Genomic DNA, 57,671 nt, shown 5'->3' with positions numbered 1-57,671 from the left:
ATGAGAATGAAAGTGAAAAATCTGATAAACCTTCTGTTCTAGTGTTAGGATCAGGACCAATTAGAATTGGACAAGGGGTAGAATTCGATTACGCAACGGTTCATTCAGTTGAGGCAATTAAAAAAGCTGGATATGAAGCCATTATTATGAACAATAATCCAGAAACGGTTTCTACGGATGCCTCAATTTCTGATAAGTTATATTTTGAACCACTGACAGTTGAAGAAGTAATGAATGTCATTGATTTGGAAAAGCCTAAAGGAGTGGTAGTTCAATTTGGTGGACAAACTGCAATTAACCTAGCAGAACCGCTTGATGAGCAAGGAGTAAAAGTTTTAGGTACGAGTGTGGATGATGTTAATCGAGCAGAAGACCGGGATGAATTTGATAAAGTTATTAAATCGTTAAAAATACCACAACCAACTGGTGGAACTGCTAGTGATGTTGAAACTGCATTGAAAATTGCTGATAAAATTGGTTATCCCGTCGTAGTCCGTCCTAGTTATGTTTTAGGTGGTCGTGCCATGGAGATTGTTAACAAACAATCTGAAATGGAAAATTATATGAAAAATGCTGTAAAAGTTTCAAATGATCATCCAGTTTTGATTGACCAATATCTTAATGGAAAAGAATGTGAAGTTGATGCAATTTGCGATGGCAAAGATGTTTTAATTCCGGGGATTATGGAACATATTGAGCGTGCTGGGGTGCATTCTGGTGATTCAATGGCTGTTTATCCCGCTCAAACTTTTTCACAACAGGTGAAAGATCAAATTGTTGAATATACCAAAAAGTTAGCATTAGATTTGAATTGTGTTGGCTTGATGAATATTCAATTTGTAGTACACAATAATCAAGTTTATGTGATTGAAGTTAACCCTCGTGCTAGTCGAACAGTTCCATTTTTGAGTAAAGTTACTGGAATTCCAATGGCACAAGTTGCTACTAGAGTTATTCTAGGACAATCATTAAAAAGTCAAGGTTATCAAACAGGATTAGCTAAAGAAAGCAAATTAATTCACGTTAAAGCACCTGTTTTTTCATTTTCAAAACTTAATGATGTTGATAGTTTGTTAGGTCCTGAAATGAAATCAACTGGAGAAGTGATGGGATCTGATATAACTTTATCAAAAGCATTGTACAAAGCTTTTGAAGCTGCAAAATTGCATGTTCCAAATCATGGACGTGTATTATTTACAGTTAAGGATAACGATAAAGCAGAAGCTAGTAAATTGGCGAAACGTTTTTGGGAGATTGGATATCAAGTTCTAGCAACTGATGGAACTGCGCAAGCCTTTAAAAAGGAAGTTATCCCGGTAACTACAGTAGGTAAGTTAGGTGAAAAAGATGACTTATTACAACAAATGATGGATAAAAAAATTCAAATGGTGGTTAACACGATTTCAAGTGAACATGATAGTGCTGACGATGGAACTAAAATTAGAAGTGCGTCAATTTCTCATGAAGTTCCTTTATTTACTGCTTTAGATACAGTGGAAGCAATCTTACAAGTTTTAGAGTCACAATCTTTTACTACACAAAGTTTATAAAATCATTTTAATTAAAATAAACACCTAATCGGCATTAATAATGTTGACTAGGTGTTTATTTTTTATCGAATTGTTTTTAACTTATCATCAATTTGATTAAGAATAATGGCAGTATTCTTATCATCAGATAGGTCATATTTTTGTAAATCAATTTTCATTTTTGGACTTATATCATAATCTTTATACCATTTTTGATAAGCTGTCCACATTTTATAATAATAGTTTTTTAATTCTGGATTTCCCTCAAATTGTTCATAGTCACGACCACGTTTTTGGATTCTTTTTAAAATAGTTTCAAAATCAGTTGCGGCATAAACTAATAAATCTGGTTGCTTTTTAGGAAGCTCGTCCAATTCTCTCATCATGTTATCTAGTAATTTAAGGTAAACTTCTAGTTCAACGTCTGAAATATTTCCCTCAGCATTGTTTTCTTTAGTAAAAAGAGCATCTTCATAAATAGAACGATCTAAAACATTGTTATCATCTTGTAATGCTTTCTTTATCATTGAGAAACGCTTATTTAGAAAATAAATTTGTAATAAAAATCCATATTGTTTAGGGTCTTTGTAATATAAAGGTAAAACAGGATTGTCCCCTACAGGTTCATAAAAAGGTTTAGTTCCGAGGTGTTTTGCAATTTTTCCAGTTAAAGTTGTTTTACCAACACCAATCATTCCAGCGGTAATTATCACCATAAATAACTCCTTTTTCGTTTAATAGTTTCAGTATATCATTTTGCTATTAGTTGAGATGAATTCATTTGAAAATAATAGTTTGAAATGTGGTATTCTAAGAATAACTGAAGTTGATTTGGAGTTTCTTTATGAAAAAAATGAGTTACATTCTTTGGACGATTATTGTTTTGGTTATAATTGTGTTGATTGGGTATTTTATGATGATTTCAAACAGCAATTCCATCAAAATAATGATGGTCTTAATTGGACTGGCAGTATTAGTAAGAATAATAATTACTCCAATTGTTGCATTGATGGTACAACATCATGATAAAATAAAAGCAAGTAAAGAAGAGGAAAAATAAGTGAATAAAAAGCTAAATTTTTTTGATTATTTAAAACGGACCTTAATATTATTAGGATTAATTTTTATGGTATTAGTGGTTCAAATTCCGGTACAATTAATTTCGCTTAAAAATTTTACCGGAATCAAGCTGTTTTTATATATAATTCTATATATAGTCGGATTTGGAATTGCAATTTCTCTGGCAACTTGGGCATATCGAAGTGTTTGGCGACAAAAATCACATAAGTTGACTAAATCTGATTTTAAATTAATTGTAATTGCATTATTGACTTTTTACGTAATTGAAATTGTGATGCAATTATTAAATGGATTTTTCTTCCATCAAATTGGCACCAAAAATAATGCAGCTATTCTTGATATGCTTAAAAATAATCCAACCGTTTTAGTTTTAATGAGTATTTCAATGGTATTTTTATCGCCAATATTAGAAGAGTTAGTATTTCGTGGTTATTTAATTCGTGGTCTTTTTTTTAAAACTAACTCACTGATTCCAATTATTTTTAGTGGATTGATTTTTTCATGTGGTCACATGAGTAGTAATATTATTAGTTTTATGATTTATGCTTTTTTAGGAATGATCCTAGCTTATGTTTATTTAAAAACTGATAAAATAGAAGTGTCGATTGGGGTTCATTTTGCCAACAATTTGGTTGCTACAATATTTATGTTAATTACAATATTATAACAAGGTGAAAAAGATGGATGTTTTAGAGTTTAATTTTTATAACAATTTAAAAAATAGATTACAAAAAGTTCAGGCAGAAATTGTTCAAGAAAACAAGTTATATATAAAGAAGATTACAAATATTCGTCAGTTAAAAAATGATTATGATGTTGAGACAATTGATCAATTAGCCAGTGTGTTAAATGGTGGGAACGAAAGCCAAGAAACAGAAGATATTAAAAATGCTTTGAATAATCATGATAAATCTTTTTTGGTTGATAATATGAAAAATTTAGATCATGAAGCATATGAAACAATTAATGATATGAAAAATGAAGAAAAAGATGTTGCAGAACAACTTGAATCGGCCACTAAGTTCTATAAAGAATTTGTGATGCCGATTTTAGGAAAAATGAAATCAAATCGTTTAATTAGAATTGATAGTATCAATTCATCAGGTAATAATGTTGACACTTATTTAGAAATTGATTATTTTTCAACTTTTGATGACTTTAAGGAAGATTTTAAAGCAGCCTCATTTGTTCCAGAAGTGATTGAGAAACATCTTAAAGATAAAACTTCAATTAGTGTAATCTTTACAGAAGATAATTATCCAAACAAGTATGATATTACTTTTATAGCTTAAAAGGAGAGTGATTAATAATGGTAGATAGAAGAGATTATAAATATCCAGATACACAAGCTTATGATTTTGTTATCAGATCTTTAAATGAAAATGGAGTTACAATTCGTGATATTTCAATGGTAACTTACAATTTGCAAAAGGATTATATTAAAATTCCTAGTATGGAATACGTTGATAGAATTGTAACGGATGTATTGCATAAGCGAGAAGTATTAAATAATGCGATGGTTGGTTTAGAAATTGACCGATTAGCTAGTGAACACAAATTAGACGAACCATTGCAAAGTATTGTAGAACATGATTTGGGAGTTTTTGGTGTTGATGAAACTCTTGCACTTGGAATTGCTAATATTTATGGAACGATTGGAATCACAAATTATTGTGGACTTGATACTAATAAACAAGGGATTGTGAAAGAATTAGATCATAAGCAAAACCGTGTTACTACGTTTATTGATGATATTGTTGGAGCGGTTGCTGGAGCTGCGTCGGCTAAAATTGCACATGAAAACTCATAAAAACAAGCTCTAATTATAAAAACACTTTTGTTTTTAAATTCTAAGAAGAATTTACTACAAAAGTGTTTTTTTAATATTCATTTATAAATTAATTGTTGTCAGATTTAACTGCTTTTACACATTTTGGTCCAAATTCAAATTCACTATCAATTGAAGTTGATTTTCCAACATTTTTCCTAATTACTTTTAGCCAATCGGTTTCGTTTTCACCTAAGCCAGTATTATTGATAAAAACTACCTCCACTAAATCACCAATTTTGTATGGAATAGCTTCATCAAACTCTTCTAAATTATATGTTTCATATGCTTTTGATTTCATTGATTAATCTCCTTTTGTTTAATATATTCTATTATAGCAAAAAATTACCTGATTACAGGTCGATATAAACTAACGACTTTTCCTAAAATAATGCATTTTTTTAAAATAATAGGAGACATAGAATCATTTTCAGGTTGTAATCTAAAATGGTCGCTTTCTTTGTAAAATCTTTTACAGGTTGCTTCGCCATCAACATTCATTGCAATTACAATTTCGCCGTTTTCAGCAGTATTTTGCCGTTTAACAATGACTTGGTCACCGTCTAAAATACCAATGTTAATCATACTCTCACCACTAATAGTTAGCATAAAAAGTGAATCAGCATCTTTTTTTAATTCAAGTGGAAGTGGAAAATAGTCAGTTGCTTCTTGAATAGCAAGGATTGGTTCACCTGCTGCCACAGTACCTAGTAAAGGTATTTCATTAGTATTTGCATCAGAAGGGAGTCCTAAAGATTTAACTCCTTCTGGGGTTATTTCTAATGCTCTGGGTTTAGTAGGATCTTTGGTTATATAACCCTTTTTTTCAAGTCTTGATAAATGACCGTGCACAGTGGAAGTTGATGATAATCCAACTTTTTTTCCAATTTCTCGAACTGTTGGTGGATAACCATGATTTTTAACATTATCATATATAAATCTGAGAATGTCAGCTTGTTTAGAGTTTTCTTTTGATGACATTTATACACCTCGAAAATAGTATTATAATAACAATAGTGTATCATAAATAGTAATAATTGCAAACGTTAGTTCGTATAGAATGAGTTTTATTTATATCGGTTCACATGGTATTATAAACATAATAAATAATAAAGGAGTGATGATAATGGCAGATGATGAAGAATTAAAGAAAATTATTCCCAGAATTAATGAATTATCGAAAAAGTCAAAAAACGAAGGCTTAACTGATACTGAAAAAGACGAACAAAAAAAGTTAAGAAAAGAATACTTAGATCGTTTTAAATCAAACTTTAGAAGTCAAATAGAAATGACTAAAATGTACGATAAAAATGGTAATGAAGTTACCTCTGATGAAGTTAAAGAGGCTCAACGTAAAAAAAATCTTAGAGACGACTAATATAAGGAAAAGGGAGTAAGATAATGGCTACTTGGTTATGGATATTATTGGTAGTACTAGCTTTAGTGGGTGGAGCAGCAGTTGGATTTTTTGGTGCTCGTAAGTACATGGAAAAATACTTGAAAGAGAATCCACCAATTAATGAAGAGCAAATTAAAGCAATGATGTTACAGATGGGACAAAAACCTTCTAAAAAGAAATTAAATCAAATGATGACTTCAATGAAGAGAAATGCTAAACAATCATAAATTATCAATAAAAACCGTTCGATTATTTTAAATCGAGCGGTTTTTTTGATTTTTAATTATCTTTTTTTCGATTCATCAATATATACGTAGTTTGGATCAATTTCGTTATCCAATTTTTTAAAAGCATTTTTCATCTTTTCTTCAATTTTAGCTTGAGATTCATCATTTAGTTTTTCATTTTTGTCAATGTAGATTGGATTTCCAAAATTAATATGAGCTTTTTTACGACACAGTAATTCTTTAATAGTGAGCGGTCCTTGATAAACGACTGGAAGTAGGGGAACTCCAGCCATTTTAGCAATCATGGCAGCACCACCCTTTAGTTTAGTAGAATGTCTAGTTCCAGATGGAAATACCATAACTGATAAATTAGTTTTTCTTAAAACTTTGATTGGATTTTTAACTACTGCAATTCCAGGATTATTTCGATCAACTGGTTCAACGTTACACTTCTTTAAACACCATGCTAAAATTGGATTCTTAAATAATTCCTTTTTAGCTAAAAAATAAAATTGTTTTGGCAATAAAACTACTCCAAAGTACATCATATCAAACCAAGTTCGATGAGGTGCGATTAAAACATAATTTCCTTTAGGAATTTTGTTTTTATTTGTTACCCTGATTCGTCCGTTAAAAATCCAGATAACGCATTTTGCAAATGAAAATACAAATGAATAAAACAATCTTTTCATCCTCCTTTTTGAGTTGTACAATCAATATTATAGCATTATTAAGTTTATGAATTAGGAAAGGGAAACAAAGTGGGACACGTTAACCTAAAAAATGATGAACGAGTTGATCAATTGTATAGTAACAATATTAAAATTATTCAAAGTTCTGAAGTCTTTTCTTTTTCACTTGACGCAGTAATGTTAGCAAATTTTGCTAACATAAAAAAAAGCCGTCATGCCAAAATTATTGATCTCTGCGCTGGAAACGGAGCCGTTGGGTTGTTTGTTAGTAATAAAACAGATGGGCAAATATTTGAAGTTGAAATACAGCCACGTTTGAGTGACATGGCCGAGCGAAGCGTTCGTTTAAATGATCTTGAAAAACAAATGCGAGTATATAATGCTGATTTGAAAGATAGCATAACTTTGTTTGAAAAAGAGTCATTTGATGATGTATTGGTAAATCCCCCATATTTTATTGATAAACCTAATAGTAAGAAAAATCCTAATCCTTATTTGGCAGTCGCACGGCATGAAGTTAAAACAAATTTGGAGGAAGTAATTGACGTTTCAAGTCAATTATTAAAAACAAACGGCAAAATGTTTATGGTCCATCGACCTGATCGATTGATTGAGATTTTTGAAAAAATGAAATCACATCGTTTGGCACCTAAAAAAGTGCAGTTTATTTATCCTAAAAAGAGGCGCGATGCAAACATGGTATTAATCTCAGCCATTAAAGATGGTAAAGCAGCAGGATTAAAAGTTGAATCGCCAATCTTTGTTTATGATGGCAATGATTATTTAAAATTCATAAAGGCAATTTTATATGGAAAATAATGGGTACTTTATTTATGTTTTGTTATGTGGAGATGGTTCATTTTATGGAGGATATACCACTAATGTAGCTCGTCGAGTTTACCAACATCAAACTGGCAAAGGGGCTAAATATACTAAAAGTCATCTTCCCGTGAAGTTAATTTATTCAGAAGAATTTACTTCTAAAAGAGAAGCTTTGCAATCAGAATATAAATTTAAACATCAGTCTCGAAGAAAAAAAGAGCAATTTTTAGTTGCACGTGGAGTAAAAAAAACGTTTTTGTCATTATAATTTTAAAATTCATTTGTTTTTTTATTTATTTTCTTGTATACTTAACCACGGTATTAATTACCAATACGCACCTGGAATGTTTTACATAGTAGTGCTCTTTGAGTTCTGTGTATAATTCTGGGGAGGAAAAACTATATTTTGGAGGCTTATTATGGCTGTAGTAACAATGAAACAATTATTAGAAGCAGGTGTTCATTTTGGACATCAAACACGTCGTTGGAATCCTAAGATGGCTAAATACATTTTTACTGAACGTAATGGTATTTACATCATTGATTTGCAAAAGACTGTTAAATTATTAGGCGTAGCTTACAACTTTTTAAAGGGTGAAGCCGCAGATGATGCCGTAGTTCTATTTGTAGGAACTAAAAAGCAAGCACAAGATTCAATTGAAGAAGAAGCAAAACGTTCTGGGGCCTTTTATGTTAACCATCGTTGGTTAGGTGGAACTCTTACAAACTGGAACACCATTCAAAAACGGATTAAGTATCTAAAAGATCTTAAAAAGATGGCAAATGATGGTACATTTGAAAGATTGCCTAAAAAAGAAGCTTCATTATTAACTAAACAAACTGATAAACTTGAAAGATTCTTGGGTGGTATTGAAGATATGCCTAAGATTCCGGATGTTATGTTTATTGTTGATCCTCATAAAGAACAAATTGCTCTTAAAGAAGCTCAAAAATTAAACATTCCAGTTATTGCAATGGTTGATACTAATACAGATCCTGACGGAATTGATTATATTATTCCATCAAATGATGATGCTATTCGTGCTATTAGATTAATTACTTCAACTATGGCTGATGCTATTATTGAAGGTCGCCAAGGCGAAGATGAAGTTAATGAAGACACTTTTGATAAAAAAGATGACGAAAAAGCTTCAGAAAAAGAAGACAAATAAAAAATTATCTGGCTGACTTTTTTAGACCAATTCGGCCTATCAGAGTCGGCCTTTTTAATAAAAAATTTAAAGGAGAACTTGAATTATGGCTAAAATTACTGCCCAACAAGTTAAAAGTTTGCGTGATAAAACTAGTGCTGGAATGATGGATGCAAAAAAAGCATTGGTTGAAGCAGATGGTGATGAAAAGAAAGCAATTGAAGTTTTAAGAGAAAAAGGAATTGCTAAGGCACAAAAGAAGAGTGGTAATACGGCTGCTGATGGATTAACCCGAGTTGCTATTCATGATAATAAAGCAGCAATTGTTGAAATTAATTCTGAAACAGATTTTGTGGCTGCCAACGATGATTTTAAGGATTTGATTGACGAAGTTGCCGACCAAATTGCTTTAGAACAACCAGATAGTGTTGAAGCTGCTCTCGGACTACCATTACGTGATGGAACTATTCAAGATGCAATCATTCATACTAGTCAAATTACTGGTGAAAAAATCACTCTTCGTCGTTTTGTTGTAATGACAAAAAATGATGAACAAAATTTTGGTGCATATTTACACAATGGTGGTCAAATCGGTGTATTAGTAAAAATCACTGGTGCTAACGAAGGTGTTGCTAAAGATGTTGCTATGCACGTAGCAGCTGAAAATCCAGAGTTCTTGTCAAAAGATGATATTGCACCTGAAAGACTTGCTCAAGAAAAAGAAAACCTTACTAAAGAAGCTCTTAATGAAGGTAAGCCTGAAAATATTGTTGAAAAAATGGTTGCTGGACGTTTAAACAAGTTCCTTGCTGGAATTTGTTTAGAAGACCAACCCTTTGCTAAAGACCCAGATCAATCTGTTTCTCAATTTGTTAAATCCGAAGGTGGCCAATTGGATGCCTTTGTAAGATATCAAGTTGGTGAAGGTGTTGAGGAAGCAACCGAATCCGAAACAAAATAATTAAAAAGACTAGCTATGCTAGTCTTTTTTTGTCGGATGCATGTAAACTGTTGTTATGAAATAGTTTATGCTAAAATTAATGTAATAATTAAACAATTTCAGGGGGAAATTTAATGTCTGATTTAAAGTATAAACGGGTTGTATTAAAAGTTAGTGGTGAAGCACTTGCTGGAGATAAAGGATTTGGAATTAATCCACCTGTAATTAAAAAAATGGCTGACGAGATAAGAGATGTCTATAATCAAGGGATTCAAATTGCCATTGTAGTTGGCGGTGGAAACATGTGGCGTGGTGAAGCAGGTGCGGAAATGGGCATGGAACGAGCTCAGGCAGATTATATTGGCATGCTTTCTACTATTATGAATGGATTAGCTTTACAAGATAATCTAGAATCTGCTGGGGTACCAACTAGATTACAAACTTCCATTGAAATGCGACAAATTGCAGAACCATACATTAGACGAAAAGCAGTTCGCCATCTTGAAAAAGGTCGAATTGTAATTTTTGCTGGGGGAACTGGAAACCCATACTTTTCTACTGACACCACAGCTGTTTTACGTGCTGCTGAAATTGATGCTGATGCAATTTTAATGGCAAAAAATGGCGTGGACGGGATTTATTCAGATGATCCTAAAACTAACCCTGATGCGGTTAAATACAATAAATTGACTCAAATGGATATTTTGAATAAAGGACTGCATGTTATGGATTCAACGGCTAGTTCTTTATCAATGGATAATAATATTCCTTTAGTAGTTTTTAATTTAAATAAACCTGGAAATATTAAAAAAGTTGTTGAAGGTCAAAATATTGGAACTGTTGTGGAAGGAAAATAAAGATGACAAATTCAAAAGAACTTATTAAAGAAACGCAACACAAAATGGATAAAGCTCAAAGTGTTTTGGAAAATGATTTAGGACAAATGCGAGCTGGAAGAGCGAATGCTAGTATTTTAAAACCAGTTAGTGTTGAATACTATGGAACACAGACACCATTAAATCAAGTAGCATCAATTTCAATTCCAGAACCTCGAATCATGATGATTACACCATATGACAAGAGTTCATTAAAAGATATTGAACGTGGTATCTTAGAAGCTGATTTAGGATTAAATCCAATGAATGACGGTGATAATATTCGTATTGAAGTTCCTCAATTAACTGAGGAGCGGCGGAAAGAAATTGCTAAAAAAGCTAAAGCAATTGGGGAACAAAGTAAAGTAGCAATTAGAAATGTTAGAAGAGATAGTATGGACATCGTTAAGCGCAATAATAAAAATGATGATATTAACGATGATGAAGCTCACGAATTAGAAAACCAAATTCAAAAATTAACTAACAATGCTATTAATGGAATTGACAAAATCGTAAAAGAAAAACAAGAAGCGCTTATGAAAAACTAATTTTTTTAGGAAGTGTTAGGATGTCCAATAGACAAGAAAAGGAACATGAAATAACACCAGGTACTCCAGAGTTTGATAAAATGGTGTTTAAACTCAATGAGCCAGTTAATGCTGAAAATGTTACCACATTTAATTTTGGTAAAGAGCAGTTACATGAGATACAGCAAGGTATTTATGTTATGCCAGCTTATATTGCAGATGATTTTAATTTATTTTTTATGGCATCGCAGTTAATTGCAAAAGATTGGGTAATTTCATTTTCTGAAGCAACCATGGAAAATGGGACTGATGTTACTGATTTATCAGAACCCATTACCACTGGAAAAGGATTAAATTTGTTAGGAGTTCATAGCCCTGAAACCGCAAATAAAATTCTAAAATATTTCAATACGTTGGCAAATGCTAATCGTGGCGAATGGAGATTAATCAAGTAAAGGATGAGAATGCTCATCCTTTATTTACTTTAAAAATGGGGTGTATTAATGAGTGACATTCAATTAGATAAAGATAGAATCCCCAATCATGTAGCGATTATTATGGATGGTAATGGTAGATGGGCACAAAAACGTCATTTCCCACGAATTGCTGGTCATAAAAAAGGGATGAATGTCGTTGAAGATATTACTACCACTGCAAGCGACATGGGTATCAAAGTTTTGACCCTTTATGCTTTTTCAACAGAAAATTGGAAACGACCTTCTAGTGAAGTTAAATATATCATGAGTTTGCCTACTACCTTTTTTAATCGATTCATTCCTAAGCTGATTAAAAATAATGTTAAGGTTATGACGATTGGAGATACATCTAAATTGCCAGCTAAAACTAGAAAAGCTGTGGCAGACGCTAAAGCAGATACTAAAGATAACACTGGCATGATTTTAAATTTTGCATTAAATTATGGTAGTCGAGATGAGATTATCGATACCACTAAGTGTTTGGCAAAAAAGGTTGAAAATGGGGAATTAAGTGCAGATCAAATTGATTCCAATTTGTTTTCTGATAATTTATCTACATCTTTTTTAGGTAAGTGGGCTGATCCAGATTTATTAATTAGAACTAGTGGAGAAGAGAGAATTTCTAATTTTTTACTGTGGCAGATTGCCTATAGTGAATTAATTTTTGTTGATAAGTTATGGCCGGATTATAATCCGGATGATTTTGAACAAACGATTATTGAATTTCAACAAAGACATCGTCGTTTTGGCGGTTTAAATAATAAATAGGAGCTTTATAATTATGAAACAACGAATTTTAACAGCTGTCATTGCGCTGATAATCTTTATTCCAATTATCTTGGCTGGAGGTATTTGGATTGACACAGCCGCAGTTGTTTTAGGATTAATTGCGATGGCTGAAATTTTCATTATGAAAAAAAGAATGATTATTTCTGTAGAAGCATTGATTGCTTTTGTTGGGGTAGCTTCATTGATTATTCCAGCAAATTTTTCTGGTTTATTGCCAAATTATCTTAGTCCTTCCTTTGTATTTTATATTTTAATTATGTTGTTATTGCTGGCAACGGTATTTTCAAAAAATAAATTTAATTTTGATGATGCTGGCGTTTATACGATGGCAATGTTATATATTGGTTTTGGGTTTCATTACTTTATTATTGCTAGACAAGATAGTTTAACAACTTTGTTATATGCTTTATTTATTGTGTGGTGTACTGATTCTGGTGCTTATTTTATTGGTAAGTATTTTGGTAAAAACAAATTAGCTAAACATATTTCTCCTAATAAAACTTGGGAGGGTTCCATTGGCGGAACTTTAATCGCAACGATTGTATGTACAATTTTCGTTTTCTTTTTCCCAATAAATGGTTTTAGTACCTTATCAATGTTTTTTATTACGATTATTTTATCAACGTTTGGACAACTCGGTGATTTAGTTGAATCAGCTTTGAAACGTTTTTATGGCGTTAAAGATTCTGGCAAGATTTTACCTGGTCATGGTGGAATTTTAGATCGTTTTGATAGTTTGTTATTTGTACTTCCACTGCTTCATTTGTTTGGAATCGTATAATTGAAAGGTTTGTGATGATTTGATAACAACTATAGTTAGTTTTATCATTGTTTTTGGAATTTTAGTTTTTGTGCATGAGTTTGGCCATTTCATTGTGGCTAAAAAATGTGGAATTATGGTCCGTGAGTTTTCTATCGGAATGGGACCAAAATTATTTTACTATCGTCGTAACCATACTACTTACACAATCCGTATACTCCCACTTGGTGGATATGTGCGACTCGCTGGAAGTGTTGATGATGAAGCTGACGAAATACAACCAGGAACTCCGGTAAAATTACAGATTAATGATAATGATTTGGTTACTAAAATCGATTTAAGTAATAAGAATCAGATGCTTAAAGGGATTCCATTTCAGGTTTCTGATGCCGATTTGGTTAATGGACTTTGGATTGAAGGATTTGAAAATGGTAATGAAAATGAAAAAAAGAGATTTTCAGTTGATCATGACGCTCTAATTATCAAAAAAGATGGAATTGGGGTTCAAATCGCACCAGCAGATGTTCAATTTCAAAATGCACCTGTATATAAACAAATTATGGTTAATGCTGCTGGAATTATTAATAATGTAATCTTAGCAATTGTTGCATTTACCATATTGGCTTTTATGCAAGGCGGAGTATCAAATAATTCTAACCAAATTGACATTCCTAATAATCAGCCAAGTGTGGCAAAAGATGCAGGAATTAAATCAGGAGATCGAATTATTGCAATCGATGGTCATAAGACTAATACATTTCAGGACATAGGAAAACAAATAGAAAAAAAACCAGATCAAAAAATAAAAATAAAAGTTTTACATGATAAAAAAGATAAAAACGTTACTTTGAAGACAGCTTCACAACAGGTGCAAAAGAAAAAAGTTGGTATAATTGGAATCAAGGCTACCACTAATGATAGCTTTGGGGCAAAAATCACATCTGGATTTACTAAAACTTGGTCAACAACAGTTCAACTGGCTGGTGCCTTGTGGTCAATGGTTTCTGGACATTTTTCTTTAAATAATCTTGGCGGTCCAGTAGCAATTTATGCTAGTACTTCACAAGCGACTTCATATGGAATTACAGGAGTAGTCGCATTATTAGCTTGGTTATCAATTAATTTAGCAGTGGTCAATTTAATTCCTATCCCAGCTTTAGACGGGGGTAAAATTTTTTTAAATGTTATTCAAGCAATTAGAGGAAAACCCATTTCAGAAAAAACAGAAACAGTTATTACTTTAATAGGTTTTGGATTTTTAGTTATTTTAATGATTTTAGTAACTTGGAATGATATTATGCGATATTTTGTGCATTAATAGGGTAGGAGTGGTAGAAAATGAAACAATCAGAAATGTTAATTCCAACACAAAAGCAAGATCCAACTGGGGCAGAAGCAATTAGTCACAAAATGTTAATTAGAGCTGGCTATATTCGCCAGGTTTCAGCGGGAACTTATGCATACTTGCCTTTAGCCTATCGAGTTTTAGAAAAAATAGAAAAAATTATTCAAAGTGAAATGAATAAGACCGGAGCAAATGAAATGCTGTTACCTGACATTATTCCTGCAAGTTTTTGGAAAGATTCAGGCCGATATGATTCTTATGGTCCAGAATTATTTAAATTAAAAAATCGTCATGATACTGATTTTATTTTAGGACCAACTCATGAAGAAACTGTCACCGAATTGATCAAAGGAACAGTTAATTCTTATAAAAAACTTCCATTAAATATTTATCAAATCCAATCTAAGTATCGAGATGAAGATCGTCCTCGTTATGGTCTTTTGAGAAGTCGTGAATTTTTAATGTTAGATGCATATTCATTTTCAGCTAATGATGGTGATTTAGATGAAATATACAAAAAAATGCGAACTACTTTTGAAAATATTTTTAACCAAATTGGTTTAAATTACCGTGGTATTATTGGAGATAGTGGAAGCATGGGCGGTTCAGATTCTATGGAATTTTCTGCACCGGCAGCGGTCGGTGAAGATACGATTGTATATTCAGATGACAGTGATTATGCTGCTAATTTAGAAATGGCTACTGACATGTTTGTTAATAAAAAATCACATGGTGAAATAAATGATTTGGAATTAGTTGATACTCCTGATATTAAAAATATCAAACAAGTTGCAAAATTTTTTGATGTTGATTCAAAACAAATTATCAAAAGCTTACTTTATATAGTTGATGAAAAACCAGTTTTAGTATTATTACGCGGTGATCAAGAAGCTAATATAGCTAAAATTAAACGTTTCTTTAATGCCGAGAATGTTGAGCTTGCTACACTATCACAGGTTGAAAATTATTTAGGAGTCAAGCCTGGATCTGTGGGACCTTTTAATATTAATGCAGAAATTTCTATTGTTGCGGACGAGTATGTAAAAAGTGTTGTAAACGGAGTTGCTGGTTCAAACGAGAATGATAAACATTATAATGGGGTTAATCCTGAACGTGATTTGCAAAATGTCCATTACGGAGATTTTAGAACAGTTAAAGAGGGAGATATTTCCCCTGATGGAAGTGGAGTTCTCCAATTTACTAAAGGAATTGAAATTGGCCATATTTTCAAATTGGGAACTCGTTATTCTAAGGTACTTGGTGCAGATATTTTAGATGAAAATGGCCGTCAACAACCTGTTATTATGGGATGTTATGGGATTGGTATAAGTAGATTATTATCAGCAGTTTCAGAACAACAAGCTGATAGTAATGGATTAGTATGGCCTAAAGCCATTGCACCGTTTGATGTTCATATTATCCCAACTAACTTGAAAAAAGAATCGCAATCTGAACTCGCCCAAAAAATTAATGATGGTCTTGAAAAGGCAGGCTTCCAAGTTCTAATTGATGATCGAAAGGAACGTGCTGGTGTTAAGTTTGCTGATTCTGATTTGATTGGAATTCCAATTCGAATTACAGTTGGTAAAAAAGCCGATGAAGGAATTGTAGAGGTTAAAATTAGAAAAACTGGAGAAACAGTTGAAACCAGAGTTGATGATTTAAAAAATACAATTCATATTTTATCAAAAGAAATATAGCATTGAGGCCAGCATTAACTGGTCTTTTTTGTTAGACAAGAAGGGAGTTTAAAGTGTCCTTAAATAAAAAAGAACAATTTGATAAATTGTTAGATCAGATCCAGATTGATAAAGATCAGCGAAACGCATATCAAGATGCTCAGATAGATGAAGTTAAGGTCCATCAAAAATCAAATAAATGGGAATTTCATTTCTCATTCCCAAAAGTTTTACCATATAATATTTTTGTTGATTTTATTAGTAAGTTACAAGCGGCTTTTAGTCAGATTGCAAACATAGATTTTTTTATAAAGTCGCAACAGACTGAGTTAAATAATCGAGAACTAGGTGATTATTGGGAATGGATTGTTAAAAATTCAGGATTACAATCAAATTTAGCTTATGAATTATGTAATAATAATGTTCCAAAATTAGAAGATGGACGAGTAATTTTTTTAGCCATTAATGATTTAGTGAAAGATTTTATGACAAATAAAGCTTTAGGTCCAATTGAAGAAACATATCAAAAAGTAGGGTTTCCTCAATTTTCTATTCATACTATGGTTGATGAAACTGAATCACAAGCCCAAATTCAACATTTAAAAGCAGAGAAAAAAGAGCGTGATGAAAAATTAGCTAAACAAGCTCGTGAGTCTATGAATAAAGCTAATTTACAAAAGTCAGCAGCTAAAGGTGCTGGAAATACAATGATTGGACGTAAAATTGCTGACAATGCTGATGTAACTCAAATGGAGAATATTACGGAAGAAGAACGTTCAGCAATTGTTAATGGTTATATTTTTGATAAAGAAATTCGTGCTTTGCGTTCTGGTCGTCAGCTATTAATTTTAAAGGTCACTGATTATACATCTTCTTTAACTATCAAGAAATTTTCTAAAAATGATGAGGAAGCATCTCAATTTGCTGATTTACAAGATGGTAGTTGGGTTAAAGTTCGAGGAAGCATCCAAGAAGATAATTATTCGCACGAATTAGTTATGAATGCTTATGATATTAATCCAATTTCACATGAAGAACGTCAAGATACTGCTCCAGAAGACCAAAAAAGAGTTGAGTTACATTTACACTCAAACATGAGTCAAATGGATGCAACTAATTCTATTTCTGATTTTGTTTCAAGAGCTTCAGATTGGGGACAAAAAGCAATTGCAATTACTGATCATGATGATGTTCAAGCTTTTCCCGATGCTTATAATGCTGCTGAAAAAAACAATATCAAGATGTTATATGGGATGGAAGCTAATGTGGTTGATGACGGGGAACCAATTGCATTTAATGACAAACATGTTCCTTTAAAAGATGCAACCTACGTTGTATTTGATACAGAAACTACTGGACTTTCAGCAATTTATGACCGTGTTATTGAATTATCGGCAGTTAAAATGCAGGGTAATAATGTTATTGAAGAGTTCGAAGAATTTATTGACCCAGGATTTCACTTGTCTGAACAAACTACTAATTTAACTTCAATTACTGATGATATGGTTGCAGGATCAAAGTCAGAAGAAGAGGTTTTTAAACTTTTCCGAGAGTTCTGTAGTGATTCAATTGTGGTTGGACATAACGTAACATTCGATGTTGGCTTTATGAATACCGGTTATGAACGTCATGGAATGTCCAAAATTAGTAATCCAATCATTGATACGTTAACGTTAGCCCGGTTTTTATACCCAAACTATAAAAGTTATCGACTTAATACCTTAGCGAAAAAATTTGACGTAGTTTTGGAACACCATCACCGTGCAATTTATGATGCTGAAACAACAGGTCACTTAAATTATCTCTTTTTAAAAGACGCTGAAAAAGAATATAATATTCAGTTTCATGATCAATTAAATGAGCATATGACTGAAAATGATGCTTACAAACATGCTCGTCCATTTCATGCGATTTTAATGGCACAGACTCAAGCTGGATTAAAAAATTTATTTAAACTAGTATCTTTAGCACATATCAAATATTTTTATCGAGTTCCGCGTATTCCTCGAAGTGAAATAGAAAAATATCGAGATGGAATTTTAGTTGGTTCCGCTTGTTCTAGTGGTGAAGTATTTACAGCAATGATGCAAAAAGGAAAACAAGAGGCATTAGATAAAGCTAAGTTTTATGATTATTTAGAGGTTCAACCCCAAGCAGCCTATCAGCCATTACTCGATAGTGGTTTAATTAGTGATCGCGGCAAACTTCAAGATATTATTAAAAACATGTCAGAAGTTGCTGATGAAACAAAAATTCCACTTGTAGCCACGGGTGACGCCCATTATCTTGATCCACACGATTATATTTATCGTAAAATTTTAATTAATTCTCAAGGTGGGGCAAATCCCTTAAATCGAACTGAATTACCTAAATTACATTTTAGAACTACAAACGAGATGTTAGATGATTTTAAGTTTTTGGGTGATGAAAAAGCAGAGCAGATTGTGGTTGATAATCCCAATCAGATTGCTGATAAAATTGAAGATATTCATCCTCTAAAGGATAAATTGTACACTCCTAAAATGGAGGGTGCTGAGGATGAAATTAAGCAAAGAACCTTAGATACGGCTCATCGGTTATACGGGGATGAATTACCTAAAATAGTTCAAGATCGGTTAGATCGTGAACTAAAAAGTATTATTGGAAATGGATTCTCAGTTATTTATTTAATCTCGCAACGATTAGTTTCAAAGAGTAATAAAGATGGGTATTTAGTTGGTTCGCGTGGATCAGTTGGCTCTAGTTTAGTGGCAACTATGACGGGAATTACTGAAGTTAATCCGTTACCACCACATTATCGTTGCCCTAATTGTCAGCATTCAGAATTTTTTACTAAAGGTGAATATAGTTCTGGCTTTGACCTGCCGCAAAAGAAATGTTCAAAGTGTGGAACGATAATGGTTGGAGATGGGCATAATATACCATTTGAAACTTTCTTGGGATTTAAAGGAAATAAAGTACCTGATATTGATTTGAATTTTTCTGGAGACTATCAATCAATTGCTCATAACTATACCAAGGTATTATTCGGAGAAAATAATGTATTTCGAGCTGGAACTATTGGAACAGTTGCCGATAAAACTGCTTATGGGTATGTAAAAGCTTATGAGCGAGATACCGGTAAAAACCTTAGAAATGCTGAAATTGATCGACTGTCTAAAGGGGCTACCGGAGTTAAACGAACAACTGGGCAACATCCAGCTGGAATTATCGTAGTCCCTGATTATATGGATATTTATGATTTTACGCCGATTCAGTATCCGGCTGAAGATCAGAGTGCAGCGTGGAAAACTACTCATTTTGATTTTCATTCGATTCATGATAACATTTTAAAATTAGATATTTTAGGACATGATGATCCAACCATGATTCGAATGTTACAAGATTTATCTGGAATTGACCCATATACGATTCCGATGAATGATGAAGGAGTTATGACAATTTTTAGCAGTCCCGAAATTTTGGGAGTAACTTCAGACCAGATTTTTTCTAAAACTGGAACTTTGGGGATTCCTGAATTTGGAACTAATTTCGTTCGTGGTATGTTAGAAGATACACATCCCCAAAACTTTTCTGATTTGCTTCAGATATCCGGATTATCTCACGGAACAGACGTTTGGTTAGGTAATGCCGATGAATTGATTAAGGATGGAACAGCAACCATTTCCAATGTAATTGGTTGTCGTGATAATATTATGACCGATTTAATTAACTATGGTGTTGACTCTGAAACCTCCTTTCAAATTATGGAAAAAGTTCGTAAGGGTAAAGGAATCAAAGATGAATGGCAACAAACGATGCGTGATGCAAATGTTCCTGAGTGGTATATCGATTCTTGCCTTAAAATTAAATATATGTTTCCTAGAGCTCATGCTACTGCTTATGTGTTAATGGCATTACGAATCGCTTATTTTAAAGTTTATTTTCCATTGGTATACTATGCGGCATACTTCTCGGTTCGTGCAGATGATTTTGATGTTGAAGCAATGTCTCATGGTAAAGATGCAGTAAAAAATGTGATTAATGAAATTACTAGTAAAGGTACTGAAGCTTCAACTAAAGAAAAGAATTTATTGACGGTAATGCAAATTGCCAATGAAATGCTAGAACGCGGTTTTGAATTTGAAATGATTGATTTGCAACGTTCTGATGCTTCAGAATGGTTGATGGATGGTAAAAAATTAATTGCACCGTTTAGCTCGGTTCCAGGGCTAGGATTAAATGTGGCTAAGCAAATCGTGGCAGCTCGAGAAGATAAACCATTTATTTCGAAAGAAGACTTAGCTAAGCGTGGCAGTGTTTCAAAAACAGTAATAGAATATATGACCAAAAATGGAGTTTTAACGGGACTACCTGATGAAAATCAACTTAGTCTTTTTGATATGTAGTTAGATTGAAGAAACAATAGTATTATGTTATATTTAACTTAGTGATTAAAAACTCTTTTAGGAGTGAGCAGAGATGCTCGCTCTTTTTATTAGAAACTTTTAGGAGGTAAATAGTTGAGCGAAGTAAGCGAAATTATTGACAGAGTTACTGACACGGTTAATCCGATTTTAAATGAAAATAATTTTTATTTATACAATGTTGAATTTGTTCAAGAAGGCGGGAGCTGGTACTTGCGAGTTTACATTGATAAAGATGATGGTGTTACACTTGATGATTGTGTGACAGTGAGTGATCAATTAAGCGAAAAATTAGATGAACTAAACCCTGATCCTTTTGCAGAACCTTATTTTCTAGAGGTATCTTCACCTGGAGCTGAACGTCCGCTGCTTAAGGAACAAGATTATCAAAATGCAATTGACAAATATATTAATGTTTCTTTATACCAAAAGTTAGATGGTAAGAAAGTATTTGAAGGAACCTTAACTAAAGTTACCGAAGATGATTTAACTTTGACGATTAAAATTAAAACTGCACGTAAAAATGTTGTTATTCCAAGGAAGTTAATTTCCAAAGCGCGTTTGGCAATTGAATTTTAGTTAGGAGAACGAGAAATGAGTAAAGAATTAGTTACAGCGTTAGATGCGTTAGAACAAGAAAAAGGTGTTAAAAAAGAAGTTGTTATTGATGCTTTAGAAGCAGCATTGGTTTCAGCTTATAAGCGTAACTATGATCAAGCACAAAATGTTGAAGTTGAATTTGACGAAAAAAAAGGCAACATGAACGTTTATGCAGTTAAAAAAGTTGTTGAAGAAGTTGTTGACCCACGCTTAGAAGTTAGTTTGGAAGAAGCCTTACAAATTAATCGTGGTTATGAATTAGGCGATGAAATCAAATTTAAAGTAACGCCTAAAAACTTTGGTCGTATTGCTGCTCAAACCGCTAAACAAGTTATTATGCAAAGAGTTCGAGAAGCAGAACGTGAAACGGTTTATAACAAATATAGTAAATATCAAGATGAGTTAGTAACTGCAGAAGTGGAACGTCAAGATAATCGGTTTGTTTATTTGAATTTAGATGGTGTAGAAGCAGTAATGCCACAAAATGAACAAATGCCAAATGAAACTTATCACCCTCAAGATAAGATTAAGGTTTATGTAACAAATGTCGATGATGCTGCTAAAGGACCACAAGTTTTTGTTAGTAGAACAGCGCCAGGATTATTAAAACGCTTATTTGAACAAGAAGTTCCTGAAGTTTATGATGGAATTGTTGAGATTGTTTCAATTGCTAGGGAAGCTGGGGATCGTTCTAAAGTTGCAGTTAAGTCGAACGATTCAAATATTGATCCAGTTGGAACTACGGTTGGTCCTAGAGGCCAACGAGTTCAAGATATCGTAAATGAACTTGACGGTGAAAATATGGATATCGTTCAATGGAAAGAAGATCCAGCTGAGTATATTGCCAATGCTTTAAATCCAGCTGATGTAATTGACGTTATTTTTAAAGCTGGTGAAGATAAAGCATGTACGATTGTGGTTCCAGATGACCAGTTATCTCTTGCAATTGGGAAACGCGGTCAAAATGCAAGATTAGCAGCTCGTTTGACTGGATACAGAATTGACATTAAATCTGAATCAGAAATGGATGAAAATCAAGATGATAAAAGTCAACCAAATTCTGATGATCAGTTGAATGTAGATGATGATGAAATCGTTAAAACTGACGATTAATTTATAAAGAGGGATTGATTATGAAAAAAAGAAAAATTCCCATGCGTAAAGACGTTATTTCAGGAGAAATGTATCCAAAACGTGAATTAGTTAAAATTGTTCGTGATAAAGATTTAAATGTCTCTCTTGACCCCACTGGCAAAAAATCAGGTCGTGGAGCTTATGTACGCGTTGAAGTCGATGCAGTAAAACAAGCTCGTAATCAACACCTTTTAGATCAAGTTTTTGATGTAGAGTTATCCGATGAATTTTATGACGAGTTAATTGAATATGTAGACCATATCCAGGCTCGTCAAGAATTGAAGAAAAATGACAAATTATAATCAAATGTTAAATCTTTTGGGAATTGCGCGTCGAGCTGGTAAGATAGTATCTGGAGAAGATATTGTACTGAATAACATTAAAAAGAGTAAAGTTAAATTTCTCTTTATTGCTAGTGATGCAGGAGCATCTAGTGCTAAAAGATTTTTGAATAAAAGTAATTTTTATCATGTTCCCTTTAATAATGAAATAACTAAAAATGATTTAAGTGATGCAATTGGACAGAACCGAACAATTGTTGGAATTACAGATAATGGTTTTGCGAGGAAGATAAATGAATTAAATAAATAAGGAGAGTGATTTTATGGCTAAAAAAAGAATTTATGAATTAGCTAAAGAACTTAATGTGCCAAGCAAAAAAGTTCTTGGAATTGCACAATCAAATGGTTTTGATGTAAAAAACCACATGTCATCATTGGATGAATCACAAGAAAAAAAGGTTCGTGGGACATTAAATAATCATAAAATGGAGAGTAAAAAAACGGTGACAAAACAGTCTACACATAGTAATACTCAACATAATAAATCCGTAAACCAACCACATGCAAAGGGAAAGCCAACGAACACTCAAAATAGCAAACCTAAGCCACATAGTGATAGCCAAAGCAAGCAAAGTCATAATTCAAAAAATAATCACTCTAACCGTAATCAGCATAACGCTTACCATGGTCCAATTACTAAGGTAAATCATAATCGTAACAACAATGCTACTGGTAGTCATACAAATACTAGTAACAGCACCAGTAAGCCTACCAATCATACCCAAAATAAACCAGCTAGTGGTAATAATGGTAAGTTTGGCGGAAGTTTAAATCGTAACAATAAAAAGAAACGCCGTAATCGGAATAATCATAATAACCGATTTAGCAATATGTATTCTAAAAATCAGCGAATTAGACAAAATCATAAGAAACAGCCTACAGTTCGTAAAAATCGTCCATTGCCAGAAACTTTAGTATATGTTGATGGTATGAATGCACAAGATCTTGGTAAAATTTTGCATCGTGAACCTGCTGAGATTATTAAAAAATTGTTTATGTTAGGTATGATGGTCAATCAAAATCAATCACTTGATAAAGATACCATTGAGGTTTTAGCTGAAGATTACGGAATTAAATCTCAAGAAAAACAACAAGTCAACGTATCAGATATTGATAAATTTTTTGAAGCAGAAGAAAAAAATACTGCTTACCAGGCTCCACGTCCACCAGTAGTTACTATTATGGGACATGTTGATCATGGTAAAACCACTTTACTTGATTATTTACGTCATTCTCATATTACATCTGGTGAAGCAGGTGGAATTACTCAGGCTATTGGTGCTTATCAAATGAAGCATGACGATAAGGAAATTACTTTTCTTGATACACCAGGACATGCGGCCTTTACTGAAATGCGGGCTCGTGGTGCTAATATTACTGATATTACTGTATTAGTGGTGGCAGCTGATGATGGAGTGATGCCTCAGACTGTTGAAGCAATTGATCACGCCAAAGAAGCTAAAACACCAATTATCGTTGCTGTTAATAAGATTGATAAGCCGGATGCTAATCCAAACCACGTTAAAGAACAATTAATGGGTTATGGATTAGTTCCAGAAGATTATGGTGGAGATACTATTTTCGTAGATATTTCTGCTAAAGACGGTACTAATGTTGATGAACTCTTAAATATGATTTTGTTACAGGCCGATGTGATGGAATTAAAAGCCAATCCAAAACAAAATGGTGCTGGATCAGTTGTTGAAGCTCGTCTTGATCGTGGTAAAGGTCCGGTTGCTACTTTATTAGTCCAACAAGGAACTTTACATCGTGGTGACCCAATCGTGGTTGGTGATACCTTTGGCCGCGTTAGAACGATGACTAATGAATTGGGTCAAGATATTGAAAATGCTACGCCATCAACTCCAGTTGAAATAACAGGGTTAAATGATGTTCCAGAAGCTGGAGATCGTTTTGTTGTCTTTGATGATGAAAAAACAGCTCGTGCTGCCGGTGAAGAACGTGCTAAAGAAGCAAAAATGGAAGAACGTAAACAAAATAACCGTGTTACTCTTGATAACTTGTTTGATTCGATGAAACAAGAAGATATGAAGCAAGTTAATGTTATTATCAAGGCTGATGTTCAGGGATCTGTTGAAGCTTTAGCAGATAGTTTGAAAAAGATTAACGTTGAAGGAGTTAATGTTAATGTTATTCATGCTTCAGTTGGTGCTGTAAATGAAAGTGATATTGCTCTAGCAAAAGCAAGTAATGCCATTATCATTGGATTTAATGTTCGACCAACGCCACAGGCTAAGAATCAAGCAGAAACTGATAATGTTGATATTCGTCTTTACCAAGTCATTTATAACGCAATTGACGATGTTACCGCTGCAATGAAGGGTAAACTTGATCCAACTTACGAAGAAGAAGTTACTGGAAACGTTGATGTTAGACAAATTTATAAAGCAGCAGCTGTTGGTACAATTGCAGGTGGAATGGTTAGTGATGGTTACATTACCAATGACAGTAAAGTGCGTTTGATCAGAGATAGTGTGGTTAAATATGATGGAGAAATAGGAAGCTTAAAACGTTTCAAAGATGATGTTAAAGAAGTTAAACAAGGTCATGAATGTGGTCTTACTATCGAAAACTACAATGACATCAAAGTTGGAGATGTTGTGGAAGCTTACCATATGAAAGAAGTAGCTCCTAAATAGGGATTAGAAAAGAGAAGAATTATGGCACAGTATCGTGTAGGAAGATTACAGCAAGAAATTCAAAAAGAAGTCGATGATATTTTACTAAAACGAGTTCGTGATCCCCGAGTTAAAGGTGTTACAATTACTGGAGTAGAAGCGACTGGTGATTTGCAACAAGCAACGATTTATTACAGTATTTTATCAGATGACAAAAAAGAACAAGAAAATGTTCAAAGGGGCCTTGATAAAGCAACTGGATTAATTCGTGGTGAATTAGGACATCGTTTGAGTATTTACGTTACTCCTGAAATTCATTTTGAACGTGATCAATCAATCCAATATGGAAGTAAAATTGATCAAATGATTAATGATTTGAACAAAAAAGAATAAATAAAATGACTGAGAATTTATTTCTCAGTCATTTTTGCGTACATATTTAAGTAAGGAGTGACATAAAAATGATTTCTGGAATTATTCCACTATATAAACCAATGGGCATGACCAGTTTTAAATGTGTGAGCAAAATTAGAGGAATTGTGCATCAAAAAAAAGTAGGTCATAGTGGAACTTTAGACCCTAATGTTGACGGTGTGCTACCAATCTGTTTAGGACATGGAACTAAAATAGTTGATTATTTAATGGCATCTGGGAAAATTTATCGTGGTGCTATTACCCTGGGATTTGCGACAACTACTGAAGATTTGGATGGAGAAATTGTCGCAGAAAATCATGATTTCACTCCATTAACAACAAGTCAAATAGAAACAGGATTTAAAAATTTTGTTGGGGAAACGATTCAAATTCCCCCAATGTTTTCAGCAATTAAAGTTAAGGGGCGTCGATTATATGATTATGCTCGAAATGGTGAAAAAGTTGAACGTCCTAAACGAACAATTAAAATTGATTATTTCAAACAACTTGGTGAAAGCATTATTGACGAAGCAACGCAAACGCAAACTATCTTTTTTGAAGTCAAATGTGGAAAAGGTACGTATGTCAGAACCTTAGCCGTTGACTTTGGCAAGCAATTCAATATTCCTGCTGTGATGTCACAATTAACTAGGACTGAAAGTGGAGGTTTTGATTTAAATCAGACTGTAACCTTTTCACAACTAGAAGCAGCGTCCAAGCACGGTGAACTTGAAAAGCTAATTTATCCTATTGATTATGCACTTAAAGCATACCCACGAATTGAGCTTTCCAAATCACAATGGGAATTAGTTCAGCATGGCGGTTTTATTGACACTAGGGAAGTTAATACTACTGAAGCTAAAATAGTTTTAGGCTATAATGAAAAGATTAGAGCACTTTATTATAAAGATGTTGAAAATAATAGATATAAACCATTTAAAATGTTTAATCTTGATTAGAGGATTGGTTATGCAGTTAATTAAATTATCAGATTCTATTAATAATAGTTTAAAAATAAAACCAGCTGTAATTGCAATGGGTTTTTTTGACGGTGTTCATTTAGGTCATCAAGAAGTGATTAAAACTGCAAAAGAGATTGCAGATAAAAACGGACTTCCTTTAGCAGTTTTGACCTACGATCACTATCCTGCATTGGTTTATCATAAATTGGAAGGGAATGCTGCCCGTTATTTAACCATTTGGGAGCGAAAACAACAATTATTCCAAGATTTAGGGGTTGATATTGTTTACCAAGTGAATTATAACTATCAGTTTCAGTCACAAAATCCCCAACAATTTGTCGATGATTTTTTGTTGAAATTAAATCCTCAAATAGTTGTAGCTGGTTTCGATCACACATATGGAGCTAAACATGCTACGATGACAGACTTGCCTAATTACGCTAAAGATCGATTTGAAATTGTAACAGTTCCAGCTGATAAGCTTGATCGAAAAAAGATTAGTTCGACTAGGATCAGGAAAAATCTGGAAGCTGGTCATATTGAAACTGTAAATCAACTTTTAGGATATCGATTTGAAACTAGCGGAACCGTCGTTCATGGTTTTGCTCGTGGTAGAACATTAGGTTTTCCAACTGCTAATATTGAATATAGTAATTTGCAGCAAATGCCAGTTGAAGGAGTTTATGTTGTTAAGATTATGGTTGGACAACAATGGTATGCAGGTATGGCGTCGATTGGAAGAAATGTGACATTTGGTGATCAAAATCCAATTACGTTGGAAATAAATATTTTTGATTTTAACCAGAATATTTATGGTAATCAAGTTCAGGTACAATGGTTGTCTAAGATGAGAAATGAAGTTAAATATAATGGTAAAGAAGCATTAATTAAACAATTAAAACAAGATGAAATTGATGCTCGTCAGTTTATTAAACTAAAATGCTAAATTGTAAGCATCATTCTTGACCTTTGTTACATTCCTTGATAAAGTATAAATGTACCTTAGCACTTAGGAAGATAGAGTGCTAAAAAGGGGTGATGGGAATGCTCACTGAGAGACAGAACCTGATACTTAAGTACATCGTGGATGATTACTCTGAAACTGGAGATCCAGTTGGTTCTAAAGTTTTAGCAAAGAAATTACCGATTAGTGTTAGTTCAGCTACAATTCGAAATGAAATGGTCGTTTTAAGTAATCTCCATCTAATTGATCAAGTGCACACATCGTCTGGAAGAATTCCTTCTAATCAGGGATATCGTTATTATGTTGATAATTTGGCTAAGCCATTACCGCTTGATAGCAAATATCGTGATTATATTAGTAATTCATTGAGCGGATCTTTTCGACAGATAGATGATATTGTGCGTCAATCAGCAAAAATTCTTTCTCAAGTAACGGATTATGCAGCAATGACTTTTAGTCCTGAAAATTCAAGTAATGATATTATCAATCATTTTCAATTAGTTCGTTTAAATGATCACCATTTAATGGCAGTTATTGTGATGGAAAACGAACAAGTTGAAAGTCAGTCTTTTTTGGTTAAACAGACAGTAACTGTTAACCAGATTGAAATGACAACTAATTTCTTGAATCAGCATCTTTCTGGGTTAACAACTAGTCAGACTATGATTAGAATTCAAAGTGGATTTTTTGATAATTTGAAACGATATATTAAAGACACAACTTCTATCTTAAATGCATTTAGGTATTTGATTCAAAAAGTTGTTTCTGATCGTTATTTTGTAAGTGGGAGATTGAATTTATTTAATCAAAAACATGATTTAGAAAATGCTAAACCGTTGTATTCATTTCTAAACGAGAATTCACGTTTAACTGAAATCTTAAATCATAGTTCTCAACCCATTTCAGTTCAAATTGGACCTGAATTACAAGATGATGTTTTGAAAGATTATAGTCTGATTGCAGGAACTTATGATGTTGGAATTCATGGTATTGGGCGGATTGCTGTTATTGGTCCGACTAGGATGGAATATCCTAAAGTATTAGGATTAGTTGATGCGTTTCGTGTCGAAATGCAAGAACAAATCAAAAATTATTATCACAGTTATGATCAGTAAAGGAGAATGACTATGGCAGATAAACATTCAGATAAAAAAGAAAATATAAAAGAAGATCAAGAGGCTGTTACTGAGAAAGATGAGGATACAGCGGTTGAAGACGATGAAGTCGTAACTTTAAAAAAGCAACTTGATGAAGCACAAAATGATTATTTAAGAGCTCAAGCAGAAATTCAAAATATGCAAAAGAGCAATCAAAAAGAACAAAGTAATCTTGTTAAGTTTGGTGCTCAAGGTCTTGCAAAGGATATTATTCCTGCAATGGATGATTTGAAGCGTGCCCTAGAAGTTGAAGTTGATGACGAAAGTGGTCAACAATTAAAATCTGGTATTGAAATGGTTTACAAACATCTAAAAAAAGCATTAACGGATAATAATATTAATGAGATTGACGATGCTAATGTGGAATTTAATCCAGAACTTCATCAAGCAGTACAAACCGTTGCCGCTAGTGATGAACATCCAAGTGGCACTGTAGTTCAAGTTTTACAAACTGGTTATGAACTTGCTGGCCGGGTGATCCGTCCAGCAATGGTAGTTGTAGCTCAGTAGTTATAACTATCTATAAAAAATAAATTAAAAGAGGGGTATTAAAATGGCAAGTAATAAAATTATTGGTATTGATTTAGGTACTACTAACTCTGCTGTTGCAGTTATGGAAGGTGGAAAACCAAAAATCATCACTAATCCTGATGGTTCAAGAACAACTCCATCTGTAGTTGCATTTAAAGATGGCGAAATTCAAGTGGGTGAAGTTGCTAAACGACAAGAAATCACTAACCCTAATACTGTCCGTTCAATTAAGAGTCACATGGGTGAAGAGGGTTATACTGTTGATGTTGATGGAAAGAAATATACACCACAACAAATTTCAGCAATGATTCTTCAATACATCAAAGGTTACGCAGAAGACTATCTTGGAGACACAGTTAGCGAAGCTGTAATTACCGTTCCTGCATACTTTAATGATGCTCAACGTCAAGCAACTAAAGATGCTGGGAAAATTGCCGGACTTGATGTTAAACGTATTATTAATGAACCAACTGCTGCAGCTTTGGCATATGGTTTGGATAAACAGGATAAAGATGAAAAGGTATTAGTTTATGATTTAGGTGGAGGTACATTTGATGTATCTGTTCTTGAATTGGGTGACGGTGTTTTCCAAGTACTTTCAACTAATGGTGATACTCACCTTGGTGGGGACGACTTTGACCAACGTATTATTGATTGGTTAGTAGCTGAATTTAAAAAAGAACATGGCATCGATCTTTCACAGGACAAAATGGCTTTACAACGTTTGAAAGATGCTTCTGAAAAAGCAAAGAAAGAATTATCTGGGGTTACTTCAACAGAAATTAGTCTTCCTTTCATCGCTTCAAATGACAATGGCCCTCTTCACATGCAAACAACTCTTAGCAGAGCTAAATTTAACGAATTAACCTCAGACTTAGTTGATAAAACTAAAGGACCTTTGGAAAACGCATTAAAAGATGCTGGACTAAGTACTAGTGACATTGATGAAGTTATTTTAAATGGTGGTTCAACTCGTATTCCTGCTGTTCAAGAAGCTGTTAAAGAATGGACTGGTAAAGAACCTAACCATTCAATTAATCCTGATGAAGCGGTTGCTCTTGGTGCAGCTGTTCAAGGTGGAGTTTTGACTGGTGATGTTAAAGATGTTGTTTTACTTGATGTTACTCCATTGTCATTAGGTATTGAAACAATGGGTGGAGTATTCACTAAGTTAATCGAAAAGAATACCACTATTCCTACTTCAAAATCACAAACGTTCTCAACTGCTGCTGATAATCAAACAGCCGTAGATATTCATGTTTTACAAGGTGAACGTCCAATGGCAGCTGATGATAAATCATTAGGTCGTTTCCAATTAACAGATATCCCAGCAGCCCCACGTGGAATTCCACAAATTGAAGTTACTTTTGATATTGACAAAAATGGAATTGTAAACGTTTCTGCCAAGGATAAAGGAACTGGAAAAGAACAAAAAATCACTATCAAGGATTCAGGCGGTCTTTCTGACGATGAAATTGATAAGATGATGAAAGAAGCTAAAGCCAACGAAGAAGCAGATAAGAAGAAAAAAGAAGAAGTTGACTTAAACAATGAAGTTGACCAATTAATCTTCCAAACTGACAAGACTTTGAAAGATGTTGAAGGTAAAGTTTCTGACGATGAAATCAAGGGTGTTAAAGATGCTGAAGAAGAGTTAAAGAAAGCTAAAGCTGATGGCAATCTTGATGACATGAAAGCTAAAAAAGATGCTTTAAATGAAAAAGTTCAAGCCGTTGCAGTTAAGTTGTATCAACAACAACAAGCTCAAGGTGGAGATGCTGCCGGTAATGCCGATGCATCAAAAAAAGATGATGGAAATACTGTTGATGGTGATTTCCATGAAACTAAAGATGACGATCAAAAATAATCTGATTCTAAAAGTTCAATAATTTGTGAAAAGCCAAAGTCTTTTAGGAATGCTTTGGCTTTTTGCTTTAGAAATCGACTATTTGATTTGGAGGCAAAATAATGGCTGATAAAAATTATTATGATGTATTAGGAGTTTCAAAAGATGCATCTGAACAAGATATCAATCATGCATATCGGCATTTATCTAAAAAATATCATCCAGATATTAGTAAGGAACCTGATGCTGAAACAAAATTTAAAGAAATAACAGAAGCTTATGAAGTTTTAAGTGATAAACAAAAACGTGCTAACTATGACCAATATGGATCAGCAGACGGTCCACAAGGCTTTGGTGGCGGTACTGGTAGTGGCTTTGGTGGAGCCGGTGGTGCTAATTATGGCGACTTTTCTGATATTTTTAGTGATTTATTCGGTGGTGGACGAAGAAGACAACAAGATCCATCTGCGCCTCGTCGTGGAAGCGATTTAGAATATCAATTAACCTTGACATTTGAAGAGGCTATTTTTGGAAAAACAACTAAAATTAAATATCATCGTCAAGCTCAATGTCCAGAATGCCATGGAACTGGTGCTAAGCCAGGAACCCATCCAGAAACTTGTCCAGAATGTCATGGTTCGGGAATGATTGCTAAAACAATCAATACACCCATGGGACAAATGCAAACTCAAGCTCCATGTCCAAAATGTGATGGAACTGGTAAAATCATTAAAGAAAAATGTCCAAAATGTGGTGGAACCGGAAAAATTGAAGAAGAACATGAAGTTGAAGTTAATATTCCCGCTGGTGTCGAAGAAGGTCAGCAGATGCGTCTTCAAGGACAAGGGAATGCTGGTGATAATGGCGGACCTTACGGTGATTTATACGTAGTTTTCCGTGTTCTTCCAAGCAAAGAATTTCAACGTGATGGTTCAACGATTTACTATAACAAGAAAATTTCATTTACAGATGCAACTTTAGGAAATGAAGTAGACGTTAAAACGGTTTACGGTAATGGTAAATTAAAGATTCCTGCCGGAACGCAAACGGGGACTGTTTTCAAATTAAAGGGTAAGGGTGCACCACGCCTTCATGGAAATTCAAAAGGTGATGAATTAGTCAAAGTTACTATTGAAACACCTAAGAAATTAAACAGTGATCAAAAGCTGGCATTGAAAGCATTTGCTGAGGCTAGTGGCGATAGCTCTGAACAAAACAAAGGTTTTTTTGAAAAATTGAAAGATAAACTTAAATAATTAACTAAGGGAAGGATGAAAATCCTTCCCTTATTGTTTATTTTTAAAGCCATTGTTATAATTGAGCTAGCTATATGGAATAACGAATTAGAAAGCAGGAATAAACGTGGATTACCAAAAAATGGAAGAGAAGCAAAGAAAGATTAGAAACTTTGCGATTGTGGCACATATTGATCATGGTAAATCTACTTTGGCCGATCGAATTTTAGAAATGACTGATACGGTTTCAAAACGTGATATGAAAGCTCAATTATTGGATAATATGGATTTAGAACGAGAACGTGGTATTACCATTAAGTTAAACGCAGTTGAGTTAACTTATCATGGAAAAGATGGCGTAGATTATGTATTTCATTTAATTGATACTCCAGGACATGTCGATTTTTCTTACGAAGTTTCTCGAAGTTTAGCTGCTTGTGAAGGTGCCTTGTTAGTTGTTGATGCTACTCAGGGAATTCAAGCTCAAACTTTGGCTAACGTTTATTTAGCTTTAGATAATGATCTAGAAATTTTACCGGTTATTAATAAAGTTGATCTTCCTTCGGCTGAGCCTGAAAAAGTAAAACAAGAAATTGAAGATGTGATTGGGATTGATACTAGTGATTCTGTTGAAGTTAGTGCTAAAACGGGATTAAATGTTGATAAACTATTAGAAGAAATTGTTAAAAAAATTCCAGCTCCAACTGGGAGCATTGAAGCTCCTTTAAAAGCATTAATATTTGATTCGATCTACGATGATTATCGTGGAGTAGTGTTAAGTGTGCGTCTTTTTGATGGTGTGGTAAAAGCTGGAGATCATATTCGTTTAATGAATAGTAATAGTGAATATGAAGTTACTGAAGTTGGAGTTAATTCACCACATCCAATTCCTAGAGATTATTTAATGGCTGGAGACGTTGGATATGTAACTGCTAGCATTAAAGACATTAACCAAACTCGAGTTGGTGATACTATGACTAATGCTAATAATCCAACAGAGGTTGCTTTACCAGGTTATCGAGAAATGATTCCAATGGTATATGCTGGATTATATCCGACTGATAATGCTAAGTTTGAAGATTTACGTGAAGCATTAGAAAAATTAAAATTAAATGACGCTTCATTGGAGTTTGATCCTGAAGTTTCAGAAGCATTAGGGTTTGGTTTTCGTTGTGGTTTTTTAGGATTATTACATATGGATGTAATCCAGGAGCGATTAGAACGAGAATTTAATTTGGATTTGATTACAACGGCTCCTTCTGTTACATATCATGTTGATATGAATGATAACAGTACGATTGAGGTTGAAAATCCATCAGAAATGCCAGATGCTTCGGCTATTAAAGATATTAAAGAACCATATGTGAAAGCATCAATTATGGTTCCAAACGACTATGTCGGTGCGGTTATGAAATTGTGCCAATCTCGTCGTGGTGAATTTGTCACGATGGAATATTTAGATGATGCTAGGGTAAATGTTATTTACCAAATGCCATTGTCTGAAATTATTTTTAATTTCTTTGATAAATTAAAATCTAGTACTCATGGATATGCGTCACTTGATTATGATATTGACGGATACCGTCAAAGTGATTTAGTTAAAGTAGATATTTTATTAAATGGTGATAAGGTTGATGCTTTAAGTTTTATTTCACATCAACAATTTGCTGAGGAACGAAGTAGAGAAATTGTTAAAAAATTAAAGGGAATTATTCCACGACAAAACTTTGAAATTCCAATTCAAGCAGCAATTGGTGCAAAAATCATTGCTAGAACTAATATTAAAGCTTATCGAAAGGATGTTACCTCTAAAATTCATACAGGTGATCCTGATCGTCGAGCTAAGTTACTAGAAAAACAAAAACGCGGTAAAAAAAGGATGAAATCAGTTGGAAAAGTTGATATTCCTCAAGCTGCATTCATGACTGTACTTCAAACAGATGAAGATCAAAAGTCTGATAAATAATTGCCAAATTTATGTATAAACATATCGTATACTTTCCTCATCGTAATGGTGATGGAAAAGTTTATTAAAAGAAAATAAATAATATAAAAAATTAATTATGATGCACAATTATTTATGAAATAGAAAAGAGGACTTACGATATGTAAGTCCTCTTTTTTGGGTTGTTTTTAAAGATTAATTATTTACTTAGCTTTTCATAACGATTGAAAATTAAATAACCAATTGCTCCAAAAATAATCGGACCAATAATCATCCAAAAACTATTTAAATAGTCTCCGTCAATAGCAGGAGCGACGATAGTAAAGACAATTGCCAAACCAACTGTTAGAAGAACGATTGCAACAGAAAGTTTAGTTTCCCAAGCATATTTATAAAAAACAAATGGTTTCTTGGTTGAATGATTCTTTTTAAAACCTAAAAATGAGTATGTTATAAATAAATAGGGAATGGTCATGGCAACGTTAGTCATTGCTACTAAAATATTAAAAAATGCTCGTGAACTCTTTCCACCAAAAGAAATTAATAGAATCAAGCTGACTACTAAAATACATTGAACTATCAAAGCATTGACAGGAATGTTAAATTTATTATTTTTAGTAAATGATTTAGTCCAAATTGCTTTTGGAGTGCCTTCGACTAATTGTGTAACCGGTGAAATTATTAAGGTGATAAATGCTCCACTAAGAGCTAAAAACATCGATAAACCAACATAACGACTAATCCAGATTCCAATTTGAATTGAAATATGATGCGAAAGATGCGAGGCTATGCCTAACTGATATCCAAAGTTATTCATTACTATATATGGAACATTAACTAAATTAACTTTATTATTTGATCCAAGAATTTGATTCCAATTAGTAAAAGAACCCATCATAAAAATTCCTAATGCATACCCAATCGCAATCGTTAAAGCCGCAATTACAATTCCGCGCGGAAAAGTTTTCTTAGGATTTTGGGTTTGATTAACTAACCCCGCAATTGCTTCTAATCCTCCAAAGGCAAAAATAGCATATACTACAAAACTTAAAATATTTATAATTGATTTGTAATTATAATTTGGAGAATTGATAATAGAACTTAAATGAAAAGGCTGAAGGGGATGTCCATTTAATAATAAAATTACTACCCCTCCACAAATTAAAACTACGTTAATTGACATAGCAGCAATCCCACCAATAGATGAAATCTTTTTGATTTTATCAATTCCCCGAGACGCTAAAAATGTAATCATAATCATTAAAAATGATGCTAGTAATCCAATGATTTCAACACTGGATAAACCCCAAAGATGCCATTGGAAGGTAGTATCATAGCCAAAGATTGCACTTGATAAAGGAACCCAAATTGCAGAACTGGTTTTTATCATCCAAACGATATAAGATGCATACCACATAAAAATACCTATAAAGGCAAACTTAGAATTAACTGAGTTACTCATCCAAGTATAGATTCCACCTTTAGAATTTGAAAAAGCAGCCCCAAATTCAGCTAGCATAAAAGCATAAGGTAAAAAGAAACAGATGGCAGCCAAAACATACCAAATTATCGAAGCATATCCCATTAAATAATATGCAATGGGTATATTAGCAAATCCAAATACTGAAGTAAAAATCATTAAAATCAATGACGTAAGTGACAATTTTTGATTTTTCATTTCACACGACCCTTTTTATAAAATTATATTTACCACCATATCTATTGTACGCTTCGCTTTATATGAAAATATAAAAAAGGATTATTAAATATAATGTAATCATTAATCAAAGCTTATTTTTAATGAGTATTAATTAGTAATTTATTCTATGGTTTATAGAAGGAAAGTGTTAGGCTATAGTCGTAAATTGCAGGTTTTGTAGATTATGAAAGGAATATTATTATGGAAAAGAATGTTGAATTGCCAGATTTTACTAAGAATAATTATCCTGAAACTACCAAAAGTGCAGTTTTAAATAAAACTTTTGATATTCAATTAAAAGATACAAAGCTAGGTAAGATGGGATCTCATGATTTACTGATTAAAGTAATGGCAGTTGGAATTTGTGGCTCTGACGTACATTATTATGATCATGGAAGAATTGGAGATTTTGTAGTAAAGAAACCATTGATTTCAGGGCATGAAAGTTCTGGAATTGTTGTAGCTGTAGGGGATGAGGTTACTAAATTTAAACATGGTGACAAAGTAGTTATGGAGCCAGGAATTCCCTGTGGTAAATGTAAATATTGTTTAGCAGGGAAATACAATTTATGTCCTCAAATGAAATTCATGGCTACACCGCCAGTTGATGGTGATCTTTCACAATTAATTATCTATCCGGATGAATTTACTTACAAAATTCCTAATGAGATGTCTTATGAGGTAGGATCACTTTCTGAACCACTTTCAGTTGGAGTTCACGCAGCACAAATGTTAAGCATTCAGCCAGGAAAGTCGGTTTTTGTTTCCGGTGCTGGTCCAGTTGGGTTGTTAGCTATTATGGCAGCAAAAGCTTTTGGTGCTAGTAAAATCATTGCCAGTGATGCTGAGCCGGAAAGATTAGCATGTGCTAAGAAAATGGGAGCAGATACTGTTATTGATGTTACTGAACAAGATGTTAAAACTACAACCAATGATTTAACAAATGGTGAAGGTGTTAATACAGTTATTGAAGCCTCTGGTAATGTACATGCAGAACAAGATGCATTGTTAACTCTAAGTCGAGGTGGAAAGATCGCTTATGTTGGAATGCCAGCACAGGATGAAATTCCTTTAAATATGCCATTTATTCAGGGTCACGAAATTCAAATTTTTGGAGTTTTCCGTTATGCAAATGATTATCCCATTAGTATTGAAATTTTAACTGAGAATCTTGAAAAAGCTGAAATGTTGTTAACGAATTTTTATAGTTTGGCTGAAACAAAATCAGCACTTGAGAATACTAGAACTAATAAACAACATTCATTAAAAACTATTATTTACCCTAATGAACAACTAAGAAAAAACAATTAATTAATAATTATATTATTAAAAAAGAGAACTTACGTCTGCCGTAAGTTCTCTTTTTTTGATTTAAAAATAGTAGAAACTACTTTAATTATTTTGGAATTGCCATAAAAACAACTTCTTTATTATCAGGAAATGAGTTTTTTTCGCCAAAATTATCAAAAGAAATACTTTCACCAACTGATCCAAGTTCATGATTCTCGTCTTTAATGATTGTAAGTAAGTGTTCATGATCACGATTAATATCATCAAGAGTTGCAGCTCCAAGTTCAGCTATTTCTCCAGAAGGTAGTGTAACTTTAATCTTTTTCAAATCATGAATTCCATCAGCATCAATTTCAAATGGGACATTAACCAACATAAATAAAATCCTCCCTTTTTATAATTACATTATACGCTTCTGTTTTAATAGTTGTAATTATAAGAAACTAAATAATTATTCTTTATTAATTTAAAAAAATGCTTTATAATTGAGTTGTTACAAAATTCACATGAGTGAAAAATAAAAGATAATTAGGAGATATTAAAATGGCTTTGGATAATTACTTTACTGGAATTCAACACGTTGGAATTCCAGCAGGAAATTTAGATGAAACAATTGCATTTTACGAAAAATTAGGTTTTGAAAAAGCAGGTCAATTTTTGTATGAAGGTAATCGTTGTGCGTTTATGAAATATGGTAACTTGATGATTGAAACCTGGGAAGGCGATAAGATTGCTGATAAAGATGGTGCTATCAATCATATTTCATTAAATACAACTGATGCAGATGCTGCTTTGAAAGAAGCTAAATCAATGGGATTGAATGTTATTGATAACGAAATTCAAACTCGACCATTTTGGGAAAAGGGAATTCGTTTCTTTAATATTTATGGTCCTAACCATGAAAAGATTGAATTCTGTGAAATTGTAAAATAAAATGTATTTTACAAGCAAAGGCAGACGTAGTTACGTCTGCCTTTTGTTAACCAAACAGTCAAACCCGAATTAACTCTTGCCATTTTGGCGTTTCTCCCTTATGATTATAGTAGAGATTATTATATGGAAGAAAACGAATTAAAAAGGAACGGAGGCGGATAACATGTTAGCTATTACAAAACAATTTTTAAGAGATAACGGTTATCATTATAAAAAGGGCTATATTAGACCACTTATGACTCCAGATAGTGTTTATATTTTTCGATTCGGAAAAGATGATTTGAATAATCGAATTATTGTTCGCTATGGACATGGATGGACTGGGAGACAAAAAATCAAGGAGATTGATTTGCTTTTACATAAACAGCGTCACCCACGGATTTTTAAAACTGAACACGGTTTATTGAAATATCTTGAGTCTCACTTATCTTCACATGAAGAAAAAGTCGACGATTTGGGTCTAGATAAGTGATTTTTGCATCCTTCAGAGGGTGCATTTTTTTTAAATAAAACTAATGGAGTCTGAAATAGATATGAATTTAAATTTGATTGAAGTAAAAGTAATGACTAAACAAGAAGCAGTGCCTGCTGTTTCAAATATATTGATGGAAGCAGGGGCTCAAGGTGTTCAAATTGATGATCATAAATTGGAAGACGTTGCGGTGATTTCCTATTTCCCTGATGATGCTGATATTAAATCTATTTTATTAAAGATTAGAGCTAAAGTAGTAAATTTAACCGCTTATGGATTAAATCCAGCACCCGCTAAGGTCACTGCACGAAGTCTGAGTGATGCCAAATGGGCAACTACGTGGGAAAAATATTATCATGCAGAACGGGTAACTAGATTTTTGACGATTGTTCCCGCTTGGGAAGATTATGAAAATAAAGAAACAAACCAAATAATCATTAAATTGAATCCCGGAATGGCGTTTGGGACTGGTACTCATCCTACTACCAAAATGGCAATGCAAGCGTTAGAAACTATTTTACGAGGCAATGAAACTGTTTTTGATGTCGGAACTGGTTCAGGTGTTTTAGCCGTTACTTCTAGAAAACTAGGTGCTGGAGATATTTTTGCTTGGGATAACGATAAAAATGCAGTTGAATCTGCTAAGAAAAATATTGCTTTGAATATGGGGATGCAAAATATCCAAGTAGGAATAAATAGTTTGTTAGAAGAAATTATTGGAACAGCGGATGTGATTGTGGCTAATATGTTAGCTGAAGTATTGTTGCCACTTGTCCCACAAGCTGCAGACCATTTAAAAAAAGGTGGTAAGTTTATTACTGCTGGAATTTATTTTGATAAGCTAGATGACATGATTGATGAATTAAACCAGCATGGATTTGTAATTAATCAAGTGATGTCTGTTGATAATTGGCGTTCGATTATTGCTACCAAAGGAGAGAATTAAAGTGCAGCATTATTTTTTGGATCAACCTTTAAAAGTGGGACAAAAAGTTAGTTTGCCATCTGATATAAGTAAGCATTGGATACGAGTTATGCGAGCTACAGTTGCATCTAAAGCCGAATTTGTTTCAAGTGATAATCAATTATACATTGGGGAATTATTTAACGAAAATGAGGCAACTGTTAAAATTTTGAGTGAGTCCGAAACGGATGTTGAGATGCCAGTTAAGGTAACCATTGTATGTGGATTACCCAAAAGCGGTAAAGCAGAATTGATTGTACAAAAAGCTACTGAATTAGGAGTAACACGAATCATTTTTGTTCCAACTGCTTGGTCAGTTGCTAAATGGAATAGCAAAGCAGCTAAAAAGGTTCAGCGACTACAAAAAATTGCTAAAAGTGCAGCCGAACAATCGCATCGTAATGTTGTTCCTAAGATTGAATACTTAAATGGACTTAATCAATTAAAAGAAATTAAAGCTGATCAGCGAATCGTTGCATACGAAGAATCTGCTAAACAAGGTGAAACTAGTAAATTAGTTCAAGTACTTTCAAAACTAAAGCCCCATCAAAGTTTATTGGCTTTTTTTGGACCAGAAGGTGGGATTTCCCCAGATGAGATTCAACAATTTGAAAAATGGCAGTATCAACTTGTTGGCTTAGGACCTCGAATTTTACGTACTGAAACAGCACCATTGTATTTTTTAAGCGCTGTTTCTGTAATTTCCGAACTAAAATGATAAAATATATATAAATTTATTTAATATACGAACCAATCAAATTATTTTGTGGTTAAGGAGGTGGAATTAATGGCTAGTTTAAAAAGTTGGCAGCCAGAAGAAATTTTTAATAAAGTAGCTGAAAATATGACTCCTGAACAAGTTGATATAATTCAAAAAGCCTATGAATTTGCAGCGACTGCTCATGGAGATAATTTACGGGCTTCTGGAGAAAAATATATTACGCATGCAACTCAAGTAGCTGGAATTTTAGCTGACTTGAATATGGATCCAGTTACTGTTACAGCTGGATTTTTACATGACATTGTTGAAGATAGTAATGTTGAGTTAAGCGATGTACGAGAGTTGTTTGGTGATGATGTTGCTCTAATCGTTGATGGTGTAACTAAAATAAGCAAAATAAAGTATAAGTCAACTAAAGAACAATTAGCTGAAAATTATCGTAAATTATTATTGGTAATGTGCCAGGACATTAGAGTTATGATTGTTAAACTCGCTGACCGAATGGACAATATGGATACCTTAAATGAAAAGGATTCAAAAAGTCAAAAACGTTTTGCTCGTGAAACAATCGATGTTTATGCTCCAATTGCTGATCGTCTTGGAATGGGATCAGTTAAGTGGGAACTGCAAGATATGTCGCTTCGCTATTTAAATCCGGATGCTTACTATGAAATTGCTCATTCAATGAAGTCCAAAAGAGACCAGCGAGAAGCATATATTGCAAATGCAATTAAAGAAGTTCAAAACGCAATTACGGATTTTGATATTAATGCTGATATTTATGGTCGTCCTAAACATATTTATTCAATTTATAAAAAAATGGTTGATAAACATAAAAAATTTGCTGAAATTTATGATTTGTCAGCCATTCGGATTATCGTAGATACAGTAAAAGATTGTTATGCAGTTTTAGGTGCTATTCATGCTGAATGGAAACCAATGCCTGGACGTTTTAAAGATTATATTGCTATGCCTAAGTCTAACATGTATCAATCATTGCATACTACAGTTGTTGGTCCTGAAGGGAAACCGCTTGAGATTCAAATTAGAACTAAAGAAATGCATCAGATTGCTGAGTATGGAGTTGCTGCTCACTGGGCTTATAAAAAAGGGGAAACAGCAGAAGTTAAGAGTGACCAAAATAACGTTCAATTAAATTGGTTCAAGCGAATTATTGAAATTCAAGAAGAAACTGATAATGCTTCTGAATTCATGGATAGTGTTCAAGGAGATTTGTTTTCAGATCATGTTTATGCTTTTACTCCTAGTGGAGATGTGATGGAATTGCCTAAAGGAGCTGGACCTTTAGATATGGCATATGCCATTCATACTCAAGTTGGTGATAAAACTACTGGTGCACGAGTAAATGGTAAAATGGTTTCTCTTGATGATCAGATTAAAAATGGTGATATTGTTGAGATTATTACTTCCTCTAATTCAACGGGACCTGGCAAAGATTGGTTAGATTTGGTACATACAAATAGTGCTAAACATAAGATTAAGCTTTTTTTTAAAAAGGAAAATCGAGCTGAAAACATTAAAGCTGGGTCAGAAATATTAAATGATAATTTGGAAGAAACCGGGTTTGAAATTAATGAAATTCTAAGTAATGATAATTGGAATCGGGTTTTAGAAGAAATGCATTATCGTTCTAGAGACGATTTACTAGCGGCTTTGGGCTTTGGTGATATTCATGTTAACGGGGTAATAAATCGTTTTACTAGTAATCTGCGTAGTGAACAACAAAAAGATGAAGAAAAGCAGGCAGAAAAAGAATTGCTGGAACAGCATCAATCTTTTTCAACTAAAAATGAAGAGTTAAAAAATCATGGGAATCATCCAGCGAATAATGTTGTCATTGAAGGAATTGATAATGTTTTAGTAAGAATGGGTCATTGTTGTCTCCCAGTTCCAGGAGATAATATTGTTGGATACATTACTAAAGGTCGAGGAATTACAATTCATCGGGTAAACTGTAATAATATTGCTAATGATGATGGTAATCGAACGATTACTTCTCATTGGAGAAACATTCAAAATAATCAAATTGATTATCCAACAAAGTTAAAAATTGAAACTGATGATCGAAATGGAATTTTGAATGATATTATTAAAAAGATTAATAATAGTCCAGCTAAGTTAACTTCCATTGATGGTAAAGTACATGATGGGATTGCATTAACAGTTTCATTGGTAGTAAACGTTAAGAATATTTCTCAATTAGAGCAGGTTGTTGATACTATTAAGATGGTACCAGGTGTTGATACTGTCGAGCGAACTTTAAATTAAAGGATGATTACTGGTGAAATTAGTGATTCAACGGGTTAAACACGCAAATGTTGTTATTGAAAAAAAAGAGTACAGTTCAATTAATACTGGCTATATGATTTTAGTGGGCTCAGAAGAAGGAGACTCCCAAGCTGATGTGGATTATTTAGCTCATAAAGTGGCCAATTTGCGTATTTTTGAAGATGAACAAGGGAAAATGAATTTAAATATTAAACAAGTGAATGGTTCGATTTTATCTGTTTCACAATTTACTTTGTTGGCAGATATGACACATGGAAATCGACCTACTTTTAAAAAGGCTGGAGATCCAGTGACTGCAAAAAAAATGTATGAGGCCTTTAATCAAGCACTTTTAGCAGAAGGGCTTGCTGTTAAAACTGGTGTTTTTGGAGCTGATATGGATATTAATTTAGAAAATCATGGACCTGCAACTTTTGAACTTAATCACCGGGAGCAATAATCATGAAAAATTTTATTTGGGATTTTGATGGAACTCTTTTTGACACCTATCCATACATGGTAACAGCTTTTGCTAAAGCACTACGAAAAAATGGAATTGATCCAATTGAAATTAATCCGGATGAAATCTATGCACAAATGAGGATTCATTCATTAGGGTCTGCGATTATAAAATTTAGTGCATTGTATGGAATTGATCAAGAACGTTTATTAAAAGATTACCGGAATTATGAACAAGATGAAGTTAATTTAGCTAAGCCGTTTGAAAATGTAAAACAGGTTTTACAGTTAATCGTTGCTAATGGCGGGAAGAATGGATTATTAACACATCGAGATGATCAGGCCCTACATTTATTAGAAAAATATGATATAAAAAAACTGTTTACTGGTTTAGTAACTAGTAAACAGTCTTTTGCTCGCAAACCAAACCCGGAATCTCTGAATTATCTAATTAAAAAGATGAATTTAGAAGTAAATGAAACAGCAATGGTTGGAGATCGGGAATTAGATGTTGCTGCTGGCAATAATGCTGGGGTAATAACAATTTTGTTCGATTTTGATTATATGATTGAAAATGATGGCAATCCTGATTTTATTGTACATTCGATTAAAGAAATTATTCCTTTAATTAAAGGAACTCAAGATACTGTCTAATAAGGTTCCGTAGGTTTCTCCAAAAAGATATACATGCATCAACACGTAATAAAATTGATACCAGCCAACTCTTTTTTCGAATCCTGGTCTAAGTGGATAAGTATCATTATAACCACGGTAAAAGTCATCATTAAATCCGCCAAAAACAGTGGTGATACTTAGATCAAATTCACGATCTCCATAAAAAACATCGGGATCAATTAACATTGGTTGATGAGTAGTAGTGAAAATTGCATTTCCACTCCATAAATCACCATGTAAGAGACTAGGCTTAATTTTATGAGTTTGATCGTATTCAATGATTTGTTGTTTTAAAATTTGATAATGATGGTCGCGGGAATTATTCCAGCGGCCTTTTTCTTTAGCAAGCTTAATCAATGGTTCTAGTCGTTGATTAATAAAGAATTTAGACCAGCTATTTTGCCAGGTATTTATCTTAGGGAACTTTCCGACTGTAAAATCATTATCTAAACCAAAACGATTATGGTAAATTTGATGTACCTGAGCTACCATTTGTCCCAATTCGTATTGCTTACCGTTGCCAATATCTATCCAGGCTAAAATCAGAAAACCGTCATGTTCGATTTCCCCATAATCAATCACTGTGGGCACATTTGCGGCTTGTGACAATAATTTAATTCCTTCTACTTCGTGTGCAAAAAATTCTTTGCCACGATTAGGTTGAACTTTCAAAAACATACGACCTTCATCACTTATTATCTCATAAGAATCATTGATATCGCCTCCAGCAACCGGCTTTAAACTTTGGATATTTGTTAAAGGTAGTTGATATAACCATTGATCTGATAATTTTTTCATATAATGTCTCCTAATAATTTTTATTAATGTATTGATTAATTCCTTTAGTGACATCTGATGATACTCGTTGTTGATAATTTGGATTTTTAATCAATTTAAAGTCGTCATCATCATTAATATATCCCATTTCGAGTAAGACAGAAGGGACTGACACATCACGAATTACTAAAAAATCTCCTTTCATAATTCCACGATTATCTAATGGAAGATTATTCAAATTATGATTGATTTCAGTTGCTAGTTTCTGAGACTTGCCGTTATGATAATAATAACTAGTAAAACCAGATGCAGTGTTTTTATCATTTGATGAATCAAAATGAAAGCTCACGAATAAGTTAGCATGGTTATCAGTAGAAAATGAAGGGCGTTTAAATAAACTAACGGTTTTATCTGAGTTACGAACCATCACTACATTGGCCCCCGAATTACGTAATCGATTAGCAGTTTTTTGTGCAACCTTGAGAGTATAAGCCTTTTCTTGTTTATTATTATTGGATAATGCACCCGAATCACTTCCACCATGACCAGGATCTAAGACAATGGTTGCTTCTGATAGATTATTAGCACGCTTTAAATTGTGATTGTTTAACAACCATTCCGGGATCCACCCAATTTTATTTTGATTGTAAACTACTCTAACCCAGTTATCTTTGTGACTTAAAATTTGAACGTGTTCTCCATGATTAGCGATCCCAATTGTTTTATATGAAAGATTAGGTCCGTTTTTAATTTGAAGATTATCGCAAGGAACTTTAACATTATTTCTTAACAGTAAGATTCCTAGAATTAAGATAGTTAAAAGTGTTGTTATAATTGTGAAAGTTAAACCACGTTTATTGATATTAAACATATGCATGGGATTCCTTTATTTAGAAGTTATTTGTCATAATTAATGATATAACTTTTTGGGTTGTGTAACACTACTATCTAATAATAAATTAGCTTGACTTTTACACTTATTTTTATTAATCTGAAAATAATTAAAGTATGCCAATTATAATGAGTAGTAGATAAAGTTTGATTTTCAGAGAGCATTCGGTGCTGTGAGAATGTAATTCGGACTTATTGAAGATGCATTTAGGTTTAGCTAAATATAAAATTAAAGTAATAAAAAAGGTGGTACCGTGCTGATTGCGCCCTTGATGCAATTTAGTATGGTATTTTTTTGATTTATGAAGGGGTGGCTAAGTTGAAACGTACAACATATGCTGGAAAAACAAATGAAGATTTTTTAGATCAAGATGTAATTCTTGATGGCTGGGTAGCTAAAAAACGAAATTTAGGTAGCTTGATTTTTGTTGATTTAAGAGATCGTGAAGGGATTGTCCAATTAGTTTTTAACGAAAAGGATAATGAACATGCTTTTAAAGTCGCAGAAGCCATGAAGAACGAGTACGTTATTCAAATTAAAGGACGTGTTGTAGCACGTTCTGAAAAAGAAATTAATCCAGATTTATATACAGGAAAAGTTGAAGTTCATGTGACAGACGCTGAGATTTTGAGCAAATCCAAGCCAGTTCCTTTTGACATCAAAGATGATACAAATGCGTCTGGTGATTTACGTTTGAAGTATCGTTATCTCGATTTGCGTAGACCATATATGCAAAAGGGATTAATGATTAGAAATCGAATTTTACAAGCAACTCACAGTTATTTAGATGCAAATGGTTTTATTGATATCGAAACTCCTGATTTAACAGCGTCTACACCAGAAGGAGCACGCGATTACCTAGTTCCTTCACGGGTTTATCCGGGCTCGTTTTATGCTTTGCCACAATCTCCACAGCAATTTAAACAAATGTTAATGGGTGCAGGATTTGATCGTTATTATCAAATTGCCCGTTGTTTCCGTGATGAAGATTTGCGTGGCGATCGTCAGCCTGAATTTACTCAAATTGATTTAGAAACTTCCTTTATGAATCAGCAAGATATTGAGGACCTTACTGAAGGATTAATTCAAAAAGTTATGAAAGAAGCAGTTAATTATGACGTCAAACTGCCTTTTAAACGTATTACTTGGCAAGAATCAATGGATCGTTTTGGAACTGATCAGCCAGACACACGTTTTGAAATGGAATTAAAAGATGTTTCTGAGATTGTTAAAGATTCAGATTTTAAAGTTTTTACATCAGCAATTGAAAATGGCGGTCAGGTGAAAGCTATTGCAGTTCCTAGCGGAGCTAAAGAATACTCTCGAAAAGAAATTGATAAATATACTGAATATGTAAAACGATTTGGAGCTAAAGGTTTAGCTTGGATGAAGGTAACTGAAGATGGTTTTTCTGGTCCAGTAGCTAAATTCTTTAAAGATCCTGAAAAGATTACGCAAATTAAGCAACAAACCGGAGCTCAAACCGGAGATTTATTATTATTTGCAGCTGATCGCGCTAAGGTAGTTGCTGATACTTTAGGATATTTGCGAGTTGCAATTGCAAACGAACAAAATATGATTCCAGATGATAAATATAATTTCCTTTGGGTTGTTGATTGGCCATTGTTTGAATATGATGAGGGATCAAAACGCTGGACTGCAGCACACCATCCTTTCACAATGCCCAACGAAGGGTATGAACATTATCTTAATGAAGGAGAAGATCCTCATAAAGCTCATGCTCAAAGTTATGATATTATTTTAAATGGATTAGAACTCGGTGGTGGTTCGATTCGTATTCATACTCGTGAACTTCAAGAAAAAATGTTTAGAGCGCTTGGATTTACCAAAGAGAGTGCCGAGCGCCAGTTTGGCTACCTTTTACGTGCTTTAGATTATGGATTTCCTCCTCATGGTGGTTTAGCGATTGGTTTAGATCGCTTTGCGAGATTATTAGCACATCGAGGAAATATTCGAGATGTTATTGCTTTTCCTAAGAACTCTAAGGCGATTGATCCGTTGACTGACGCACCAACGCCCGTTGCTGCCAAACAATTGGATGAACTTGGCATTGAAGTTGAGAAAAAAGACGATAAAGAATAAATTAAATAGAAGGTTGCGAATCCCTGTAGCCTCCTATTTTTTTAATATCGTAAATGGTATACTGATTTGGGTTAATTAAACAAATTTAGAGGTTTTTTATATGAATGATGTACATAAAGTAATTAGGCGGCATCAAATTATTACAAAAATATCAACAGCATTTGCATATGCAACGTTAGTTTCAGTTGCAATGAACTTTTTTTGGACGCCTGGACATATTTATTCGTCTGGGGTTACTGGGTTTGCTCAACTTTTAACTACTGTAACACAGCGTTATATGCCATTTACAATTTCAACTGCGGTTGGTTTATTTGTTTTAAATGTTCCTTTATTATTATTGGCTTGGAGAAAGATTGGTCATCAGTTTGCTATCTTTACGTTTCTTTCGGTTATCTTAGCCAGTATTATGATTCAGATTTTGCATCCGCTAACTTTAACTTCTGATCCTTTAATTTGTGCTATTTTTGGTGGTGCGGTAAACGGTTTTGGGACGGGATTAGCGTTGAAAAATCAAATTTCAACTGGTGGATTAGATATTTTAGGAATTGTAATCCAAAGAAAAACTGGTAAATCAATTGGAACGATAAATATTATTTTTAATTTGTTCATTGTACTTTCTGCTGGTTTTATGTATGGATGGCCGCATGCTTTCTATTCTGCAATCGGTTTGTTGGTTAATGCAAAAACAATGGATTTAACCTATACTAGACAGCAAAGAATGCAGGTTATGATTGTGACGGATGTTCCTAAAACGGTAGTCGGAAGTATTCAAAATCATTTACGTCGTGGAATTACAATTGTTCATGGAGCTGAAGGAGCTTATAATCATCAAAAGAAAACAATCTTATTTACGGTTATTTCACGCTATGAAAAAAATGAAATGGATTTAGCTCTTCAAGAATCAGATCCGCATGCCTTTGCAGTTGCTGTTGATGTTGATGAGGTATTTGGGCACTTCTATGAAAACAAACCCAAGTAAAATTGATAGTCTAAAAATAATAATTAAAATTTTAAAAATTGGTGGGTTAAAATGAAGTTTATTTATGTTTGGTTTATACGTATTATTTCAGCATTATTTTATTTCAGACCAAAAAAGAATGTTTATTATATTATGAGTTATGACAGTAATTTACATTTACTTAAACGGATTGCGGCAGAAATTCCTGATGGACAAAAGTTGGTAGTTTTCTATAACCCACGAGTTTTGGTAGCTGCGTATGATTTAAAAGCATTCGGAATTAAAGCGATTCCATTAAAAAATAGTTTTGGTTTTGCTTTATTGCATATTCCTAGTTTAATGACTGCTCGCTTGGTTTTTTGTGATAATTATTATGCATTTATGGCTGGAATTTTACCATCTAAAAAAATGAAGATTGTTCAATTATGGCACGCAGATGGAACCATTAAGTGTTTTGGTTTTGAAAATCCAGCAAATGCTTATGAATCATTTTTAAAGAAACATCGTCACCAAACTTTTTATAACCACATTGATAATTTTGTAGTGGCATCCAAAGCTATGGGACACGTTTTCCAAAATAGTTGTCGACAAAGTTTTGATAAAATGAAATTTTTAGGGTTTACTAGATCTGATCGTTTGTTTAGTGATCGTTGGATTAATACAGTACGAAATCGAATTTACTTAGCTAATCCTGAATTAAAAGGGAAACGAGTTATTTTATATGCACCAACATTTCGTCCTGGAGATAGTGTTAACCCACCTCAAGGAACTATTGAAGCCTTGGCATCTGATCCAAATGCAATGGTTGCGGTTAAACTGTATCAAGAGGTTGATCGAAATAAACTTAAATTAGACCAATTTAATCATAAAAATGTTCGAATTTATGACGAATTCTCAATCACTGACTTGATGACAATTGCTGATACATTTGTGACGGATTATTCTTCGTATGCATTTGATTTTAGTTTGTTGCCTCAAGCAAAATCAATGTTGTTTTTTATGTATGATATGAAAGAATATGAAAAGAATCCAGGAATTCAAAATGGATTTGAAAATTGGCTTCCCAGTAAGCCTATTACCACGGTTTCAGATTTATCACAAGCAATTAAGGCGCATGAAACCATGAACTTTGATAAATTTAATCAAATGTGGAACACGTATAACGATGGAAAAGCATATAAACGTGTGATTGATAAATATGTACTTTGTCAGGAAAACGCCGCGGAGGATCATGATGAATAATAATGAGTTTTTAATCGGTTCACATGTAAGTATGAAGTCACCAAAAATGTTTTTGGGTTCGGCTGAAGAAGCAAAAAATGATGATGAAAATGTATTTATGGTATATACAGGTGCCCCTCAGAATTCACGACGGAAACCAATTTCAGAATTGAATATTCCTGCTGGAAAAGAATATATGCAGAAAAATGGTTTGTTAGAAGTTGTAGTACATGCTCCATATATTATTAATTTAGGTAATACAAAAAAACCACAAAGTTTTCACTTTGCAGTTGATTTTTTAAAAAAAGAAATTGAACGAGCAGATGCAATGGGGGCTACTCAGATTGTGTTACATCCCGGAGCACATGTTGGTGCTGGCGTTGAAGCAGGATTACAGCAAGTGATTAAAGGTTTAAATGAAGTTATTACACCTGACCAAAATGTACAGATTGCCCTTGAAACCATGGCAGGAAAAGGTACTGAATTAGGAACAACTTTTGAACAGCTCGCTGAAATCATTGCCGGAGTTGATTTAAATGATAAATTGTCAGTTACTTTTGACACTTGTCATACTTATGATGCTGGATATGACGTTAAAAATGATTTTGATGGGGTTATGCACCAATTTGATCAGATAATTGGATTGGATCGTTTAAAAGTTGTTCATTTAAATGATGACAAAAATCCTATGGGAAGCCATAAAGATCGACATGCTAATATTGGTTTCGGAACAATTGGTTTTAATGCTTTAGACTATATTGCACATTATCAAAAATTAGCAGCGGTTCCTAAAATTATGGAAACAGCACCAATTAAAATTAATGATAAAGTTAAAATCGATCCACATAAATATGAAATTGCAATGCTTCGATCACAACAATTTGATCCGGATATGATTAAGAAAATTGAGGCGAGTGCAAGTGTTTAGTTAATTATCTTGATGAAGACTTTCAGTAATGATAGTTGCTGTTTCTTCAATTGATTTGTTGTGAACATTAATGCATAAACAACCAATTTTTCGATAAAGGTTCTTGGCATAGTCAAGTTCCTTTTTTATATTTTCAGGGTCCGAGTAGGTAGTTTCGCCATCTAATCCATATTCTTTCATTCGTAACGAGCGAATTTTGTGTAATTTTGAAACGGAGTTGGTTAAGCCAAATATTTTTTTGGGATTCAAATCCCAAATCTCTTTTGGAAGCTGAATGTTAGGTCCAATTGGAACATTGGCCACTTTGAAACTTTCATTTGCTAAGTATAGAGATAGTGGAGTTTTGGATGTTCTAGATACTCCTAAAATAACAATATCTGCTTTTTTTAAGTTTTCAGGATGACGTCCATCATCATTGTGGACCGTGAATTCAATTGCTGCAATACGTTTGAAGTAGGCAGCATTTAAATCATGAACTAATCCTGGTACTTCAGCAGATGATTCGTTTAATCTGTGTGAAATGATTTCAATCGGTTTTTGAATACAACCAAAACTAGCTAACTGATTATCCTGAGAAAATTGAGTGACCATATCACTTAGTTCTGGATTTACTAAAGTATGAAAAATGATTGCATTATTTTCTTTAGCTAGTTTGAGAATTCCATTTAGAATCGATTTAGTTTGAATAAATGGATACTGACTAATATTGGCATAAGCTTCTGGAAATTGAGCAGCAGCAGTTTTGGCAATTGTTGTACCGGTTTGTCCACTTGAATCGGAAATTATAAAAATATTGTATGTTTGTTTCATTAATTTACTCCTTAAAATATATATTATTATTTGTAGTATAAACTATTTTCAGTTATTAATAATAATCTATAACTTGTCGTTGACGTGCCAAATTTCATAGGTTATAATTAAAACTGTTAAGTGGAACTTACTTAATACTATTTGAGCTCGGAGGGAGGGATTTTTAAATGTCAAAAACAGTTGTTCGTAAGAACGAATCTCTTGATGATGCTCTTCGTCGCTTTAAACGTACCGTTTCAAAAAGTGGTACTCTCCAGGAATTTCGTAAGCGTGAATTTTATGAAAAGCCTAGTGTAAAACGTAAATTAAAATCTGAAGCAGCACGTAAACGTAACAATAAAAAGAAACGTCGTAGTTTCTAATGAAAAGAGCAATCGTGAGATTGCTTTTTTTTTGGAAGTAAATTGAATATAAAAGGAGATATTAAAATGGATTTAGTTCAACAATTAAATGATGATTTAAAAGATGCAATGAAAAAAGGTGAAAAAGAAAAATTATCGATTGTAAGAATGTTAAAAGCCGGTATGATGAATGAAAAAGTTAAACTTGGTCATGATTTGTCAGATAGTGAAGCAGTAGAGGTAGTTAACCGTGAAATTAAGCAACATAAAGATTCGATTGAGCAATTTACAGCTGGAAAACGCGATGATTTAGTTAAAGAACAAACTAAAGAACTAGATATTTTGAAAAAATACGCTCCTAAACAACTTTCGCCTGCTGAAGTAAAAAAAGTCGTTGAAGAAACAGCCAAACAATTAGGCACTAAAAGTAAAAGTGACTTTGGGAAATTAATGGGTGCCGTAATGGGTAAACTCAAAGGAAAAGCTGATGGAAACGATGTAAAAAAGGCAGTTAATGATACTTTAAGCTAAAGTTGAAAGATTATAAATATAGGTATTGCTTTTTTAAAGCTAGATAATATGCTAAAATTTAGGCAAATTATTACAAAGGAGATATGTTTGATTGGTTGAAAAATTTGAATATCAGAAACAAATGACACTTAGTAATCCTAATGACCAAAATAATCTATTTGGTACTCAAGATTCATTTATTAATGTTTTAGAGAATGGATTAAGTACGTCAATCCGCTACTCTAGTGGAGTGATTAAAATAGAAGGCCATGATGAAAAAAATGTTCAATTAACTCACGATATTCTATTAAATATGCTCAAATTAATTCATGCTGGTATTAATTTAAACGAAAGTGATTTTGTTTCGGCACTCAATATGGCGCGAAATGGTAATATTTTTGCTTTACCAGACTTATATAATCAAGTTTTAATTAAAGATAATAAAGGAAAACCAGTTCGAGTTAAGAACTTTGGACAAAAACAATATATTCAAGCAATCAAGCAACATGATATTACCTTTGGAATTGGTCCCGCTGGAACTGGGAAAACTTATCTAGCGGTAGTAATGGCAGTTGCAGCTTTAAAAAAGGGACAGATTGACAAAATTGTTTTAACGCGTCCGGCTGTTGAAGCTGGTGAGAGTTTAGGATTTTTGCCTGGCGATTTAAAAGAAAAAGTGGATCCATATTTACGTCCTTTGTATGACTCGTTGTATGCCATTTTAGGAAGAGATCATACAGATCGCTTGTTAGATCGTGGTGTAATTGAAATAGCTCCGTTAGCTTATATGCGTGGAAGAACATTAGATAATGCATTTGTTATTCTTGATGAAGCTCAAAATACGACCAATCAACAAATGAAAATGTTTTTAACTCGACTAGGATTTGGATCAAAAATGATTGTTAATGGTGATATTCAACAAATTGATTTAAAAGGTCATATTCCAAGTGGATTAGTTACTGTTCCTAATATTTTAAAGGACATTAAAAATATTGAAATTGTTCGTTTAAATGCTGATGATGTGGTTAGAAATCCAGTAGTAGCGAAAATTATTACTGCTTATGAAAATCATGATAAAGCATAATCAGAGGAGTATAAATGGATTTAGAAATTAATGATATTACTAATGAAAAAGTTGATGCTAATCAACCTAAATTAATTAAAAAAATATTAGACTATGCTGCTGATTATTTAAATTTAAAAGAAAATACAGAAATGTCTGTGACTTTAGTTAATAATGACAAGATTAGGGAAATTAATCGTAAATATCGTGATGTAGATCGAGCAACTGATGTAATAAGTTTTGCGATTGAAGACCAAGATAATGATGAATTTCCAGTTTTTATGAGCGACGAAATGAAAGCAGAAATCCCAGAAAATCTTGGAGATATTTTTGTTAGTATGGACAAAGTTAAAGAACAAGCAGATTTTTTAGGACATTCTGAAGATCGTGAACTAGGATTTTTAATTGTCCATGGTTTTTTGCATTTAAATGGCTATGATCACATTGATCCTAAAGATGAAGCAGTAATGTTTCCATTGCAAAGGAAGATTTTAGACTCTTATGGACTCAAAAAATAAATACCAAACTAGTAAAAATAAAGATTTCTTCCAAGCTTTAAGTCATGCTTGGGACGGATTGAAAATTATTTTTACCAAAGAAAATAATTTCAAATCTCATTTAGTTACCACAGGTTTTATTTTAGTTGCTGGAATTATTTTTCAAGTTGGCTTTAATAATTTTATGTGGTTATTATCAGCTTGTTTTTTAGTACTTAATGCTGAAGTTATTAATACATTGTTTGAATATTTAGTAGATTTAGTATTGGGAAATAAATACGATCCATTGGCAAAGAAAATAAAAGATGTAGCTGCGGGTGGAGTCTTATTAACTTCGCTTTTTGCAGTTATTATTGGATTAATAGTGTTTAGTCCAGTTTTAACTTCAATATTTAAAGCATTTGTTAATAGTTAATGAAAGAAAAAGGTAAATGATGGATAAAGCAAAAGATTTTAAATCAGGATTTGTAGCAATCGTAGGACGACCAAATGTTGGCAAATCAACTTTTTTGAATCGAGTTGTAGGACAAAAAGTTGCTATTATGAGTGACAAGGCTCAAACAACTCGTAACAAAATTCAAGGCGTTTTCACTACTGCGGACACTCAAATTGTTTTTTTAGATACGCCTGGAATTCATAAACCTAAAAATAAATTAGATGAATATATGGATAATTCTGCATTGTCATCATTAAAAGAAGTAGATGCAGTTTTATTTATGGTAAGTGCAACAGAAACTAGAGGGGCTGGAGACAACTATATTATTGATCAGCTTAAAAAAGTTGATGCTCCGGTTTATTTAGTAATTAATAAAATTGATGAGATTAATCCAAATGAATTACTTCCCATTATGGATACTTATAAACGTGCCTATGATTGGAAAGATGTTTTTCCGATATCAGCTTTAAAGGGAAACAATGTTGATGATTTATTAGATGACATTAGTAAAAATCTACCAGAAGGGCCGCAATATTATCCTGATGATCAGGTTACTGATCATCCTGAGCGTTTTATTGTCCAAGAGATAATTCGAGAAAAGATTTTAGAAAATACACGACAAGAAATTCCACATTCTGTAGCTGTTTACGTGGAGGGTATGAAGCCAAATGAAAATGGCAAGTTACAAATTGAGGCTTCTATTATTGTTGATCGAGTAGGACAACGCGGTATTATTGTTGGTAAAGGTGGCGCAAAATTAAAATATATCAGCATTGGGGCCAGACGAGAGATTGAAAAACTGCTGGGAAGCAAAGTAAATCTTAAATTATGGGTTCGTGTTCAATCTGGCTGGCGTGATAAAGATAGTGCTTTAAATAATTTGGGTTATAGTGAAAAAAATGATTATTAATTAAGGTGATTTTAGTGGTAAATACTAAAAGTAAATCATTTCATGGCATTTTGCTTTATCGTAAAAACTACCGAGAACGTGATATGTTAGTTAAATTTTTTACTGCGGAAGCTGGCAAAAAAATGTTTTTTGTAAGAGGTGCAAGTAAAGCAAATTTTAAAATGGCCGGCGATATTTTGCCTTTTAGTTATGGGACTTATGAGGGAACCCTAAAAAAGGATGGGCTTTCATACATTGATAGTGCCAATAGTGTAAAACATTTTAATCAAATTAGTGATGATATTTATTTGAATGCTTATGCTACTTATATCATGAGTTTGATTGATGCAGCATTTGATGATGGGGTCCCTAATTCAATTTGGTTTGATAAATTATTTTATGCTTTAAATTTGATTAATAATGGATTTGATGCGCAAATCATTACAAACATTATTGAAATTCAATTACTTCCAATTTTTGGGGTGGCACCAGACTTTAAGCATTGTGCTGTTTGTGGCCAACAAAGTCAAATTTATGATTATTCAGAAAAATACGGTGGATTAATTTGTCAAAATGATTTTCATCTTGATCCATATCGAATGCATTTGGATCAACGAACAATTTATTATTTATGTCTTTTTTCAGTTATTGATTTAAATAAAATTGAAAACATTAAAGTTAATGAGGTTACAAAAAATAAGTTACGACAAGTAGTTGATAAAATTTATGATAATTCAGTTGGTTTGAATTTGAAAAGTAAAAAGTTTCTTAATCAGATGCGTAAATGGGAAATCAAACCCAATTGATTAATATTCGTTGACTGTTTGTTGTATGAAAATTATAATGTAATTAATTAAATATTTGACACAGATGAAAGAAAACTATTATTGATTATAATTTCAGCGAGACCATGGTAGTGTGAGATGGTTGTTATGAATGATAGTTGGCGCTTTTTAAGTCAATAAGTTTCGAGTTGCTGATTAATTTCAGAAATAGGGTGGAACCGCGACTAAATCGTCCCTATGCATGAGTTTTATTACTTTTGCATAGGCTTTTTTATTTGTTTGTTAAAAGGGGGATTTAAAATGGCAAAAACAATGTCGGTTCAAGATATTGCTAGTACTTTAAAATCATACTGGAGTCAACAGGGATGCATGATTATGGATGCTTATGACACAGAAAAAGGGGCAGGAACAATGAGTCCCTTTACATTTCTGCGAGCTGTAGGTCCAGAACCTTGGAACGTTTGTTACGTTGAGCCGTCCAGACGTCCAGCTGATGGTCGTTATGGGGAAAATCCTAATCGATTGTATCAACATCATCAATTTCAAGTTTTAATGAAACCTTCTCCAGATAACATTCAAGATTTGTACATTGATTCATTAAAAAAACTAGGGATTAATCCTTTAGAACATGATATTCGCTTTGTAGAAGATAACTGGGAAAATCCATCAATGGGTTGTGCCGGTGTTGGTTGGGAAGTTTGGCTTGACGGGATGGAAGTAACTCAATTTACTTATTTCCAAGTTGTTGGTGGAATTCAAATGAATCCAGTTTCCGTAGAAATTACTTATGGGATGGAAAGATTAGCTTCTTATATTCAGGATGTTAATAATGTGTTTGATTTAGAGTGGTCAAATGGAGTTAAATATGGTGATATTTTCAAAGAGCCAGAATATGAACATTCCAAGTACAGTTTTGAAGAAAGTGACCAAGAAATGCTTCATAAATTATTTGATGCATATGAAAAAGAAGCACAACGTCTAATTAAAGAAGGCTTAGTTCATCCTGCATATGATTATGTTTTAAAATGTAGTCATACTTTTAATTTGTTAGATGCCCGGGGAGCTGTTTCTGTTACCGAACGTGCTGGCTATTTATCACGAATTAGAAAAATGGCACACGGCATTGCCCAGGCTTTTGTAAAAGAGCGTCAAAAACTAGGATTTCCACTAATTAAGAATGAAGCTACTCGTGAAAAAGTGCTTGAAGAATACGCTAAAAAAAATCAACAAGAGAAAAAAAGAAAACAAAAAAAGAATAAGGGGGATAAAAAATAATGACACGTAATTTTCTATTTGAAATTGGGCTGGAAGAAATGCCAGCTCCTGTTGTTACCCCAAGTATCAATGAATTAGCTGAAAAAGTTGAAAAATATTTAACTGAAAATCGAATTTCGTTTGATAAAGTTAAAAAGTATTCAACTCCACGTAGATTAGCGGTTGAAATCTCTGGTTTATCAGAAAAACAACCTGATATAGATGAAGAAGCTAAAGGTCCAGCCAAAAAAATTGCAGTTGCTGATGATGGCAGTTGGAGTAAGGCTGCCATTGGTTTTGCTAAAGGACAAGGATTGGAACCTGATAGCATTACTTTTAAGGATGTTAAAGGAACTGATTATGCATTTGTTAATAAACATGTCACGGGTAAACCGGTTGAAGATATCTTGCC

Annotated in this window: 62 protein-coding genes (2 of these 62 cut by a window edge); 53 read left to right on the top strand and 9 right to left on the bottom strand. The window is 33.1% G+C overall.

The features are described from left to right. Window positions 1-1,550, top strand: partial view of a carbamoyl-phosphate synthase large subunit gene (gene carB, locus BHU33_RS02420; RefSeq protein ID WP_056997589.1) — the 3' portion only. 1,624 nt of this gene lie to the left of the window's left edge; 1,550 of the gene's 3,174 nt are visible here — the last part of the coding sequence; its start codon lies beyond the left edge, outside the window; its stop codon occupies window positions 1,548-1,550. A 62-nt stretch (window positions 1,551-1,612) separates the two neighbouring features. On the opposite strand, the gene BHU33_RS02415 is transcribed toward carB, so the two are convergent. After that, window positions 1,613-2,245: a deoxynucleoside kinase gene (locus BHU33_RS02415; protein WP_054646099.1), complete on the bottom strand. Its 633-nt coding sequence runs from the start codon at window positions 2,243-2,245 to the stop codon at window positions 1,613-1,615. 128 nt (window positions 2,246-2,373) lie between these two features. Between BHU33_RS02415 and BHU33_RS02410 the strand changes: the two genes are divergently transcribed. From BHU33_RS02410 to BHU33_RS02395, 4 genes are read left to right on the top strand one after another with little or no spacing between them, the layout of a single operon-like run. Then, on the top strand, window positions 2,374-2,589 hold the full coding sequence (locus tag BHU33_RS02410; RefSeq protein WP_054646100.1) for a hypothetical protein: 216 nt from the start codon (window positions 2,374-2,376) through the stop codon (window positions 2,587-2,589). Further along, window positions 2,590-3,276 (top strand): type II CAAX endopeptidase family protein, encoded by a 687-nt coding sequence (locus BHU33_RS02405; protein ID WP_054646101.1) that lies wholly within the window; start codon window positions 2,590-2,592, stop codon window positions 3,274-3,276. It abuts the gene before it with no gap. A gap of 13 nt (window positions 3,277-3,289) precedes the next feature. Next, window positions 3,290-3,901, top strand: coding sequence for a hypothetical protein (locus BHU33_RS02400; protein WP_054646102.1), 612 nt, complete (start codon window positions 3,290-3,292; stop codon window positions 3,899-3,901). Between the two features lie 17 nt (window positions 3,902-3,918). Continuing rightward, entirely contained in the window at window positions 3,919-4,419 is a 501-nt protein-coding gene (locus tag BHU33_RS02395; RefSeq protein ID WP_054646103.1) for a phosphatidylglycerophosphatase A family protein, read from the top strand. Window positions 4,420-4,507: 88 nt separating this feature from the next. Here BHU33_RS02395 and BHU33_RS02390 read toward each other — a convergent pair whose 3' ends face one another. Both BHU33_RS02390 and lexA read right to left on the bottom strand, forming a co-directional pair. Beyond that, a complete protein-coding gene (locus BHU33_RS02390) occupies window positions 4,508-4,738 on the bottom strand; it encodes a hypothetical protein (protein WP_054646104.1) in 231 nt (76 codons plus the stop codon). A 44-nt stretch (window positions 4,739-4,782) separates the two neighbouring features. Beyond that, window positions 4,783-5,418, bottom strand: a complete 636-nt coding sequence (lexA, locus tag BHU33_RS02385; protein ID WP_056997590.1) for a transcriptional repressor LexA — start codon at window positions 5,416-5,418, stop codon at window positions 4,783-4,785. A gap of 145 nt (window positions 5,419-5,563) precedes the next feature. Between lexA and BHU33_RS02380 the strand changes: the two genes are divergently transcribed. Then, the gene (locus BHU33_RS02380; RefSeq protein ID WP_054646105.1) at window positions 5,564-5,815 is read left to right on the top strand and encodes a DUF896 domain-containing protein; all 252 of its coding nucleotides are present in this window, start codon (window positions 5,564-5,566) and stop codon (window positions 5,813-5,815) included. A gap of 23 nt (window positions 5,816-5,838) precedes the next feature. Beyond that, window positions 5,839-6,063 carry a YneF family protein gene (locus BHU33_RS02375; protein ID WP_054646106.1) on the top strand — a complete coding sequence of 75 codons (225 nt, stop codon included), beginning with the start codon at window positions 5,839-5,841 and terminating at the stop codon, window positions 6,061-6,063. A gap of 56 nt (window positions 6,064-6,119) precedes the next feature. Here the strand turns inward: BHU33_RS02375 and BHU33_RS02370 are convergent, their stop codons facing one another. Further along, the gene (locus BHU33_RS02370) at window positions 6,120-6,746 is read right to left on the bottom strand and encodes a lysophospholipid acyltransferase family protein (RefSeq protein WP_056997591.1); all 627 of its coding nucleotides are present in this window, start codon (window positions 6,744-6,746) and stop codon (window positions 6,120-6,122) included. Between the two features lie 78 nt (window positions 6,747-6,824). Between BHU33_RS02370 and BHU33_RS02365 the strand changes: the two genes are divergently transcribed. From BHU33_RS02365 to lepA, 25 genes are all read left to right on the top strand, one after another. Next, complete coding sequence (locus BHU33_RS02365; protein WP_056997592.1) at window positions 6,825-7,574, top strand: tRNA1(Val) (adenine(37)-N6)-methyltransferase; 750 nt, start codon at window positions 6,825-6,827, stop codon at window positions 7,572-7,574. Further along, window positions 7,564-7,845, top strand: a complete 282-nt coding sequence (locus tag BHU33_RS02360; RefSeq protein WP_054646107.1) for a GIY-YIG nuclease family protein — start codon at window positions 7,564-7,566, stop codon at window positions 7,843-7,845. The genes BHU33_RS02365 and BHU33_RS02360 overlap by 11 nt, the downstream gene beginning before the upstream one ends. 151 nt (window positions 7,846-7,996) lie before the next feature. Then, a complete protein-coding gene (gene rpsB / locus BHU33_RS02355) occupies window positions 7,997-8,749 on the top strand; it encodes a 30S ribosomal protein S2 (RefSeq protein WP_054646108.1) in 753 nt (250 codons plus the stop codon). An 82-nt stretch (window positions 8,750-8,831) separates the two neighbouring features. Beyond that, window positions 8,832-9,689 (top strand): translation elongation factor Ts, encoded by an 858-nt coding sequence (gene tsf / locus BHU33_RS02350; protein WP_180993516.1) that lies wholly within the window; start codon window positions 8,832-8,834, stop codon window positions 9,687-9,689. A gap of 113 nt (window positions 9,690-9,802) precedes the next feature. Beyond that, window positions 9,803-10,525, top strand: coding sequence for a UMP kinase (gene pyrH, locus BHU33_RS02345; RefSeq protein WP_054646110.1), 723 nt, complete (start codon window positions 9,803-9,805; stop codon window positions 10,523-10,525). Window positions 10,526-10,527: 2 nt separating this feature from the next. Then, window positions 10,528-11,091 carry a ribosome recycling factor gene (gene frr, locus BHU33_RS02340; RefSeq protein ID WP_054646111.1) on the top strand — a complete coding sequence of 188 codons (564 nt, stop codon included), beginning with the start codon at window positions 10,528-10,530 and terminating at the stop codon, window positions 11,089-11,091. A gap of 20 nt (window positions 11,092-11,111) precedes the next feature. Further along, on the top strand, window positions 11,112-11,525 hold the full coding sequence (locus BHU33_RS02335) for a hypothetical protein (RefSeq protein WP_054646112.1): 414 nt from the start codon (window positions 11,112-11,114) through the stop codon (window positions 11,523-11,525). 48 nt (window positions 11,526-11,573) lie between these two features. Next, a complete protein-coding gene (locus BHU33_RS02330) occupies window positions 11,574-12,314 on the top strand; it encodes an isoprenyl transferase (RefSeq protein ID WP_054646113.1) in 741 nt (246 codons plus the stop codon). A 13-nt stretch (window positions 12,315-12,327) separates the two neighbouring features. Then, entirely contained in the window at window positions 12,328-13,116 is a 789-nt protein-coding gene (locus tag BHU33_RS02325; protein ID WP_054646114.1) for a phosphatidate cytidylyltransferase, read from the top strand. Window positions 13,117-13,135: 19 nt separating this feature from the next. Further along, a complete protein-coding gene (rseP, locus tag BHU33_RS02320) occupies window positions 13,136-14,413 on the top strand; it encodes an RIP metalloprotease RseP (protein WP_054646115.1) in 1,278 nt (425 codons plus the stop codon). A 20-nt stretch (window positions 14,414-14,433) separates the two neighbouring features. Next, on the top strand, window positions 14,434-16,140 hold the full coding sequence (locus BHU33_RS02315; RefSeq protein WP_056997593.1) for a proline--tRNA ligase: 1,707 nt from the start codon (window positions 14,434-14,436) through the stop codon (window positions 16,138-16,140). A 53-nt stretch (window positions 16,141-16,193) separates the two neighbouring features. After that, entirely contained in the window at window positions 16,194-20,507 is a 4,314-nt protein-coding gene (locus BHU33_RS02310; RefSeq protein ID WP_054646116.1) for a PolC-type DNA polymerase III, read from the top strand. 114 nt (window positions 20,508-20,621) lie between these two features. Continuing rightward, window positions 20,622-21,104 (top strand): ribosome maturation factor RimP, encoded by a 483-nt coding sequence (gene rimP, locus BHU33_RS02305; protein WP_054646117.1) that lies wholly within the window; start codon window positions 20,622-20,624, stop codon window positions 21,102-21,104. Window positions 21,105-21,119: 15 nt separating this feature from the next. Continuing rightward, complete coding sequence (nusA, locus tag BHU33_RS02300) at window positions 21,120-22,238, top strand: transcription termination factor NusA (RefSeq protein WP_056997594.1); 1,119 nt, start codon at window positions 21,120-21,122, stop codon at window positions 22,236-22,238. A 20-nt stretch (window positions 22,239-22,258) separates the two neighbouring features. Continuing rightward, on the top strand, window positions 22,259-22,561 hold the full coding sequence (gene rnpM, locus BHU33_RS02295) for an RNase P modulator RnpM (RefSeq protein ID WP_054646118.1): 303 nt from the start codon (window positions 22,259-22,261) through the stop codon (window positions 22,559-22,561). Next, complete coding sequence (locus BHU33_RS02290; protein ID WP_054646119.1) at window positions 22,548-22,850, top strand: L7Ae/L30e/S12e/Gadd45 family ribosomal protein; 303 nt, start codon at window positions 22,548-22,550, stop codon at window positions 22,848-22,850. Before rnpM ends, BHU33_RS02290 begins: the two co-directional genes overlap by 14 nt. 13 nt (window positions 22,851-22,863) lie before the next feature. After that, window positions 22,864-25,260, top strand: a complete 2,397-nt coding sequence (gene infB / locus BHU33_RS02285) for a translation initiation factor IF-2 (RefSeq protein WP_054646120.1) — start codon at window positions 22,864-22,866, stop codon at window positions 25,258-25,260. Between the two features lie 21 nt (window positions 25,261-25,281). Further along, window positions 25,282-25,632 (top strand): 30S ribosome-binding factor RbfA, encoded by a 351-nt coding sequence (gene rbfA, locus BHU33_RS02280; RefSeq protein WP_054646121.1) that lies wholly within the window; start codon window positions 25,282-25,284, stop codon window positions 25,630-25,632. Window positions 25,633-25,700: 68 nt separating this feature from the next. Continuing rightward, entirely contained in the window at window positions 25,701-26,612 is a 912-nt protein-coding gene (truB, locus tag BHU33_RS02275; RefSeq protein ID WP_103422786.1) for a tRNA pseudouridine(55) synthase TruB, read from the top strand. A 10-nt stretch (window positions 26,613-26,622) separates the two neighbouring features. Continuing rightward, window positions 26,623-27,561: a riboflavin biosynthesis protein RibF gene (gene ribF, locus BHU33_RS02270; RefSeq protein WP_054646122.1), complete on the top strand. Its 939-nt coding sequence runs from the start codon at window positions 26,623-26,625 to the stop codon at window positions 27,559-27,561. A gap of 98 nt (window positions 27,562-27,659) precedes the next feature. After that, complete coding sequence (gene hrcA / locus BHU33_RS02265) at window positions 27,660-28,694, top strand: heat-inducible transcriptional repressor HrcA (RefSeq protein WP_054646123.1); 1,035 nt, start codon at window positions 27,660-27,662, stop codon at window positions 28,692-28,694. Window positions 28,695-28,706: 12 nt separating this feature from the next. Then, window positions 28,707-29,246, top strand: a complete 540-nt coding sequence (gene grpE / locus BHU33_RS02260; RefSeq protein ID WP_054646124.1) for a nucleotide exchange factor GrpE — start codon at window positions 28,707-28,709, stop codon at window positions 29,244-29,246. Window positions 29,247-29,289: 43 nt separating this feature from the next. Then, the gene (gene dnaK / locus BHU33_RS02255) at window positions 29,290-31,134 is read left to right on the top strand and encodes a molecular chaperone DnaK (RefSeq protein ID WP_054646125.1); all 1,845 of its coding nucleotides are present in this window, start codon (window positions 29,290-29,292) and stop codon (window positions 31,132-31,134) included. A 101-nt stretch (window positions 31,135-31,235) separates the two neighbouring features. Beyond that, window positions 31,236-32,369 (top strand): molecular chaperone DnaJ, encoded by a 1,134-nt coding sequence (gene dnaJ, locus BHU33_RS02250; protein WP_054646126.1) that lies wholly within the window; start codon window positions 31,236-31,238, stop codon window positions 32,367-32,369. Window positions 32,370-32,490: 121 nt separating this feature from the next. Further along, window positions 32,491-34,314 carry a translation elongation factor 4 gene (gene lepA / locus BHU33_RS02245; RefSeq protein ID WP_404825433.1) on the top strand — a complete coding sequence of 608 codons (1,824 nt, stop codon included), beginning with the start codon at window positions 32,491-32,493 and terminating at the stop codon, window positions 34,312-34,314. Window positions 34,315-34,492: 178 nt separating this feature from the next. Here lepA and yjeM read toward each other — a convergent pair whose 3' ends face one another. Further along, window positions 34,493-35,971 (bottom strand): glutamate/gamma-aminobutyrate family transporter YjeM, encoded by a 1,479-nt coding sequence (gene yjeM / locus BHU33_RS02240; RefSeq protein WP_056997595.1) that lies wholly within the window; start codon window positions 35,969-35,971, stop codon window positions 34,493-34,495. A 222-nt stretch (window positions 35,972-36,193) separates the two neighbouring features. Here yjeM and BHU33_RS02235 point away from each other — a divergent pair, with 222 nt between their 5' ends. Next, window positions 36,194-37,303: an NAD(P)-dependent alcohol dehydrogenase gene (locus tag BHU33_RS02235; RefSeq protein WP_054646128.1), complete on the top strand. Its 1,110-nt coding sequence runs from the start codon at window positions 36,194-36,196 to the stop codon at window positions 37,301-37,303. An 85-nt stretch (window positions 37,304-37,388) separates the two neighbouring features. Here BHU33_RS02235 and BHU33_RS02230 read toward each other — a convergent pair whose 3' ends face one another. Further along, window positions 37,389-37,658 carry a hypothetical protein gene (locus BHU33_RS02230; RefSeq protein WP_054646129.1) on the bottom strand — a complete coding sequence of 90 codons (270 nt, stop codon included), beginning with the start codon at window positions 37,656-37,658 and terminating at the stop codon, window positions 37,389-37,391. Between the two features lie 167 nt (window positions 37,659-37,825). On the opposite strand from BHU33_RS02230, the gene BHU33_RS02225 reads away from it, so the two are divergent. The 7 genes from BHU33_RS02225 (at window position 37,826) to BHU33_RS02195 (ending at window position 43,774) form a co-directional block, all read left to right on the top strand. Further along, complete coding sequence (locus BHU33_RS02225) at window positions 37,826-38,215, top strand: VOC family protein (protein ID WP_054646130.1); 390 nt, start codon at window positions 37,826-37,828, stop codon at window positions 38,213-38,215. A 163-nt stretch (window positions 38,216-38,378) separates the two neighbouring features. Next, window positions 38,379-38,687, top strand: a complete 309-nt coding sequence (locus BHU33_RS02220; RefSeq protein ID WP_054646131.1) for a hypothetical protein — start codon at window positions 38,379-38,381, stop codon at window positions 38,685-38,687. A 61-nt stretch (window positions 38,688-38,748) separates the two neighbouring features. Continuing rightward, window positions 38,749-39,633, top strand: coding sequence for a 50S ribosomal protein L11 methyltransferase (prmA, locus tag BHU33_RS02215; protein ID WP_054646132.1), 885 nt, complete (start codon window positions 38,749-38,751; stop codon window positions 39,631-39,633). Between the two features lies 1 nt (window position 39,634). Next, a complete protein-coding gene (locus BHU33_RS02210; RefSeq protein WP_054646133.1) occupies window positions 39,635-40,369 on the top strand; it encodes a 16S rRNA (uracil(1498)-N(3))-methyltransferase in 735 nt (244 codons plus the stop codon). A gap of 69 nt (window positions 40,370-40,438) precedes the next feature. Next, window positions 40,439-42,661: a RelA/SpoT family protein gene (locus BHU33_RS02205; protein ID WP_056997596.1), complete on the top strand. Its 2,223-nt coding sequence runs from the start codon at window positions 40,439-40,441 to the stop codon at window positions 42,659-42,661. A gap of 13 nt (window positions 42,662-42,674) precedes the next feature. Then, window positions 42,675-43,121: a D-aminoacyl-tRNA deacylase gene (dtd, locus tag BHU33_RS02200; protein WP_054646134.1), complete on the top strand. Its 447-nt coding sequence runs from the start codon at window positions 42,675-42,677 to the stop codon at window positions 43,119-43,121. A gap of 2 nt (window positions 43,122-43,123) precedes the next feature. Next, window positions 43,124-43,774, top strand: coding sequence for an HAD-IA family hydrolase (locus BHU33_RS02195; RefSeq protein WP_054646135.1), 651 nt, complete (start codon window positions 43,124-43,126; stop codon window positions 43,772-43,774). On the opposite strand, the gene BHU33_RS02190 is transcribed toward BHU33_RS02195, so the two are convergent. Both BHU33_RS02190 and BHU33_RS02185 read right to left on the bottom strand, forming a co-directional pair. Further along, window positions 43,745-44,593: a fructosamine kinase family protein gene (locus BHU33_RS02190; protein ID WP_056997597.1), complete on the bottom strand. Its 849-nt coding sequence runs from the start codon at window positions 44,591-44,593 to the stop codon at window positions 43,745-43,747. The two genes, BHU33_RS02195 and BHU33_RS02190, sit on opposite strands and share 30 nt — an antisense overlap. A gap of 10 nt (window positions 44,594-44,603) precedes the next feature. Next, window positions 44,604-45,443 carry an N-acetylmuramoyl-L-alanine amidase gene (locus tag BHU33_RS02185; protein WP_103422785.1) on the bottom strand — a complete coding sequence of 280 codons (840 nt, stop codon included), beginning with the start codon at window positions 45,441-45,443 and terminating at the stop codon, window positions 44,604-44,606. Between the two features lie 339 nt (window positions 45,444-45,782). Here BHU33_RS02185 and aspS point away from each other — a divergent pair, with 339 nt between their 5' ends. From aspS to BHU33_RS02165, 4 genes are all read left to right on the top strand, one after another. Further along, the gene (gene aspS, locus BHU33_RS02180) at window positions 45,783-47,567 is read left to right on the top strand and encodes an aspartate--tRNA ligase (protein ID WP_056997598.1); all 1,785 of its coding nucleotides are present in this window, start codon (window positions 45,783-45,785) and stop codon (window positions 47,565-47,567) included. A 100-nt stretch (window positions 47,568-47,667) separates the two neighbouring features. Then, window positions 47,668-48,546 (top strand): YitT family protein, encoded by an 879-nt coding sequence (locus tag BHU33_RS02175; RefSeq protein WP_054646137.1) that lies wholly within the window; start codon window positions 47,668-47,670, stop codon window positions 48,544-48,546. Between the two features lie 51 nt (window positions 48,547-48,597). Further along, on the top strand, window positions 48,598-49,767 hold the full coding sequence (locus tag BHU33_RS02170) for a CDP-glycerol glycerophosphotransferase family protein (protein ID WP_054646138.1): 1,170 nt from the start codon (window positions 48,598-48,600) through the stop codon (window positions 49,765-49,767). Continuing rightward, window positions 49,760-50,674, top strand: coding sequence for a deoxyribonuclease IV (locus tag BHU33_RS02165; RefSeq protein WP_054646139.1), 915 nt, complete (start codon window positions 49,760-49,762; stop codon window positions 50,672-50,674). The genes BHU33_RS02170 and BHU33_RS02165 overlap by 8 nt, the downstream gene beginning before the upstream one ends. On the opposite strand, the gene BHU33_RS02160 is transcribed toward BHU33_RS02165, so the two are convergent. Further along, window positions 50,675-51,484, bottom strand: a complete 810-nt coding sequence (locus tag BHU33_RS02160) for a pyruvate, water dikinase regulatory protein (RefSeq protein ID WP_054646140.1) — start codon at window positions 51,482-51,484, stop codon at window positions 50,675-50,677. 167 nt (window positions 51,485-51,651) lie between these two features. Between BHU33_RS02160 and rpsU the strand changes: the two genes are divergently transcribed. The 9 genes from rpsU to glyS all read left to right on the top strand — a co-directional run. Continuing rightward, window positions 51,652-51,846 (top strand): 30S ribosomal protein S21, encoded by a 195-nt coding sequence (gene rpsU / locus BHU33_RS02155; protein WP_054646141.1) that lies wholly within the window; start codon window positions 51,652-51,654, stop codon window positions 51,844-51,846. A 66-nt stretch (window positions 51,847-51,912) separates the two neighbouring features. Beyond that, entirely contained in the window at window positions 51,913-52,356 is a 444-nt protein-coding gene (locus BHU33_RS02150) for a GatB/YqeY domain-containing protein (protein WP_054646142.1), read from the top strand. Between the two features lie 91 nt (window positions 52,357-52,447). Further along, window positions 52,448-53,419: a PhoH family protein gene (locus tag BHU33_RS02145; RefSeq protein WP_404825431.1), complete on the top strand. Its 972-nt coding sequence runs from the start codon at window positions 52,448-52,450 to the stop codon at window positions 53,417-53,419. 14 nt (window positions 53,420-53,433) lie between these two features. Then, on the top strand, window positions 53,434-53,916 hold the full coding sequence (gene ybeY / locus BHU33_RS02140) for an rRNA maturation RNase YbeY (protein WP_054646143.1): 483 nt from the start codon (window positions 53,434-53,436) through the stop codon (window positions 53,914-53,916). Beyond that, window positions 53,900-54,310, top strand: coding sequence for a diacylglycerol kinase family protein (locus BHU33_RS02135; RefSeq protein ID WP_054646144.1), 411 nt, complete (start codon window positions 53,900-53,902; stop codon window positions 54,308-54,310). The genes ybeY and BHU33_RS02135 overlap by 17 nt, the downstream gene beginning before the upstream one ends. Before the next feature lie 16 nt (window positions 54,311-54,326). Next, window positions 54,327-55,241 carry a GTPase Era gene (gene era / locus BHU33_RS02130; RefSeq protein WP_103422784.1) on the top strand — a complete coding sequence of 305 codons (915 nt, stop codon included), beginning with the start codon at window positions 54,327-54,329 and terminating at the stop codon, window positions 55,239-55,241. Between the two features lie 14 nt (window positions 55,242-55,255). Further along, complete coding sequence (gene recO, locus BHU33_RS02125) at window positions 55,256-56,026, top strand: DNA repair protein RecO (RefSeq protein WP_056997599.1); 771 nt, start codon at window positions 55,256-55,258, stop codon at window positions 56,024-56,026. A gap of 279 nt (window positions 56,027-56,305) precedes the next feature. Beyond that, the gene (gene glyQ / locus BHU33_RS02120; RefSeq protein WP_054646145.1) at window positions 56,306-57,280 is read left to right on the top strand and encodes a glycine--tRNA ligase subunit alpha; all 975 of its coding nucleotides are present in this window, start codon (window positions 56,306-56,308) and stop codon (window positions 57,278-57,280) included. Further along, on the top strand, window positions 57,280-57,671 hold the beginning of the coding sequence (glyS, locus tag BHU33_RS02115) for a glycine--tRNA ligase subunit beta (protein ID WP_056997600.1). It continues 1,687 nt past the right edge of the window; the window shows 392 of its 2,079 coding nt (coding positions 1-392); its start codon is at window positions 57,280-57,282; the stop codon falls past the right edge of the window. The genes glyQ and glyS overlap by 1 nt, the downstream gene beginning before the upstream one ends.

Source organism: Fructilactobacillus lindneri DSM 20690 = JCM 11027 (assembly GCF_002907375.1).
GTDB lineage: Bacteria > Bacillota > Bacilli > Lactobacillales > Lactobacillaceae > Fructilactobacillus > Fructilactobacillus lindneri.
This window is presented reverse-complemented; position numbering and strand designations above follow the sequence as displayed.

Bases quoted from the DNA above. Each gene is read 5' to 3' on its own strand.
- BHU33_RS02415 (WP_054646099.1), bottom strand. From the start codon at position 2,245: ATGGTGATAATTACCGCTGGAATGATTGGTGTTGGTAAAACAACTTTA.
- BHU33_RS02410 (WP_054646100.1), top strand. From the start codon at position 2,374: ATGAAAAAAATGAGTTACATTCTTTGGACGATTATTGTTTTGGTTATA.
- BHU33_RS02400 (WP_054646102.1), top strand. From the start codon at position 3,290: ATGGATGTTTTAGAGTTTAATTTTTATAACAATTTAAAAAATAGATTA.
- BHU33_RS02395 (WP_054646103.1), top strand. From the start codon at position 3,919: ATGGTAGATAGAAGAGATTATAAATATCCAGATACACAAGCTTATGAT.
- BHU33_RS02390 (WP_054646104.1), bottom strand. From the start codon at position 4,738: ATGAAATCAAAAGCATATGAAACATATAATTTAGAAGAGTTTGATGAA.
- lexA (WP_056997590.1), bottom strand. From the start codon at position 5,418: ATGTCATCAAAAGAAAACTCTAAACAAGCTGACATTCTCAGATTTATA.
- BHU33_RS02380 (WP_054646105.1), top strand. From the start codon at position 5,564: ATGGCAGATGATGAAGAATTAAAGAAAATTATTCCCAGAATTAATGAA.
- BHU33_RS02375 (WP_054646106.1), top strand. From the start codon at position 5,839: ATGGCTACTTGGTTATGGATATTATTGGTAGTACTAGCTTTAGTGGGT.
- BHU33_RS02360 (WP_054646107.1), top strand. From the start codon at position 7,564: ATGGAAAATAATGGGTACTTTATTTATGTTTTGTTATGTGGAGATGGT.
- rpsB (WP_054646108.1), top strand. From the start codon at position 7,997: ATGGCTGTAGTAACAATGAAACAATTATTAGAAGCAGGTGTTCATTTT.
- pyrH (WP_054646110.1), top strand. From the start codon at position 9,803: ATGTCTGATTTAAAGTATAAACGGGTTGTATTAAAAGTTAGTGGTGAA.
- frr (WP_054646111.1), top strand. From the start codon at position 10,528: ATGACAAATTCAAAAGAACTTATTAAAGAAACGCAACACAAAATGGAT.
- BHU33_RS02335 (WP_054646112.1), top strand. From the start codon at position 11,112: ATGTCCAATAGACAAGAAAAGGAACATGAAATAACACCAGGTACTCCA.
- BHU33_RS02330 (WP_054646113.1), top strand. From the start codon at position 11,574: ATGAGTGACATTCAATTAGATAAAGATAGAATCCCCAATCATGTAGCG.
- BHU33_RS02325 (WP_054646114.1), top strand. From the start codon at position 12,328: ATGAAACAACGAATTTTAACAGCTGTCATTGCGCTGATAATCTTTATT.
- BHU33_RS02315 (WP_056997593.1), top strand. From the start codon at position 14,434: ATGAAACAATCAGAAATGTTAATTCCAACACAAAAGCAAGATCCAACT.
- nusA (WP_056997594.1), top strand. From the start codon at position 21,120: ATGAGTAAAGAATTAGTTACAGCGTTAGATGCGTTAGAACAAGAAAAA.
- rnpM (WP_054646118.1), top strand. From the start codon at position 22,259: ATGAAAAAAAGAAAAATTCCCATGCGTAAAGACGTTATTTCAGGAGAA.
- BHU33_RS02290 (WP_054646119.1), top strand. From the start codon at position 22,548: ATGACAAATTATAATCAAATGTTAAATCTTTTGGGAATTGCGCGTCGA.
- infB (WP_054646120.1), top strand. From the start codon at position 22,864: ATGGCTAAAAAAAGAATTTATGAATTAGCTAAAGAACTTAATGTGCCA.
- rbfA (WP_054646121.1), top strand. From the start codon at position 25,282: ATGGCACAGTATCGTGTAGGAAGATTACAGCAAGAAATTCAAAAAGAA.
- truB (WP_103422786.1), top strand. From the start codon at position 25,701: ATGATTTCTGGAATTATTCCACTATATAAACCAATGGGCATGACCAGT.
- ribF (WP_054646122.1), top strand. From the start codon at position 26,623: ATGCAGTTAATTAAATTATCAGATTCTATTAATAATAGTTTAAAAATA.
- hrcA (WP_054646123.1), top strand. From the start codon at position 27,660: ATGCTCACTGAGAGACAGAACCTGATACTTAAGTACATCGTGGATGAT.
- grpE (WP_054646124.1), top strand. From the start codon at position 28,707: ATGGCAGATAAACATTCAGATAAAAAAGAAAATATAAAAGAAGATCAA.
- dnaK (WP_054646125.1), top strand. From the start codon at position 29,290: ATGGCAAGTAATAAAATTATTGGTATTGATTTAGGTACTACTAACTCT.
- dnaJ (WP_054646126.1), top strand. From the start codon at position 31,236: ATGGCTGATAAAAATTATTATGATGTATTAGGAGTTTCAAAAGATGCA.
- lepA (WP_404825433.1), top strand. From the start codon at position 32,491: ATGGAAGAGAAGCAAAGAAAGATTAGAAACTTTGCGATTGTGGCACAT.
- yjeM (WP_056997595.1), bottom strand. From the start codon at position 35,971: ATGAAAAATCAAAAATTGTCACTTACGTCATTGATTTTAATGATTTTT.
- BHU33_RS02235 (WP_054646128.1), top strand. From the start codon at position 36,194: ATGGAAAAGAATGTTGAATTGCCAGATTTTACTAAGAATAATTATCCT.
- BHU33_RS02230 (WP_054646129.1), bottom strand. From the start codon at position 37,658: ATGTTGGTTAATGTCCCATTTGAAATTGATGCTGATGGAATTCATGAT.
- BHU33_RS02225 (WP_054646130.1), top strand. From the start codon at position 37,826: ATGGCTTTGGATAATTACTTTACTGGAATTCAACACGTTGGAATTCCA.
- BHU33_RS02220 (WP_054646131.1), top strand. From the start codon at position 38,379: ATGTTAGCTATTACAAAACAATTTTTAAGAGATAACGGTTATCATTAT.
- prmA (WP_054646132.1), top strand. From the start codon at position 38,749: ATGAATTTAAATTTGATTGAAGTAAAAGTAATGACTAAACAAGAAGCA.
- BHU33_RS02205 (WP_056997596.1), top strand. From the start codon at position 40,439: ATGGCTAGTTTAAAAAGTTGGCAGCCAGAAGAAATTTTTAATAAAGTA.
- BHU33_RS02195 (WP_054646135.1), top strand. From the start codon at position 43,124: ATGAAAAATTTTATTTGGGATTTTGATGGAACTCTTTTTGACACCTAT.
- BHU33_RS02190 (WP_056997597.1), bottom strand. From the start codon at position 44,593: ATGAAAAAATTATCAGATCAATGGTTATATCAACTACCTTTAACAAAT.
- BHU33_RS02185 (WP_103422785.1), bottom strand. From the start codon at position 45,443: ATGTTTAATATCAATAAACGTGGTTTAACTTTCACAATTATAACAACA.
- BHU33_RS02175 (WP_054646137.1), top strand. From the start codon at position 47,668: ATGAATGATGTACATAAAGTAATTAGGCGGCATCAAATTATTACAAAA.
- BHU33_RS02170 (WP_054646138.1), top strand. From the start codon at position 48,598: ATGAAGTTTATTTATGTTTGGTTTATACGTATTATTTCAGCATTATTT.
- BHU33_RS02165 (WP_054646139.1), top strand. From the start codon at position 49,760: ATGAATAATAATGAGTTTTTAATCGGTTCACATGTAAGTATGAAGTCA.
- BHU33_RS02160 (WP_054646140.1), bottom strand. From the start codon at position 51,484: ATGAAACAAACATACAATATTTTTATAATTTCCGATTCAAGTGGACAA.
- rpsU (WP_054646141.1), top strand. From the start codon at position 51,652: ATGTCAAAAACAGTTGTTCGTAAGAACGAATCTCTTGATGATGCTCTT.
- BHU33_RS02150 (WP_054646142.1), top strand. From the start codon at position 51,913: ATGGATTTAGTTCAACAATTAAATGATGATTTAAAAGATGCAATGAAA.
- ybeY (WP_054646143.1), top strand. From the start codon at position 53,434: ATGGATTTAGAAATTAATGATATTACTAATGAAAAAGTTGATGCTAAT.
- BHU33_RS02135 (WP_054646144.1), top strand. From the start codon at position 53,900: ATGGACTCAAAAAATAAATACCAAACTAGTAAAAATAAAGATTTCTTC.
- era (WP_103422784.1), top strand. From the start codon at position 54,327: ATGATGGATAAAGCAAAAGATTTTAAATCAGGATTTGTAGCAATCGTA.
- glyQ (WP_054646145.1), top strand. From the start codon at position 56,306: ATGGCAAAAACAATGTCGGTTCAAGATATTGCTAGTACTTTAAAATCA.